The organism is Rhodanobacter sp. MP7CTX1, assembly GCF_014205795.1.
GTDB lineage: Bacteria > Pseudomonadota > Gammaproteobacteria > Xanthomonadales > Rhodanobacteraceae > Rhodanobacter.
Genome location: NZ_JACHCN010000004.1, coordinates 57287 through 114376, shown reverse-complemented (window position 1 = coordinate 114376; position 57090 = coordinate 57287). Strand labels below are relative to the sequence as shown.

General features: G+C 63.0%; 50 protein-coding genes and 1 tRNA gene (1 of these 51 running past the window's edge). 23 read left to right on the top strand and 28 right to left on the bottom strand.

The genetic code is table 11. The annotated features are described in order from the left end of the window. Nucleotides 1-234: 234 nt before the first annotated feature. Both HDE77_RS07060 and HDE77_RS07055 read left to right on the top strand, forming a co-directional pair. Nucleotides 235-1206, top strand: a complete 972-nt coding sequence (locus HDE77_RS07060; protein ID WP_184416459.1) for a LysR family transcriptional regulator — start codon at nt 235-237, stop codon at nt 1204-1206. A gap of 199 nt (nt 1207-1405) precedes the next feature. Beyond that, nucleotides 1406-2080, top strand: a complete 675-nt coding sequence (locus HDE77_RS07055) for a DsbA family oxidoreductase (protein ID WP_184416458.1) — start codon at nt 1406-1408, stop codon at nt 2078-2080. A 77-nt stretch (nt 2081-2157) separates the two neighbouring features. Here the strand turns inward: HDE77_RS07055 and HDE77_RS07050 are convergent, their stop codons facing one another. From HDE77_RS07050 to HDE77_RS07005, 10 genes are all read right to left on the bottom strand, one after another. Continuing rightward, nucleotides 2158-2445 carry a hypothetical protein gene (locus HDE77_RS07050; protein WP_184416457.1) on the bottom strand — a complete coding sequence of 96 codons (288 nt, stop codon included), beginning with the start codon at nt 2443-2445 and terminating at the stop codon, nt 2158-2160. A gap of 240 nt (nt 2446-2685) precedes the next feature. Then, a complete protein-coding gene (locus tag HDE77_RS07045; protein ID WP_184416456.1) occupies nt 2686-5280 on the bottom strand; it encodes an ESPR-type extended signal peptide-containing protein in 2595 nt (864 codons plus the stop codon). Nucleotides 5281-5532: 252 nt separating this feature from the next. Then, a complete protein-coding gene (locus HDE77_RS07040) occupies nt 5533-7785 on the bottom strand; it encodes a protease pro-enzyme activation domain-containing protein (RefSeq protein WP_184416455.1) in 2253 nt (750 codons plus the stop codon). Between the two features lie 474 nt (nt 7786-8259). Next, complete coding sequence (lpxH, locus tag HDE77_RS07035; protein ID WP_184416454.1) at nt 8260-8988, bottom strand: UDP-2,3-diacylglucosamine diphosphatase; 729 nt, start codon at nt 8986-8988, stop codon at nt 8260-8262. 8 nt (nt 8989-8996) lie between these two features. Continuing rightward, nucleotides 8997-9698: a peptidylprolyl isomerase gene (locus HDE77_RS07030; protein ID WP_184416453.1), complete on the bottom strand. Its 702-nt coding sequence runs from the start codon at nt 9696-9698 to the stop codon at nt 8997-8999. A gap of 77 nt (nt 9699-9775) precedes the next feature. Continuing rightward, nucleotides 9776-11293 carry a Ppx/GppA phosphatase family protein gene (locus HDE77_RS07025; RefSeq protein ID WP_184416452.1) on the bottom strand — a complete coding sequence of 506 codons (1518 nt, stop codon included), beginning with the start codon at nt 11291-11293 and terminating at the stop codon, nt 9776-9778. 70 nt (nt 11294-11363) lie between these two features. Continuing rightward, nucleotides 11364-13460, bottom strand: coding sequence for a polyphosphate kinase 1 (gene ppk1, locus HDE77_RS07020; RefSeq protein WP_184416451.1), 2097 nt, complete (start codon nt 13458-13460; stop codon nt 11364-11366). A gap of 157 nt (nt 13461-13617) precedes the next feature. Next, nucleotides 13618-14886: a phosphate regulon sensor histidine kinase PhoR gene (gene phoR / locus HDE77_RS07015; protein ID WP_184416450.1), complete on the bottom strand. Its 1269-nt coding sequence runs from the start codon at nt 14884-14886 to the stop codon at nt 13618-13620. Nucleotides 14887-14979: 93 nt separating this feature from the next. Continuing rightward, the gene (phoB, locus tag HDE77_RS07010) at nt 14980-15669 is read right to left on the bottom strand and encodes a phosphate regulon transcriptional regulator PhoB (protein ID WP_184416449.1); all 690 of its coding nucleotides are present in this window, start codon (nt 15667-15669) and stop codon (nt 14980-14982) included. A 79-nt stretch (nt 15670-15748) separates the two neighbouring features. After that, nucleotides 15749-17497 (bottom strand): M48 family metalloprotease, encoded by a 1749-nt coding sequence (locus tag HDE77_RS07005; RefSeq protein WP_343206069.1) that lies wholly within the window; start codon nt 17495-17497, stop codon nt 15749-15751. A gap of 135 nt (nt 17498-17632) precedes the next feature. Here HDE77_RS07005 and grxC point away from each other — a divergent pair, with 135 nt between their 5' ends. From grxC to HDE77_RS06990, 3 genes are all read left to right on the top strand, one after another. Then, nucleotides 17633-17896, top strand: coding sequence for a glutaredoxin 3 (gene grxC / locus HDE77_RS07000; RefSeq protein WP_184416447.1), 264 nt, complete (start codon nt 17633-17635; stop codon nt 17894-17896). Then, a complete protein-coding gene (locus HDE77_RS06995; protein WP_184416446.1) occupies nt 17893-18273 on the top strand; it encodes a carboxymuconolactone decarboxylase family protein in 381 nt (126 codons plus the stop codon). Before grxC ends, HDE77_RS06995 begins: the two co-directional genes overlap by 4 nt. A gap of 210 nt (nt 18274-18483) precedes the next feature. Then, nucleotides 18484-19497, top strand: coding sequence for an isocitrate dehydrogenase (locus tag HDE77_RS06990; protein ID WP_184416445.1), 1014 nt, complete (start codon nt 18484-18486; stop codon nt 19495-19497). A gap of 323 nt (nt 19498-19820) precedes the next feature. Here the strand turns inward: HDE77_RS06990 and HDE77_RS06985 are convergent, their stop codons facing one another. The 5 genes from HDE77_RS06985 to HDE77_RS06965 all read right to left on the bottom strand — a co-directional run bounded on the left by HDE77_RS06985 (nt 19821) and on the right by HDE77_RS06965 (nt 24643). Continuing rightward, a complete protein-coding gene (locus HDE77_RS06985) occupies nt 19821-20765 on the bottom strand; it encodes an aspartyl/asparaginyl beta-hydroxylase domain-containing protein (protein WP_184416444.1) in 945 nt (314 codons plus the stop codon). 93 nt (nt 20766-20858) lie between these two features. Next, nucleotides 20859-21647, bottom strand: coding sequence for a bifunctional hydroxymethylpyrimidine kinase/phosphomethylpyrimidine kinase (thiD, locus tag HDE77_RS06980; RefSeq protein WP_184416443.1), 789 nt, complete (start codon nt 21645-21647; stop codon nt 20859-20861). A 196-nt stretch (nt 21648-21843) separates the two neighbouring features. Continuing rightward, a complete protein-coding gene (locus HDE77_RS06975; protein ID WP_184416442.1) occupies nt 21844-23226 on the bottom strand; it encodes a PhoH family protein in 1383 nt (460 codons plus the stop codon). 151 nt (nt 23227-23377) lie between these two features. Further along, entirely contained in the window at nt 23378-23839 is a 462-nt protein-coding gene (locus tag HDE77_RS06970) for a peroxiredoxin (protein ID WP_184416441.1), read from the bottom strand. A gap of 240 nt (nt 23840-24079) precedes the next feature. Then, the gene (locus HDE77_RS06965; protein ID WP_184416440.1) at nt 24080-24643 is read right to left on the bottom strand and encodes a glycine cleavage system protein R; all 564 of its coding nucleotides are present in this window, start codon (nt 24641-24643) and stop codon (nt 24080-24082) included. A gap of 124 nt (nt 24644-24767) precedes the next feature. Between HDE77_RS06965 and dapA the strand changes: the two genes are divergently transcribed. Next, nucleotides 24768-25661, top strand: coding sequence for a 4-hydroxy-tetrahydrodipicolinate synthase (gene dapA, locus HDE77_RS06960; RefSeq protein ID WP_184416439.1), 894 nt, complete (start codon nt 24768-24770; stop codon nt 25659-25661). 41 nt (nt 25662-25702) lie between these two features. Beyond that, nucleotides 25703-26299: a hypothetical protein gene (locus HDE77_RS06955; RefSeq protein ID WP_184416438.1), complete on the top strand. Its 597-nt coding sequence runs from the start codon at nt 25703-25705 to the stop codon at nt 26297-26299. 81 nt (nt 26300-26380) lie between these two features. On the opposite strand, the gene fdxA is transcribed toward HDE77_RS06955, so the two are convergent. Then, a complete protein-coding gene (gene fdxA / locus HDE77_RS06950) occupies nt 26381-26704 on the bottom strand; it encodes a ferredoxin FdxA (RefSeq protein ID WP_184416437.1) in 324 nt (107 codons plus the stop codon). 115 nt (nt 26705-26819) lie between these two features. Further along, nucleotides 26820-26895 (bottom strand) — tRNA-Glu (locus tag HDE77_RS06945). A gap of 180 nt (nt 26896-27075) precedes the next feature. On the opposite strand from HDE77_RS06945, the gene pcnB reads away from it, so the two are divergent. The 5 genes from pcnB (at nt 27076) to panD (ending at nt 31354) form a co-directional block, all read left to right on the top strand. Further along, nucleotides 27076-28431, top strand: a complete 1356-nt coding sequence (pcnB, locus tag HDE77_RS06940) for a polynucleotide adenylyltransferase PcnB (protein ID WP_184416436.1) — start codon at nt 27076-27078, stop codon at nt 28429-28431. Then, a complete protein-coding gene (gene folK / locus HDE77_RS06935) occupies nt 28428-28907 on the top strand; it encodes a 2-amino-4-hydroxy-6-hydroxymethyldihydropteridine diphosphokinase (protein WP_184416435.1) in 480 nt (159 codons plus the stop codon). The genes pcnB and folK overlap by 4 nt, the downstream gene beginning before the upstream one ends. Before the next feature lie 72 nt (nt 28908-28979). After that, nucleotides 28980-29810: a 3-methyl-2-oxobutanoate hydroxymethyltransferase gene (gene panB / locus HDE77_RS06930; RefSeq protein WP_184416434.1), complete on the top strand. Its 831-nt coding sequence runs from the start codon at nt 28980-28982 to the stop codon at nt 29808-29810. 198 nt (nt 29811-30008) lie between these two features. Beyond that, a complete protein-coding gene (gene panC, locus HDE77_RS06925; RefSeq protein ID WP_184416433.1) occupies nt 30009-30854 on the top strand; it encodes a pantoate--beta-alanine ligase in 846 nt (281 codons plus the stop codon). A 113-nt stretch (nt 30855-30967) separates the two neighbouring features. Continuing rightward, the gene (gene panD / locus HDE77_RS06920; RefSeq protein WP_184416432.1) at nt 30968-31354 is read left to right on the top strand and encodes an aspartate 1-decarboxylase; all 387 of its coding nucleotides are present in this window, start codon (nt 30968-30970) and stop codon (nt 31352-31354) included. Nucleotides 31355-31393: 39 nt separating this feature from the next. On the opposite strand, the gene queG is transcribed toward panD, so the two are convergent. Beyond that, on the bottom strand, nt 31394-32467 hold the full coding sequence (queG, locus tag HDE77_RS06915) for a tRNA epoxyqueuosine(34) reductase QueG (protein ID WP_184416431.1): 1074 nt from the start codon (nt 32465-32467) through the stop codon (nt 31394-31396). Nucleotides 32468-32534: 67 nt separating this feature from the next. Between queG and HDE77_RS06910 the strand changes: the two genes are divergently transcribed. The 5 genes from HDE77_RS06910 (at nt 32535) to HDE77_RS06890 (ending at nt 39401) form a co-directional block, all read left to right on the top strand. Next, nucleotides 32535-34037: an NAD(P)H-hydrate dehydratase gene (locus HDE77_RS06910; RefSeq protein WP_184416430.1), complete on the top strand. Its 1503-nt coding sequence runs from the start codon at nt 32535-32537 to the stop codon at nt 34035-34037. Between the two features lie 19 nt (nt 34038-34056). Further along, on the top strand, nt 34057-34557 hold the full coding sequence (tsaE, locus tag HDE77_RS06905; RefSeq protein ID WP_184416429.1) for a tRNA (adenosine(37)-N6)-threonylcarbamoyltransferase complex ATPase subunit type 1 TsaE: 501 nt from the start codon (nt 34057-34059) through the stop codon (nt 34555-34557). A gap of 176 nt (nt 34558-34733) precedes the next feature. Then, nucleotides 34734-36284, top strand: a complete 1551-nt coding sequence (locus HDE77_RS06900; RefSeq protein ID WP_184416666.1) for an N-acetylmuramoyl-L-alanine amidase — start codon at nt 34734-34736, stop codon at nt 36282-36284. A gap of 72 nt (nt 36285-36356) precedes the next feature. Beyond that, the gene (mutL, locus tag HDE77_RS06895) at nt 36357-38186 is read left to right on the top strand and encodes a DNA mismatch repair endonuclease MutL (RefSeq protein ID WP_184416428.1); all 1830 of its coding nucleotides are present in this window, start codon (nt 36357-36359) and stop codon (nt 38184-38186) included. A gap of 342 nt (nt 38187-38528) precedes the next feature. Beyond that, nucleotides 38529-39401 (top strand): DUF1684 domain-containing protein, encoded by an 873-nt coding sequence (locus tag HDE77_RS06890; protein WP_343206068.1) that lies wholly within the window; start codon nt 38529-38531, stop codon nt 39399-39401. Between the two features lie 107 nt (nt 39402-39508). Here HDE77_RS06890 and HDE77_RS06885 read toward each other — a convergent pair whose 3' ends face one another. Further along, nucleotides 39509-40291: an enoyl-CoA hydratase-related protein gene (locus HDE77_RS06885; RefSeq protein ID WP_184416426.1), complete on the bottom strand. Its 783-nt coding sequence runs from the start codon at nt 40289-40291 to the stop codon at nt 39509-39511. Between the two features lie 167 nt (nt 40292-40458). Here HDE77_RS06885 and HDE77_RS06880 point away from each other — a divergent pair, with 167 nt between their 5' ends. The 3 genes from HDE77_RS06880 to HDE77_RS06870 all read left to right on the top strand — a co-directional run bounded on the left by HDE77_RS06880 (nt 40459) and on the right by HDE77_RS06870 (nt 42918). Then, nucleotides 40459-41196, top strand: a complete 738-nt coding sequence (locus tag HDE77_RS06880) for an FKBP-type peptidyl-prolyl cis-trans isomerase (RefSeq protein WP_255482577.1) — start codon at nt 40459-40461, stop codon at nt 41194-41196. A gap of 64 nt (nt 41197-41260) precedes the next feature. After that, entirely contained in the window at nt 41261-42070 is an 810-nt protein-coding gene (locus tag HDE77_RS06875; RefSeq protein WP_184416424.1) for a CoA pyrophosphatase, read from the top strand. Then, nucleotides 42067-42918 (top strand): sulfurtransferase, encoded by an 852-nt coding sequence (locus HDE77_RS06870; RefSeq protein WP_184416423.1) that lies wholly within the window; start codon nt 42067-42069, stop codon nt 42916-42918. Before HDE77_RS06875 ends, HDE77_RS06870 begins: the two co-directional genes overlap by 4 nt. Nucleotides 42919-43344: 426 nt before the next feature. Here the strand turns inward: HDE77_RS06870 and HDE77_RS06865 are convergent, their stop codons facing one another. The 4 genes from HDE77_RS06865 to uvrA all read right to left on the bottom strand — a co-directional run bounded on the left by HDE77_RS06865 (nt 43345) and on the right by uvrA (nt 49164). Then, nucleotides 43345-44100, bottom strand: coding sequence for an enoyl-CoA hydratase/isomerase family protein (locus HDE77_RS06865; protein WP_184416422.1), 756 nt, complete (start codon nt 44098-44100; stop codon nt 43345-43347). A gap of 60 nt (nt 44101-44160) precedes the next feature. Then, nucleotides 44161-45615, bottom strand: a complete 1455-nt coding sequence (locus HDE77_RS06860) for a DUF4139 domain-containing protein (protein WP_184416421.1) — start codon at nt 45613-45615, stop codon at nt 44161-44163. A 121-nt stretch (nt 45616-45736) separates the two neighbouring features. Next, nucleotides 45737-46225 (bottom strand): thioesterase family protein, encoded by a 489-nt coding sequence (locus HDE77_RS06855; protein ID WP_184416420.1) that lies wholly within the window; start codon nt 46223-46225, stop codon nt 45737-45739. After that, a complete protein-coding gene (gene uvrA, locus HDE77_RS06850) occupies nt 46222-49164 on the bottom strand; it encodes an excinuclease ABC subunit UvrA (protein ID WP_184416419.1) in 2943 nt (980 codons plus the stop codon). Before uvrA ends, HDE77_RS06855 begins: the two co-directional genes overlap by 4 nt. 484 nt (nt 49165-49648) lie before the next feature. On the opposite strand from uvrA, the gene rplU reads away from it, so the two are divergent. From rplU to cgtA, 3 genes are all read left to right on the top strand, one after another. Then, nucleotides 49649-49963 carry a 50S ribosomal protein L21 gene (gene rplU / locus HDE77_RS06845; RefSeq protein ID WP_184416418.1) on the top strand — a complete coding sequence of 105 codons (315 nt, stop codon included), beginning with the start codon at nt 49649-49651 and terminating at the stop codon, nt 49961-49963. An 18-nt stretch (nt 49964-49981) separates the two neighbouring features. Further along, the gene (rpmA, locus tag HDE77_RS06840; RefSeq protein ID WP_077442453.1) at nt 49982-50239 is read left to right on the top strand and encodes a 50S ribosomal protein L27; all 258 of its coding nucleotides are present in this window, start codon (nt 49982-49984) and stop codon (nt 50237-50239) included. A gap of 111 nt (nt 50240-50350) precedes the next feature. After that, a complete protein-coding gene (cgtA, locus tag HDE77_RS06835) occupies nt 50351-51430 on the top strand; it encodes an Obg family GTPase CgtA (RefSeq protein ID WP_184416417.1) in 1080 nt (359 codons plus the stop codon). Nucleotide 51431: 1 nt separating this feature from the next. Here cgtA and HDE77_RS06830 read toward each other — a convergent pair whose 3' ends face one another. From HDE77_RS06830 to HDE77_RS06810, 5 genes are all read right to left on the bottom strand, one after another. Continuing rightward, complete coding sequence (locus HDE77_RS06830; RefSeq protein ID WP_184416416.1) at nt 51432-52796, bottom strand: hypothetical protein; 1365 nt, start codon at nt 52794-52796, stop codon at nt 51432-51434. A gap of 125 nt (nt 52797-52921) precedes the next feature. Next, nucleotides 52922-54613 (bottom strand): molecular chaperone HscC, encoded by a 1692-nt coding sequence (locus HDE77_RS06825; protein WP_184416415.1) that lies wholly within the window; start codon nt 54611-54613, stop codon nt 52922-52924. A gap of 41 nt (nt 54614-54654) precedes the next feature. Further along, nucleotides 54655-56262 carry a carboxyl transferase domain-containing protein gene (locus HDE77_RS06820; RefSeq protein ID WP_184416414.1) on the bottom strand — a complete coding sequence of 536 codons (1608 nt, stop codon included), beginning with the start codon at nt 56260-56262 and terminating at the stop codon, nt 54655-54657. Nucleotides 56263-56496: 234 nt separating this feature from the next. Next, a complete protein-coding gene (locus tag HDE77_RS06815) occupies nt 56497-56874 on the bottom strand; it encodes a hypothetical protein (RefSeq protein ID WP_184416413.1) in 378 nt (125 codons plus the stop codon). A 159-nt stretch (nt 56875-57033) separates the two neighbouring features. Continuing rightward, nucleotides 57034-57090 carry the 3' end of an acetyl-CoA C-acyltransferase gene (locus HDE77_RS06810; protein WP_184416412.1) on the bottom strand. It continues 1128 nt past the right edge of the window, so only the last 57 of its 1185 coding nucleotides appear in the window; its start codon lies beyond the right edge, outside the window — the gene reads right to left on this strand; its stop codon occupies nt 57034-57036.

The window sequence follows — 57090 nt, the reverse complement described above, 5'->3', positions numbered from 1 at the left end:
TGATTCGGGACGAAGCACGACCACCTCTGGAAGGCCATCGGGACCCCTGGTCGGAGGCATCGCGACAGTTTGTCGCTGGGGGCCATGCCCATGCCTTGGCGGTTCTTCATGCGAGGATGGCGGCCGAGACTCATGCTTTGGGCATGCGACGTCGTTCAGGACGAAAACGCATGCCTGGACTTGTAGCAAACTCTCCGACACTCCATTGTGAAGCGAGCCTGCGAGGAAACTGTTATGGACCGCATCGACACCATGAAAGTCTTCGTAGCAGCGCTCGATGAAGGAAGCCTCGCCGGTGCCAGCCGCAAAACAGGCCGTTCGGCGGCGGCAGTAAGCAGGGCCATCGCATTTCTTGAAGCGCACGTTGGGGTGCCGCTGCTGCACCGGACAACACGATCCATCAAGCTGAGCGAGGCCGGCGAGCGCTACGCCGTGGCTTGCAGAAAAATACTCATGGACCTGGAGGAGGCGGACCGGAGCGCGGCGGGGGAGCGGTCAGTGCCCCACGGCACCCTGACGATTACTTCGACGATGTTTTCTGGCGTGGAGCTGCTGCGTCCGATCGTTGACGCCTTCATGGATGAATATCCGACGGTCACCGTTCGCATGCACATGCTGGAACGGGCGGTCAACTTGATCGACGAAGGCATGGACCTGGCCTTGCGCATTACGCATCTGGCTGATTCGAACTTGGTCGCTCATCGTGTTGGCGAGGTGCGGAAAGTCGTCGTGGCGTCGCCGCGCTACCTGGCGACGCACCCGCGTATTCTCGAGCCCGCCGACCTGGCGAAGCACCGGATCATCGCCATGACGCACATGGGGCTGGATTCGTGGAGCTTCCCTCCGCTGGAAGGGTCATCGGTTCCTCGTGCCGTTTCGTTCACGCCGCGGCTGGTGGTCAACAGTGTGCGGGCTACGGTGGCGTCGACAATCGAAGGTAATGGCGTGGCGCGTCTGCTTTCCTATCACGTAGCCCCTGAGATCGAGCAGGGTTTGTTACGCATTGTCCTTGCCAACGCCGAACCTGCGCCTCTTCCCGTCCATCTGGTGTCGCCGCATGGGCGTCTGGCCGTGCCCAAGGTTCGCGCTTTTGTGGACTTCGCTCTTCCGCGTCTACGCTCACAATTTGCACGCATGGCAAACGAGGCCGGGATGGCATCCGATTCGCCGGTTCCAGCACGGCGCGGAAAAGCTCCGACCGGTTAGCAGGGCTTCGCCTTCCCAGGGTTGCCCATGCTCACGCGACATGAGTGTCGGTGCAGCGCATGGGCCCGGTGATGCAGCGAGATGTCAGAGCGGTTTCTTGCAGTCTGCGGAAGAGCGGCTGCCGAACAACGGCTATTCATTGTCGACCCGCGGAAGCTCAGCATGTGCCCACGTCCCCACACCCAACGAGGGTATCAACTTGAGCACACAACACGAACGCAGCCTGCATCTGCAGGTGGTATCGGACATGATCTGTCCCTGGTGTTTCAATGGAAAGCGCAGCCTCGATCAGGCGCTGGAAGTTCTGGCCGGGCATGGGGTTCACGTCGACGTCGAATGGCTTCCCTATCAGCTCAACCCGGGCATGCCGGCGGAAGGCATGGACAGGAAGGAATTCCGCACGCTGCGCTTTGGCTGGGAGAACGCGCTTGCGATGGACGCGCGGGCCGTAGAGGCCGGTCAACGCACGGGAGCCGAGTTCAACTATCAACTCCAGAGCCGCACACCCAACACGGTGCCGGCGCATGCGCTTGCGCGACTGGCCTACGTCGAAGGTGGCGCGGCTCTGCAAGGACGGGTCGTCGAGGGATTGTTCGCTGCCTATTTCACCCATGGCAACGACATCAGTGACCAAGCTGTACTTGAGCGCATCGCCGACGAGGCGGGGATGGAGTCGGGCGCCGTGAACCGGTCGCTGCCAAGCCACATCGAGGTCCGCAAATTGGACGCCGAGATTCGCTCAATGGGTTTGAGTGGTGTACCCAGCTACCTCGTGAACGGCAAGTTGTTGTTCAGCGGCTCGCAGGATGTCGAAGGTTATGTGAAGCGCCTCGCGAGCGCCGCAAACGGCAAGGTCACTGGCGTGCTGGCATAAGTCCTTAAAAGGCCGCGGGGCTTCAAGATAAAGGCGCCCTTGGGCGCCTTTATCTGCGTGGTGGCGATGCGGGAAAGTCAGTGGGAGGTGCTGCCGGACGCGGGCTGAGTCATGTTGTTGTTGCTGTCATTGGTGGACGATTTTTTCAAGTCCTCTTGCTTTTTCTTCGCCGCCTGCTCTTGTTGGGCTCTTCTCTGCAAGGACTCGTTGTTTTGCACACCGCTCATGGGTGTGGGGCTATTCTTTATTAGCTCCGCGGTCGGCGAGAGGCCAGGCTCGCCGGCAGTGTTTTGGGCGTAGGCGGTACCCGCGGCCAGAGTGCAACACACAATCAGGCTGGCGATGGCGAATCGATCATGAGGCATGGCGATCTTCCTCGATGACGCCGTCAGGGGAAAGGAAGGCGATCGGGCGTCGTGACGTCGCCAACCGGTGCGGCGCACCTTCGGTGGGGGCCGCTTCGCGACTATTTGGCGACCCGCTGGATGAACAGGCCATGAGAGCTTGCGGGCGCAGTTCCATCGCGAGTGGGTGCGAGTGGGTGCCACAAGCGATTTCGGCCCGACATGGTGAAGCCATGCCGGGCCGAATGCACGCTTCAGCTATTACAGATCAATACCAAAACCGGCGCCGACAGAGGTTTGCGAGCCGCTGGAGGAAGCCCCCACGCTCATATGCGCCGTGCTGCCGATGGGCACGGCATAACCCACCGAAATCGCGTTGCGCGATCCCTGGTAGCCCACGCCTGCGGAGATTCGACCGTTCCCCGTCGCACCGGCCGCGTTGATGGCCATCTGCGTCGATGCCGCGCCCATGGCACCCGCCTGATCGATGCGCTTGTTCACTGACTGGAACTGGTCGCTCACCTGGCTTTCGAAGTTGGCGAGATTGCCATTGGCTCCGTTGGCTGCCGTGATGGCCTGGTTCGTATAGGCATTGGCTGCCGAGAGCGTCTGCTGTGCGCTCGCGTCGGTATAGGTCTTGGCGGTAGCCAGCGCCGCATTGACCTGGCTGACGTTGGCCGCGTCAGTCGCCTGCACACCGGCTGCCACGTTGGTGATCTGGCGCTGGTTGGTGGCCGTGCCGACCGACACGGTGTTGGCCACATTGGCTACTGAACCCTGGCCCAGAGCCACCGCGTTGGCGGCGGCCACCGAAGCGCCCTGGCCAATCGCCGTACCCGACGCCGCCGTCACCGTTGCACTCTCGCCCACCGCTACTGCGTTCGTCGCTGTCGCGGCGATGGTGGTGTTGGCACCCACGGCCGTGCTGCCGTCCGCATTGACCTGGGCATTGCCGCCCAGTGCCGTGTCGTTCGGGCCGGCCGCAAAGCTGTTGCCGCCGACCGCTGTGCCGTTGGTGCCGCCGGCCTTGGCATTGGTGCCCATCGCCACACCATTCGAACCGGTGGTGACCGAAGCACTGCCGCTGCCATCCACCGCGATCGTGCTCGACATGCCAGAGCCACCCGACGGGGTCTGCTGCAACGTGGTGATTTGACTCTGGACGGTCGTCATCTGGCCGGTAAGCGTTGTGATCTGGCCGTTGATCGCCAGCACGTCCTGACTCTCCTGGTTACTCAGGGCGGTAAGCTGGCCCATGTTCACCGCGTCGGTGAGTGTGCTGCCGGCGGCGACGTTGTGGATCACCGTGCCGCTGGCGCCGCCCAGCATGATGCTGCTCTTGTCGGCAGCGACATAGCTCACCGCCAGCGGGTTGGCCGTACCACCGCCAGCAACGGCGGTTTCGAGCTGGCTATAGTTGACGGCATCAGTAGCCTGCGTACCGGGCGCGACATTGGTGATCTGCCGCTCAGTACCCGCCGCGCCCACGGATACCGTGTTGACGCGATCGGCCACGCTGCCGGCACCAAGGGCTACCGCGTTCAGGGCTGTCGCCTGGGCACCGACACCGACTGCCGTGGCCTGGTTGGCACTCGCAACTGAAACGGCGCCAATGGCGATGGAATCACTGATGCTTAGCGTTGCGTCGGTCGAGTTGCCGGCAGTCGCGCCGTTGCCGATGGCCATATTGCGCGTGCCCATGCCGCTACCGGCCCAAGCATTGGTGCCCATGGCTTGATCATTGGTGTTGTAGGCTACCGCGCCGCTACCGATGGCGATGGAATAGTCACCCAGGGCATTCGAAGTGCCACCCAGAGCAATCGACTGCAAGCCGACGGCGTTCGCTGCGAAGCCAACAGCCACTCCGTAATCGCTGGAGGCGTTGCCACCAATACCAATGACGGTGTCGCCGGTTCCACTGGCAACCGCCTGGGTGCCAATTACCGTTCCGTAGTCGCCAGTGGCCGCCGCCTCGTATCCGACAGTAACCGTCGCGTCGCCAGTCGCCTGCGCCCCGGTACCCACGGCGATGGTTGCATCACCACCGGTGGAATTGGCACTGTTGCCGATCGCCACGTTGTTCTGATTGGATGCGTTGGCGCCCACACCGAGAGCCGTGGCGCCGTGAGCTGTAGCGAGCGCGCCCGGACCCACCGCGGTGGCGTAGTCGCCGCTGGCGGCGGCGGCCTGCGGGTTGCCTGAAATATCAAAATCCTTCGGGTTGCCATTGGCGTCCACCACGTAGCCGCCGATCGCCACGCTGCTCAGGCCGGTGGCTTGGGCGTTGGCACCCACCGCGGTCGTGTTGTAGTTCGTGGCGCTAGCACTGTAGCCGACGGCGGTGGCGTAATTGGCTCCCGTGCTGGCGCTGTGCCCGAAGGCAGCGGAACCCACGCCGGCAGCAAAGGTGTTGCCGCCCACCGCCGTGCTGTAGTCATCGACCGCAAAGCTGTTGTAGCCGAGCGCCGTGCTCTCGGTACCCATCGCTGTGCTGAGCGCGCCGCCTGCGACACTATCGGTGCCGAGGGATAGCGCGTTGTCGCTGCCATCGGCGGCGCCGTCGGCCGAGAAGTAGATAGGCGTGGTGGGATCCGGCGTCGGCACCGAGTCTTGCGGTGCTGCGTGGACCAGCGTGAGCGGCTTGGCGGCCGTGGTGGCCGTCACTTTTTGCGTAGCGGTATCTGCTGCGATAGCGCTGGTTGCCGTCAGCGCCATGCCGGTTGCCAGCGACAGAGCCGCCAGGCCGGCGCGCATGCGCCTGGCGCTGCCGCCCTTGCCAGCTGCCTTGGCAAACTCACTGGCGACCACCAGTGTGCCCAGCGACTTGTTCCAGATCTTGCTGTGAATCTTGTTCATTGGTGTTTCCCCAAAAGTTGGTCCGCGATGCATGGCGTCATTGAAGCGCCGGGATGCCATGGCGAATGTCATGCGTTGTGGTGATGGACGTCTGGACGTCCATCGATACGAGACCATCGCAAGCCGCGGTATCAGGTGATCGCGGGTGCCGAAAGCGCCTTGTTGCGGCGGCGAAGGTTGAATCAGCGTTTCAGGCGGTCGAAGGATCCCGGCGGTTGCCGGGATCCTTCGCTTACCCTATGGGCGGCTACTTCAGTACAGGCCTTCAACGCTGACGCCGGTGAAGACGCTGGGGCTGGTCACCGTCACGTAATAGGTGCCTGCTGCCGGAGTGCGCATCGTCACCGACTCGGTGTTGGTGTTCGGATGAGCCGACATGGCGATATTCGAAGATGCACTGGCCGCACTATTGCGCTGCACGTACACCGTTACGTCGCCGCTGCCACCGGAGGTGCGGAAGGTGAGGGTTGCCGTGCCCGCGGGCACAACCAGGGTGAACTGCTGGCTGGAGCCCGCCGGACCCTGGGTGGTTACGGCAACGCCGTCTTTCAGTACAACCGGTGCCGGCGGCGGCGGGGCGGTGGTCGGCGGTGTGTGATCGCCCCAGGTGTAGGCCAGCGCGTTGAACTTGCTGATATCCGGGGAGCCGTAGCCGGTGGTGTAATCCCAGCCCGTAGCGGCGTTGTAGCCGTAGGTCGTGCCCTGATAGCTGACACCGTTGTTGCCCGAGGTCACGTCATGCAGCACAGCCGGATTGCTCGGGAAATCCCGGTACATGAAGCTGGCCGGAAAGCCGATCGAGTTGTTGGCGTAGGTCTGGATGCGAGCAAACACGCCCACGAAAATCGGTGAGGCAAGACTGGTGCCGCCAACGCCGTAGCGCTTTCCTCCGATGAAAATCTGCGCGCCGGTAAACGTCGACGCGTCATACGATATGTCTGGCACGCTGCGCGTGGTCGCACCGAGTGCGGTCTGTTGCCAGGCTGGAGCCGACTCGAACAGGCTCTTGCCGCCGCCAGTCGCCCAGATACGGTTGTTGCCGTCACCGGCATCCGCAATGCCATCGTTCCAGGCCACTTCGCCGGCCCACGCGGTACCGTTGGTGCTGACCTCGGTGCCGCCAACGGCAATGACGTTGGGCGAAGTGGCCGGTTCGCTGACCGAATAGCTGCTGAGACTGAATGGTGAGGGCAGCACGACGCCGGCATTGGTCTCGAAGTCACCGCCGGTAGCGATATAGACGCCCTGATCGCCCGAGGCCACGGAGAAGGTCTGTCCCTGTGCGGCTGCCTGCGCAAAGACCGCATCGTCGGCCTGCTGGGTACCCGTCTGGTTGGAGCCGGTTTCGTCTTCACCCAGCGAGACGTTGATCACCTTGGCCACATCGTCGACCACGGCCTGGTTGTAGGCGGCGGTGATGCCGGCATCGGTGAGTTCTTCGTCGGCCGGCCCACCCTTGCCGTTCGCTGCCGCGTAGAAAATCAGCTGTTTGACGCCACCGGACGTGCCGGTGATGGACTGCGAATCGAGGTTCCATTCCGTGTCGGAATCGGGGTCATCGGAAAAATCGACGGCACTGCCGAGCGTGACCGGTACCACTTTGACGTTGACCGGGCTCATCGCTGCGGCGCTGGTCATGACGGCCAGGTCGCTCTGCGTCTGGCTCATGTCGCCCCAGGTGATGATGCCTACCGTGGTGTTGAACGCGGTCGGGGTACTGCCCGCGTCATAGATGCCCGGGAAATCGGTGGGTGGATGCGTCACGGTTGATCCGCCTGACGCCTGCGTTCCAGCCGTGGCCTGCGTGCTCACCTCGGCGCCGAGGTGGCTTAGCGTGTGCTTCTGGCTGACGTTCTGCAGACCCATCACCGAGCCGACGATGCCGCTCAATGCCTGCGGCACCATCACGTCACCGTCGTTGCCGAAGCGCTGCTTGCCGCCATGGGTATACGTCTTCATGGTGGTGTTGAACGCGGTGGCAACCGTCGCGGGATTGCCGTCGGCGAATACAAGCGTGTTGTTCGGCGACACCGTGACGTTGCTGAAACCTGACTGCTGCAGGTGTGCCACGACCGCCTGCACCTGCGCGTCGGTGGGCGAATAGGTCGCCTTGAACTGGGCTGGGGTAAGAAACTTGCCGTAAGCGGGATTGCCGGGCGTGTTGACGCTCTTGATGAAGGCCTGAAGCTGGTCTGCATTGCGCAGGTTGAGGCTGACCGCCACCTGCAGTTTCTTGGTGTTTTCCAGCGGCGTGACCAGCTCCTGCACCTGCGGTTTGCCGCGCACGTTGAGCGTGTAGTGGGTGGCGGCGACGGCGGGCGCGCCGGCCGTAGCAGGCGCTGCCGATTGAGTTATCAGCAGGGCCGCGTGGCTTCCGGTGGATGCCCATGCAGTGGTGGTCGCATGGACGGATAACGGGCTCAGTGCAAAGGCAAGAGCGGCGGGTAACAGTGCTTTGCCAAAGGCATGCGAGCCTGCCTTCAACGTACGAATAGAGCTGGACATTTTTCGACCCTGGGTATGTAAGGGCAGCGCGACCAGGTGCCGGCGTTGACCTTATTTCGAAAGTGCACCTTGCAGGTGCGTCGTCAACTGCGGATGGCTAACGACGATTCCGAAGACCCCATGCCCCGCGTGGCGGAGCACCCCTTGGTTTGTTGCGGCAGCACGTCAGCCAGACGACAGCTTGATTCGCAGCTTCAGTCAAACGCACCGCACAATACACGCACGCACACCCACGCTTTCTCACGCTTTCTCACCAGTCGCACGGGCCGCAGCCTGGTGAGCGTGCCACGCGATCGAGTCGCGTATCCGGTCGTGTCGGATATCGAAAATCATGCGTCGGCTGGCAGTGGGGCTGCGACCGGGGCGTCTGCCGATTGCCCATGCAATGACGTGGAGGCGCAGCCTCCCGCTATACGATCAGTGTCTCGCGTCGCGGTTGAGAAGTCGCTGAAGCGTTCGTTGAAATCGCGAGCTTCAATCGATCGTCAGGCCGCGTAACTCCGCGTCGTTTTCGGTCACCCGCAATACCGAGCCGTGCTCATACCAGTCCCCCAGCACGATGCGTTCGGCCGCTTTTCCCTGCAGGTCGAGCGGGTGCACGGCTGGCCGATGGGTGTGTCCGTGGATCAGCCGATCCACGCCGGCGTTGAGCATCGCCGTAGCCACAGCATCACCATTCACATCCATGATGCTTTCCTTGGTGCTGCCGGTGTGTTTGCGGCTGTCCTCGCGTGCCTTGGCGGCGAACGCGCGGCGTGCGTCCAGTGACATCGACAGGATCTGCGCCTGCCATTGCGGCGTGCGCACCTGCTTGCGTACGGCCTGGTAGGCGACGTCGTCGGTGCATAGCACATCGCCATGCATCAACAGGGTTGGGCGACCGTAAAGGTCGTGGACGGTGCCGTCGTCGAGCAGGGTGAAACCGGCGCGGCGTGCGAAATCCTCACCCAGCAGGAAGTCGCGGTTGCCGACCATGAAGTACACCGGTACGCCGGCGTCGCGTACTGCGCGGGTGGCGCGTGCGATGCGCTGCGGCAGCTCGGCATCGTCATCATCGCCGATCCACGATTCGACCAGGTCGCCGAGGATGTACAGCGCGTCGGCGTGGCGGACTTCATCGCTGGCCAGATAGTTTTCGAACAGCGCGGTGATCTGTGGCCGGCTGGGATCCAGGTGCAGGTCGGCGATGAACAACGTAGTCATCGTAACGATCAACCCTGGCCAGTGGCGGGTTGCCTGCTGTGCTTGGCGGGCGTTGCGGCCGGCGGTGCCTTGGCTGGGACATGCGTGCTGGTGGTAGTGGCAGGCGCTTCTTCGCCGACGACATGGGCGCTGTCGATCAGCACCAGCGGCGTGGGTACGTCGCCGGCAAACGGGCCCTGCGCGTGGGTGGGCAAGGCGGCGATCTTGTCGACCACATCCATGCCCTTGATCACCTTGCCGAATACGGCGTAGCCCCAGGTCAGGCCGCTCTGGTTGCCGACGAAATCCAGCCGGCGGTTGTCGACCAGGTTGAAGAAGAACTGCGAGGTGCCGGAGTTTGGATCGGCGCCGCGCGCGACGGCGATGGTGCCGCGCAGATTGGACACGCCGTTGTCCGCTTCGCTGGCCACTGCCGGACGTGTGCGCTTGGGCTGCAGATCGCGCGTATACAGGCCGCCCTGCAGCAGATAGCCCGGGATGGCCCGGTGCAGCAAGGTGCCGTCGTAAAAGCCATCGCGCACATACTGCAGGAAGTTCGCCACGCTCTTCGGCGCCTTGTCCGGATACAGCTCAATGGTGATGTCGCCCTGCGAGGTGTGCAGCAACACTTGCGGCGCCGCCACCGTGGCTGCTGGCGTCGGCTTGGCGGTTTGCGCTGCCAGCGTCAGCGGCAGAATCAGAAGCAGGGAGACAATCAGGGATTTGAACATGGGCATCAACAGAGTCGTCTTGGCGTCGGGACATGATACGCGGCCACGCTGCGAGTGGCTCATCGCGACGGGCAGGGTCAATTGCTGGACAGTTCAAGCTTCAGGCCCAGTTCCGCCATCGGCGATAGCTCTTGTTGCAGATCGGACTCGCTGAGCGGGTGCTGCTCGAACCAGGCGATCGGCAGGGTCAGGCGCAGGCGCTGGCTGGTGGCAGCCAGCCGCATCGGTGGCAGCGACTCGGCGCGGCGGGCGCGGCGGAACAATACGGCCAGGCGCAACAGCGCGGTGGTGTAGCGGGCCAGCTGACGATAGCGTTGCGGCAGTGCCGAGATCACTGCCTTGTCGGGCTTGCGCCGGTGCATCTGAACCACCGCGGCCAGCAATTGCTGCTCCTGTCGGGAGAAACCGGCAAGGTCGGCGTGGCGCAGGATATAGGCGCCATGATGATGGTGCTGGCTATGCGCAATGGCCAAACCGATTTCGTGCACACGCGAGGCCCACGACAGCCACTCGCGTGCGCTGGCGTCAAGCTTCCACGGCTTGGCGACCTGGTCGAACAGCATCAGCGCGGTCGATTCCACGCGGCGCGCCTGCGCGCGATCCACGCCGTAGCGGGTAGCCAGCGCATCGATGCTGGCGGTGCGCGGATCGCTGCCGCCGGCGCGGCCGAGCAGATCCCATAGCAGGCCTTCGCGCATCGAGCTTTCGCAGACGCGCAGACGCTCGATGCCGAGCGCGGCGAATGCGGCCTCGAAGATCACCACGCCACCGGCGAATACCGGCGCGCGCTCTTCCATCAGGCCAGGGAGCTTGAGCGTGCTGATCTGACCCTGTTCGAGCAACGCATCGCGCAACGAAGCCAGCGATGCGGCGGTGATGCCGTCATCGGAGAACTTCATGGCGTGCACCACGGCGCCGATCGACCGTGCCGTGCCGGAAGATCCGTAGGCGTCCTGCCAGCCGGATTCAAGGTAGTCCTCGGCAAACTGCTGCAGCAGCACGCCGATTTCACTGCGCGCGCGCTGCCAGCGCTTGCGGGTGAGTTTGCCGCCGGGGAAAAAACGCACGGTCGAGGCGATGCAGCCTGCCTGCACGCTTTCGGTGTGCAGCGGTGCGAGCCCGCGGCCGATGATGAATTCCGTACTGCCGCCACCAACGTCGATGACCAGTCGCGGTTCGCGCGAGGCGGGCAGGTCATGCGCCGCGCCAAGAAAGATCAATCGACCTTCTTCACGACCCGACACCACCTCGATCGGATGGCCGAGCGCGGCTTCGGCGGCGGTCAGGAACGCCTGCGGTGAAGCCAGACGACGCACGGTATTGGTGGCCACGGCGCGAACCCGCACCGATGGCAGGCCGGCGATTCGCTGGCCGAAGCGGGCCAGACAATTCAGTGCGCGGGCGCGCCGCTCGGCATCCAGCGTGCCGTCGGCGCGCAGGCCGGCGGCCATCCTCACGCTGTCGCGCAGGCGGTCGATCACCCGTGGTTCGCCGTGTTCCATACGTGCCACCACCATGTGGAAGCTGTTCGAGCCCATGTCGACGGCGGCCATCAGTTCGCCATCGCGGATCGGGGTCGGATCGACTGGACTCACGCGAACGCTCCCGGGAGTGCGCAGCGCGAATTCGCGCATGCATGGCTTACGAGGATGGAAAGACACATGCTCATGGACAGTACCGCTCCAACAGACTCTGTTGCGCGTTGTAGGGCGGATTTTTGCCGGGCTCGGCGCGTACATAGCTGCCGTCGTCGCGCAATAGCCATGCCTGGGTATTGTCGGCCAGCCCGTTAGCCAGGGTTTCCTCGAACACCCGTGCGGCGAGCTCCTTGTCGAGAATCGGAAACGCCACTTCGATCCGTCGCATCAGGTTGCGCTCCATCCAGTCGGCGCTGGCGCAATACAACTCGGGCTCGCCGTCATTGGCAAACCAGTACACCCGACTGTGCTCCAGAAAACGTCCCACGATCGAACGCACGCGGATCCGTTCGGAGATCCCAGGCAGGCCGGGCCGCAAGGTGCAGGCACCGCGCACGATCAGGTCGATCTCCACGCCAGCTTGCGACGCACGATACAGCGCCTCGATCACATGCGCCTCGTTCAGCGCGTTGAGCTTGGCCACGATGCGTGCCGGGCGGCCGGCTTGCGCATGCAAGGTTTCGCGCTCGATCTTCGCCATCACGCTGGTGTAAAGCGTGAACGGCGAATGCAGCAGCCGTTTCAGGCTGATCATCGGCCCCAACCCCGAAAGTTGCTGGAAGACCTTGTGCAGGTCTTCGCCGATGTCGGGGTCCGCAGTCATCAGGCCGATGTCGGTGTAAGTGCGGCTGTTGATCTGGTGATAGTTGCCCGTGGACAGGTGCACATAGCGACGCAGCAGTTCGCCTTCGCGGCGCACGATCAACATCATCTTGGCATGGGTCTTGAAGCCGACCACACCGTAGACGACCTGCACCCCGGCTTCCTGCAGGCGGGTCGCCAGACGGATGTTGGCTTCCTCGTCGAAGCGCGCGCGCAGTTCGATCACCACGGTGACGTCCTTGCCGTTGCGCGCCGCTTCCACCAGCAGGTCGACCAGCGGGGTGTCCTCACCTGCGCGGTACAGCGTCTGCTTGATCGCCAGCACCTGCGGATCCAGGGTGGCCTGGCGCAGCAGGTCAATCACCGCGGCGAAGCTCTGGTAGGGGTGGTGTAGCAGCACGTCGCGCTGGCCGATCAGGTCAAACTTGTTCTTGCCGCTTTCGAGCGCTGCCGGCAACTGCGGATTGAAGCGCGGAAATTTCAGCTCTGGCCGGTCCAGCCAGTCGTACAGCAGTCCGGCGCGGATGATGTTTACCGGGCCGTCGCAGCGGTACACATCGGCTTCTTCGAGCTGGAAGTTCTGGATCAGCATCGTGGTGATCGCCTGCGGGCAATCGTTGGCGATCTCCAGCCGCACCGGGCGCGCGTAGCCGCGGCCGATCAGTTCCTCGCTGAGTGCGTGCGCCAGGTTGGCCACCTCGGCTTCCTCGACGATCAACTCACTGTTGCGGGTGACCCTGAACTGATACGAGCCGACCACCTTGAAACCGGGAAACATCAGGTCGACAAAAGCCTGCAGCAGCTCGGCCAAAAATACGAAGTGATCGCCAGGGCCGCTGACTTCGGCCGGCACCCGAATGATGCGCGGCAGCGAACGTGGTGCCCGCACCAGCGCCATGTGACCTTCGTGACCAAACGCATCGCGGCCCTTCAGCACCACCGCGATATTCAAGGTCTTGTTGAGGATGCGAGGAAACGGATGCGCTGGGTCCAGCCCCAGTGGCGACAGCACCGGCAGTACTTCGTGTTCGAAATAACCCTGCAACCAGCGCCGCTGCCGCGGGCTCCATTGCTTGCGGGTGAGGATGTGGACGTGTTCGTCCTTCAGTTGCGGGACGATTTGCCCCTGCCAGGTGGCGTATTGCTCGGTGACCAGGTCCAGCGCTCGAGTGCGAATGCGCGCCAGCAGTTCACCGGAAGGCACGCCGTCGGGACCCGGCGCGGCCGAGCCGTAAGCATGGTGATGTTTGAGCATTGCCACCCGCACTTCGAAAAATTCGTCGAGGTTGTTCGCGACGATGCTCAGGTAACGCAGGCGCTCGAGCAGCGGTACCGCGGGCTCGCGGGCCATCGCCAGCACACGGAAATTGAATTCCAGTGCCGCCAGCTCGCGGCTGAGGTAGAGGCTGGGAGCGCTCAGATCGAAGGCGGCAGGTGATGAGACAGGGGATGGGCGATGCATGCTTTATTCTGGCTTAGAGCCTGCCCAATGTCTCCATGCGACGCGCGCCGGGAGCTGTGGGGGCCGCCGGTGGTGTGGAAGCGGGCCCGGCCGGGCTGGCGGGAGACATTCAGCGGGCTCTTCTCGCGCGACAGATGCCGCGCCAACAACCCGGGACTCAGGTCTCGTCGCAGCCGCCGGGCATCAGCAATCGCGCGTGGCTGAAGTGGCAGGCAAATGTGGAACCCACGCCGGGCGTGCTCTCGATCCGCAACTGAGCCTGATGGAGGTTCAGCACATGCTTGACGATCGATAGCCCCAGGCCCGTGCCACCGCTGTCGCGCGAGCGGCTGGAGGAGATTCGGTAAAAGCGCTCGGTAAGCCGAGCCAGGTGCGTGGCAGGTATGCCGAAACCGGTGTCGCTGACCGAATAGGCGGCGCCCTCCGGTGTGCGTTGCCAGCGGATCGTGATGTTGCCGCCAGCAGGCGTATAGCGCACCGCATTGCTGACCAGATTGGATAGCGCGCTGTGCAGGTCTCTGGGCGAGCCAAGCAGATCCGCTTCGGCGCTGGATTCGAGTGCGATCTGATGACGGCCCTGACTGAGCGCCTCCGCTTCCTTGCGCAGCGTAGCCAGCAGTGGCGCCATCTGCACTCGTTCATCGGCAATCTGGTGCTGCGTTTCCAGTCGCGACAGGGTGAGCAGGTCCTCGACGATCTGGCCCATCCGCTTCGACTGCATGCGCATCTCGCCGAGCACCGGTGCGAGTTCGGGCACGTCCTCCGGATCGAGCAACTCGAGGTAGCCGTGAATCACCGTAAGCGGCGTGCGCAATTCATGCGAGACGTTCGCGACGAAGTCGCGACGGATCTGTTCGAGCCGGTTCAGATGACTGATGTCGCGTGCCAGCAGCAGATGCTGATGGCGCCCGAATGGAAGCATGCTCACGTTGAGCTGGCTGTCCGGTTGGCCGGGAGCGGCGACGTCGTTGAGCGGCTCCTGCGTGCCATCGCGCAACCAGTCGGACAGATCGGAGACTGCCAGTCGCTGCTGCAGCAGGACGCCACGATCGCGTGGCCGGCGCAGCCCGAGCAGATGTTCGGCCGCGTGATTGAACCAACGCACCTGCTGGTTCTGATCGAGCAACACGACCGCGTCCGGCAACTGGCTGGCGGCGTTGCGCAGATCGCGCAGACTGGAGGCAATTCGGCGGGAGCGTGTCATGAAGCGGTCATGCTGAAGAGGGCTGACGAGAACAGGTGGGGCCATCATGGGCCTGGCTTGATGACGGATTCGAGTCAGCAACAAGACGACTTCCGCCAGCGCGACAAGCGCCACGCCGCTGGCGACATGTCCATTGGCAAGCCAGCCCAACCATGCGCCCACAAGCAACGCCACGGCGAGAGCCGTGGGCAATTTCCAGTAGTGCGTTGCTGGTTGTGCCATTCAGGCGAGTGCTTGCGAGTTGGAGACGATGGGATCCAGCATCGACAAAAGCCGGCACCACCGCAAGCCCGCGATGTGATTTAGATGATTAGCTCATGCACTTATCGAGAAGCGATAGCCGGTGCCGCGAACGGTCTGCACCATGTCGTCGAGCTTCCACGGCTCCAGTGTCTTGCGCAGGCGACGGATGTGTACATCGACCGTGCGCTCCTCGACGTAGACGCTGCCGCCCCAGACATGATCGAGCAACTGCGTGCGCGAATAGACGCGCTCGGGGTGGGTGATGAAAAAATACAGCAGGCGATATTCAGTCGGTCCGATCGGCACCGCCTCATCACCGGCAAACACTCGGTGCGCGGGACCATCGATGCGCAGCCCGCCCAGTTCGACCATGCCGGAACCGTCGTCTCCCTGACTGCGGCGCAGTACCGCCTTGATCCGCGCAATGAGCTCGCGAGTCGAGAAGGGTTTGACGACGTAATCGTCGACGCCTGCCTCCAGGCCGTTGACGCGATCCATTTCCTCACCGCGCGCAGTGAGCATGATGATCGGGATTTCGCGGCTGAGCTCTTCCTTGCGCAAGCGCCGGGCAAGCTCCAGTCCACTGGTACCGGGCAGCATCCAGTCGAGCAGGATCAGGTCGGGGACCTGCTCGACAATCGCCAATTGTGCGGCGCGTGCATCGGCCGCTTGCATCGCATCCATGCCGGCTTTGCGCAAGGCAAAAGCGATCATTTCGCGAATCGATGTCTCGTCTTCAACGATCAGGATGCGCTTGTGCACGTGGTCCGCCGGTGGCTTATGACGAAGATATTGCAACGCATCAATGTTACGCGTCGATGACAATCACAACAGGGTGTCACTAATGTAATGAACTGCCGCTGTCATGCAATGGATTGGCACTGTCGAGCCAGGGCGTGCCGGGGAAAGGGTTCGCCGTGCCTGGATCGGCGCGGAGACCCAGGCAGAAACGGCCGTCGCACTGTTCGTTCTGCTGCGTTTGCTGCTGGCCGTTCGGATTGTCATCGGTGCTGATCCGGCGCTTGTGCAGCTCCAATACCAGCGGGGTCAACTCGGTGATTCGCGCCTGGATGCGTACCCGCGCGTAGTAATCAAGGTCGTCGCGCTTGAGCAGCCGCTTGAGTTGCTCCATCGCATCGAACGGGCGCCCCGAGTAATAGCTGGCATCGGCGAACGCTTCGCCGGCGCGTACGGTGTCACCGGACTTTTCGCTGGCGCGGGCGTAAGCACTATAGATTTCCGGCTGGTCGGCGTTGTCCAGCAGGGGTCGCAGCAGGTCAGCCGCCTGACTGGCCTGCTGCTTGCTGCCCACCGTGAGTGCGTCGGCGTACGCCAGTGCCACCGCGCGGTTGCGCGGTGATTGCGTGCTGAGATCGCTATACATGGCCAGCGCCGCGGCACGCTGGCCGGCCTGGATGCGTGCGTCGGCCATCGCCAGCTTCAGGATCAGATTGTCCGGGTCGGACTGCAGCAATGGCTGCAGCTGCGCGATGGCCTCGGTGCCGCGGCTGCTGCGTGTGAGTGCCAGCGCATAGCCGTATCGGTTCGCAGGGGTGTCGAAGCCATGCTGCTTTTGCAGGTTGGAGCTGTAATAGAGCACCTGTTTTGGGGCGTCGTCCGACAGTACGCGCACCCGTTCACGCATCAAGGCAAAAGTATCCAGATGGTTGCGGGTTGCCGGCGCCCGGCTTAAGGCGGCGGGATCCTTGACGAAGAGGATCGGCGCCGTACTTTTTTCCCATAGCGATTGATCCGGGCTGGTACCCGACGGACGCAGCTTTTGCGCCGCGATCAAGGCGCCGGCGCGGGCCTTGGCGTCACTGATGCGGTCGGTCGTCACCGGGTGATCCTGCAACAAGGAGGGCACGTTTTCGCCGCCCGCGCCGGCACTCATGACATCTTCCATGCGCTGGAAAAAACCAGCCATGGCGTTCGGATCAAACCCCGCATTTGACAATGTCTGAATACCGACGCGGTCAGCCTCGATTTCATCGTGACGGGTGAAGTTGATCGACTTTTGCGCGAGCAGTCCCTGGCCGCCCGCAAGCACCGCCATCGGCGCATCACCGCTGTGACCGCCCGCACCGGCGGCGATCGCGCCCAGCAACACCAGCGCCATCAGCGGCGTATCTTTTTTGGATTCCTCGAACGCTCGCTGCAGATGGTTTTGCGTGATGTGGCCAATCTCATGCGCCATCACACTGGCCAATTCGCCCTCGTTCTGGGTGATCGCGATCAGCCCCGAGTTCACCGCGATATATCCGCCGGGTGCCGCGAACGCGTTGATATCCGGATCCCTGGCGATGAAAAACGCGAAGTGCTCCTTCGGCTTGTCGCAGCTGGCAACCAGCCGATAGCCCAGATCGTTGATGTAGTCGTCCAGCAGCGGATCATCCACCACCATGTTCAGTGCCTGCATCTGGCGCAACATGGAGGCACCGTAATCGTTTGCTTCCTGCGGCGAAATCAGCGCATTCGCCGAGCTGCCCAGGTCGGGCAGTCGGGGGGTGTCCTGCGCGCCTGCCGCGCATGCCAAGGCGGCGGTAACCAGTGCCGTCAGCAGGCGCGGAGCGGGTCGTCGTGGTGCCATGGTCATAGGTGAGCGACAATAGCACTGTGACCGTGATCGGCTGCTTCGGTTCACGGGGTGTCGGCTTGAGCCGGCGGCTGTCGCCCCCATTTGATCACCGTCTTTCCTACATATCTGATTGCGGAGTTATTTGCGATGCCCAAGATCGAGGTCTTTTCGACTGCCGTGTGCCCTTACTGCGTGGCTGCCAAGAACTTGCTCAAGTCCAAGGGGCTGGAGTGGACCGAGGTGCGCATCGATCTCGATGCGACGCAGCGCGACGCCATGCTGACGCGTAGCGGCGGGCGCCGAACGGTGCCGCAGATCTTCGTGAACGACCAGTATGTGGGCGGTTTTGACGATCTGGTGGCCGCCGATCGCAGCGGCAAACTGTCGCAGTTGCTGGAACAGGCCGCATGAGCGACCGTCTCGCCGAATTCACCGCTTTCCGCCAGCGCATGAACGAGCGGATCCTGGCCGAAGACAATCAGGTCGTGCGGCGGTTCTTTGCGCTGGACACGCAGACCTACAAGGCCGGCGCGCTGGACGTGAAAACCAAGGAAATGCTGGGTTTGGTCGCGTCGCTGGTACTGCGCTGCGACGACTGCATCAGCTACCACATAGCCCAGTGCAAGGAAGCCGGCGTCGAGCGCGATGCGTTCTTCGAGGTGTTCAGCGTCGGGTTGGTGGTGGGCGGTTCGATCGTGATTCCGCACCTGCGACGTGCGGTGGACCTGCTTGACCAGCTTGAATCGGGCACGGCCGGCGATGCGGCGAGCTGCGCCGACCACGTCTGAAAAGGCAACCCCGCGCGGTTGGCCCTGGCGTGCCTCCGTGCGGCTTTTCGCAACGCTGCGTGCGAGTATTTTCAACGTCTTGCAGGGCCCCCTTACTGTTCGTAGGGCGCCGTATCGGCGATAATTGATCGGTTTTCAGCCTGTGCCCGGTGTGTTTGCTTCCTTCCCGTGCGCGCACGCTGCTTGTTGTTCCGTTCAAGGAGTTTCCCCATGAGCAAGACGATTGCCGTGATCCCGGGCGATGGCATTGGCCCGGAGATCATGACTGCCACGCTGCGCGTGCTTGACGCGCTGGACTGTGGCCTGGCCTACGAGTTTGTCGACGCCGGCATGGTCGCGCTGGAGAAGCATGGCGAGTTGCTGCCGCAGTCCACGCTCGATGTGATTGCCCAGCACAAGGTGGCGCTGAAAGGGCCGCTGACCACGCCGATCGGTGGCGGCTTCACCTCGATCAACGTGACCCTGCGCCGGCATTTCGACCTGTACGCGAATGTGCGTCCAGCGGTCAGTTTCCCGGGCACGAAGTCGCGCTATGAGAACATCGACATCATCACCGTCCGCGAAAATACCGAAGGCGCGTATCTGGCCGAAGGACAAGTGGTGTCCGAGGATGGCGAGATCGCCACTTCGATTATCCGCAACACGCGCAAGGGCAGCACCCGCATCGTGCGCTATGCGTTCGAGCTGGCGGTGAAGAAAGGCCGCAAGAAGATCACGGCGGTGCACAAGGCGAACATTCTCAAGACCAGTTCGGGCCTGTTCCTCAACGTCGCCCGCGAGATCGCCAAGGAATATCCGCAGATCGAGTTCAACGAAATGATCGTGGACAACACCTGCATGCAGCTGGTGATGAAGCCCGAGCAGTTCGACGTGATCGTCACCACCAACCTTTTCGGCGACATCCTGTCGGATCTGTGCGCCGGCCTGGTCGGTGGCCTGGGACTGGCGCCGGGCGACAATATCGGTGCCAACGCGGCGATCTTCGAGGCCGTGCACGGCTCGGCGCCGGACATCGCGGGCAAGGGCGTCGCGAATCCGTGCGCGCTGCTTTTGGCCGCCGCCGACATGCTCGACCATCTGGACCTGCTCGCCAAGGGCAATCAGCTGCGCCAGGCGATCCGCGCCACAGTGGAACAGGATCGCCAGCACGTCACCCCGGATCTCGGTGGTAGCGGCAGCACCGACAGCTTTGCCGACGCGATCGTCAAACGCATCAAGGGCTGATCTTCGATCATTGGCAACAAAAGGCCGCGGCGATGAGCCGCGGCTTTTTGTTGTGTCACTCGGAATACGACCGGCGCCGTCTTTGCTCCTCCCTCTGCATGCAGGGGAGGTTGGGAGGGGGTGTCCGAGCTTGCGGTGATGGTCAAGGGCAACCCCTCCCCGACCCTCCCCTGCTAGCAGGGGAGGGAGCAAATCAGCAGCGCGCAGCAACGTAGGTTGGGGTGAGCGAAGCGATGCCCAACACACCGGGTCATAACGTTGGGATTTGCTGGCGCTTATCCCAACCTAGCCGCTAGCGGTGGTCTTCCAGAACGCGACCGGGATCAGCGAAAGATGGGCCAGGGTGCCAGGAAGATCAGCCACATCAACAGCAGGATGCCCAGATATTTCAGCGTGCGGGCAAGCTTCTTGTGTCTGCTCTTGAAGCTAGGGCCACTCCGGCGCTTGCGCTGGCTCAGCGCGAACAGGCGATTGATGAAGCCGGTTTCTTCCGTTTCGGTATCGCTGTTTGGTGAAGCGGTGATCTTGCCCATGAATGCGCCGACCCGGTGGTTGATCGCGCTCATCCAGCGCGTGCGCAACGGTCGCTCCACGTCGGCGAACAGGATCACCCGGGTCTGCCCGGACTTGTTTTCGGCCCAATGTACGTACGTTTCATCGAACACCACGTCCTTGCCGTCGCCCCAGGCGTGTTCTTCGCCGTCGACGAAAATCCGGCAATCCCTCGAATTCGGCGTGATCAGACCAAGGTGATAACGCAGTGAGCCGGCAAACGGATCGCGATGCGGATTCAGCTTGCTGCCCGGCGGCAGCAGCGCAAACATTGCGGCCTTCACGCTGGGAATCGATTTCAGCAAGGCGACCGTGTTCGGACACAGGGTTTCGGCCGAGGCCAAGGGCTCGCCGTACCATTTGAGGTAGAAGCGTTTCCACCCCTGCTTAAAGAAGCTGTTGAAACTGGCGTCGTTGTTTTTTTCCGCGGCGCGGATGTAGCCCTCGTCGAACAGGTGTGTCGCCTCGTCACGAATGCTCTGCCAATTCGCCTGCAGCAGGTCGAGTTGGGGAAAGCCGCGACGATCGAGAATCGGTCGCGCCGGCACCGCCGAAAACGCATACATCAGCAGGTTGTAGGGCGCGAACAGTGCCGAGTGGTCGGCCAGCTGACGGTCGAAACGCAGTCGTACGCGTCCGCGTAAATGCACCAGGAGTACGCACAGTACAAAAAAGGCGAACAGGGCGAGCAAGACGAGGCGTGGGGTCAAGATCATCTCGGTGGGTACCGCCATCGGGAAACGGCCAGGCTACGATTCTACTCGCTCAGGCCGAATGCCCCCCACCTCACCTGAAGCGGGTATTCAGCGTCAGTGTCGCAGCGCATGCACGTTGCCACCGCCGGGCCGATAGCCACGCAGAAGCGCGCGATGCACATAGGCGACCGCGCGGCGCACGGCCGAACGCGGTGATCGCCCCTTGGCCAGCTCCGCGGCGATCGCCGAAGCGAGCGTGCAGCCGGTGCCATGGCCTTCCAGCTTCAGGCGTGGATGACGCAGCTCCATGACGCCGCGCGCATCGTAGAAACGATCCACCACGACGCGGCCATCACCGTGGCCGCCCTTGAGCAGGACGGCGCTGGCGCCCAGTCGCAGCAGTGCCTCACCTGCCGCGTTGAATTGCGCGGCGGTCTTGATCGGATAGCCAAGCAATGCCTCGGCTTCGGGCAGGTTCGGGGTAAGGATGTCGGCCAGCGGAATCAGCTCGTCGATCAGCACGTCGACCGCATCTTGATCCAATAACCGCCCGCCGCTGGTGGCAATCATCACGGGATCGACCACCAGCCACGCGGGTTTGCGCGCGGCCATTTCGCGGGCCACCAGGCGGGTGATCGCGGCACTGCCGAGCATGCCGGTCTTGACCGCGGCGATCGGGAAGTCATTGAACAGTGCAGTGAGCTGGCTGCGGATATGCGTCAGCGGCACGGCATGCACCGCACTCACGCCGCGAGTGTTCTGCGAGGTGATCGCGGTGATCGCCGAAAGCCCGTGCACGCCACGCGCATGAAAGGTTTTCAAATCAGCCTGGATCCCCGCGCCACCGCCGGAGTCGGAGCCGGCGATGGTGAGGGCGATGGTTGGTGACGCAGATGTGGGCATGGGTGCGCGCTACTGTAGGAGCGTTTTCGGTTCTTCGCTCGTCATTCCTGCGAAGGCAGGAACCTCGTGCCCTTGTTCTTCAAGCATGAGGCGCTGGGTCCCTGCCTTCGTAGGGATGACGAGCAGGGAAACAGGTTATTCAAGATGCCCTGTTATTCGAGTTGCCCTGCAGTGGAGTTGTCTGCGCAATGGTCGGTTACAACGCCTCCGACGCAAAATCCGCCAGACGCGAGCGCTCGCCACGACGCAGCGTGATATGCGCCGAATGCTCCCACTGCTTGAAGCGGTCGACCGCATAGGTGAGACCTGACGTCGTTTCGGTGAGGTACGGCGTATCGATCTGTTCGACGTTACCGAGGCAGACGATCTTGGTGCCAGGACCGGCACGTGTGATCAAGGTTTTCATCTGCTTTGGAGTGAGGTTCTGCGCTTCGTCGATGATCAGGTAGCGACTGAGAAACGTGCGTCCGCGCATGAAGTTGAGCGAGCGGATCTTGATGCGCGAGGCGAGCAGGTCGTTGGTCGCCTGACGGCCCCAGCTACCGCCATCCTCGGGATTGGCGAGCACTTCCAGGTTGTCGGTCAGCGCGCCCATCCACGGCGTCATTTTTTCTTCTTCGGTGCCCGGCAGGAAGCCGATGTCCTCGCCCACCGAAACAGTCGCGCGGGTCATGATGATCTCGCGATATCGCTGCTGATCCATCACCTGCGCCAGGCCGGCAGCAAGCGCCAGCAGGGTCTTGCCGGTACCGGCGTTGCCGAGCAGGGTGACGAAATCGACGTCCGGATCCATCAGTGCGTTGAGCGCGAAATTCTGCTCGCGGTTGCGTGCGCCGATGCCCCAGACATGGTGATTGGCGTGCGAGTGATCGTCCAGCAGCACCAGCGTGGCGCTGACATCGTCCATGCGCAGTACACGCAATTCCACGCTGTTCTCGCCGGGCAGGAACAGGCACTCGTTCGGATACCACGCCTCGTCCTCGTGACGGTCCACCTTGTAGAACGTGCGTCCGCGCTCGGTCCATGATTTCACTTCCGGGTGGTGATCCCAGAAGTCCTCCGACAGTTCGGCCGCGCCGGTGTAGAGCAGGGCAAAATCATCGAGCGCGCGATCATTCTCGTAATCCTCGGCGACGATGCCGTCGATGCTCGCCTTGATCCTCAGGTTGATATCCTTGGTGACAAGGATGACCGCGCGGTCGGGATGCTGGTCGCGCAGTTCGACCACCGCCGCCAGGATCTGGTTGTCCGCCTTCGCATGGCCGTTGCTACTGCTGCGCTGCTGGAAATACAGCCGGCCCACTGATCCGCCGCGCCGGAGCTTGATGCCTTGTGGATTGCTCAGCTCCAGGCCGTCGCTCAGGTCATGCTGCTTGCCGCGCTCGATCAGTTCATTGAGGAATCGGCTGACCTGGCGGCCGTTGCGCGAAACTTCCGAGGCGCCTTTCTTCTTTTCGTCCAGTTCCTCCAGCACGGTCATCGGGATGAAGACGTCGTGTTCCTCAAAGCGGAATAACGAGGTCGGGTCATGCAGCAGGACGTTGGTGTCGAGAGCGTAGATTCGCTTGCTTCCGGTCATGCGGAAGAGTCCTCGCTGGTGGTGGATCGATGGTGGGATCGCGGTGTAGTTCTGGCCGCGGGCGAGTGGTTACGGCGATCGTCGTCGGCGGCTTGCCGACGCGCCGTGATGATGGGCACGATGAAGGGGGTGGATTTGAAAAGCGCAGCGGTCACTGGGCGGGAATGGTGTCGAGCACAGCCTGTGCATGACCTGGCACTTTGACCCCGCGCCACTCCTGAGCCAATCGGCCATCGGGATCGATCAGGAAGGTGCTGCGTACGACCCCCATGTGGCGCTTTCCATAGAGTACTTTTTCGTGGATGACGTCGAACGCCTGGCACCAGGTTTCGTCGGGGTCGGAGACCAGCGGGAAGGGCAATTCCTGCTTCAGGGCAAAGTTCGCATGCGATTTCTGCGAATCACGTGACACGCCGATGACTTCTGCATGGCGCTTGCGAAACTGCGCGTACAGATCGCGAAAGTCTTTCGCTTCATTCGTGCAACCGGGCGTGCTGTCCTTGGGATAGAAATACAGCACGACCCACTGGCCTTTGTAGCTGGCGAGTTTCAGTTCGTTGCCGTCACCGGTGAGGCCTTTGAGGGAAGGAACTTTCTTGCCGACCTCGGGCATGGCTACTCCTGCGCAGCAAGACGCTGCTGCGCGCGCTGGCAAAAATGGCAATTCGGGGATGGGCGGACCGTGAACGCTACGAACGGTGCGCAAAAGGTGTGCGACATGGATCGGTACACTGGATGCAATGCAACGTCACTCTGGAGTCCTTGGGGCAAGACTAGCGCGTGCGTGGCAGCAGATAACAGCCCTTGCCAGCCGAGCCCGATCGCGCGATGCTCAAGGACCCTGGGCGGCCCCTCAAAATTTGACCGGATCCATGATCGCGTCGAGATTCAGGCCGTCGCACAGTTCGAGAAAGTCGTCGCGCAGCGCGGCAATATGGATCTCCGCCGGAATGCCGATCGTGAACTGCGCCTGGAACATCTCGGCGCCGGTCTGCATCGCCTGATAGCGCGTCGAATTCAGCTGCTCCACGCTGATGCCGTGCTGGCTGAAGAACTCCACGATCCGCGCCACGATGCCCGGTCGGTCGGCGGCGACCACTTCGACCAGGTACGGAAGCAGATGCGAGCTGTTTTCACGCGGACCGGTGCGGTAGTGAATGAGCCGCAGGCTTTCGTCGCGGGCCAGCTTGGTCAGCGCAGTTTCGAGTTTGGCCAGCGCGTCCCACGCGCCGCTGGCGAGCAGCATCAGCGAAATTTCCGTGCCGATCGTCGAAATGCGCGATTCGGACAGATTGCAGCCGGCATCGGCGATGCGCTTGGCCAGTGCCAGCAACGGCGATTTTGTTGCCGGTGTGAGCGCCTGGATCAGCAGCTGATTGTCGTTGCCCGAACGCGCAGAAGTGGAAGAAGGTTTCAAAGGGTTCTACCCGTGAGTCACTGCCGCGCGGTGCGGAAGCTTGAGACTACTCCGGTCGAGCTTACTTGCCCGCCTCGCGAAGCGGCAAGTATCATGTGAGGCTTGGCTTGGGCCGGAGTAAGTCTTGAACATTCGCGGAAGCATCTGCGCGCTGGTCACCCCGTTCGCGGCCGATGGCGCACTTGACCTGCGCTCATTTGGTCGGCTGCTCGATTACCAGCTTGCCGGTGGCACGCAGGCGCTGGTGGTAGCCGGATCCACCGGCGAAGCGCACATGCTCGAACACGACGAGTTCGATCGGCTGCTGGCTTTTGCCGTCAAACATGTGGCTGGGCGGGTGCCGGTGATCGCTGGTACCGGCGAGGCGGGCACCGCCAAGACCGTCGCCCTGACCCGTCGCGCCAAGGCGCTTGGCGCCGACGCCGCGCTGGTCGTGACGCCGTACTATGTGCGTCCGACCCAGGAAGGCTTGCGTCGGCACTATCTGGAAGTGGCCGAGCACGGCGGCCTGCCGGTGCTGTTGTACAACGTGCCGAGCCGTACCGGCTGCGACCTGCTGCCGGAGACCGTTGCCCAGCTGCGCGAGCATCCGGCGATCATTGGAATCAAGGAGGCGCGCGGCGATCGCGAGCGGATTTCGGCGTTGGCGGAACTTGTGCGCGCGGATTTCGTCTATCTGTCCGGCGACGATGGCAGCGCCGGTGAGGCGATGCTGGCTGGCGCGGCAGGCACTATCTCGGTAGCGGCGAATCTGGCGCCGGGGGCGTTTCGTGCGTTGTGCGATGCAGCTACCGGTGGTGACAAGGCGGCGACGGCGCGGTGCGATGCCTCGCTGGAGCCGCTTTTGCAGGCGCTTGACTGCGCGCCGAACCCGATCGCGGTGAAGGCTGGTTTGCCCGCACTGGGGCTGGGTTTGGCGGCGCCAAGGTTGCCGCTGGTTGAATTGAACGACGGTCCGGATCGCGCCCGATTACACCAAGCGCTGTCCAGTCTGGCATCCTTGGCGACTGCAACTTGACCGATAACCGGTTGCCTGACCTTCTCACGGAATCTGACTACATGAAGAAAACTTCGCTCCTCCTGGCCCTGCCGGCTCTGGCCATCAGTGGCCTGCTGCTCTCCGGCTGCGGCATGTTCCGCTCGCACAAGGCGTGGGACACCGCACAGCAGGAGTCGCCGCTGGAGATTCCGCCGACACTGGACAGGCCAGCGGTCAGCGCGGCACTGGTGATCCCGCCCGCGGGCGCGAATACGCCGACTGCCGATGGCGTCACGGCCGGTGCTCCCGGTAACCAGATCCTCGACGGTTTCGTGCATCCCGACAGTGTCGACGCTACGTACGGGCTGGTCGGCAAGGTGCTGGCTAGCGGCGAGCTGGGGCAGCTCGTCAGCCATGACGATGCCGCACACACCTATACGTTCACTGTGTCCGACGCCGTCGCGCAGCAAAAGAAGAAGCGAAGCTTGTTCCACCCGTTCGGTGGTTCGAGTGACTCGGCGACCGTGGCAGCCGGCGCCTCGCATCAGGTACAGATCAGCATCGGCAGCAGCGGCACGAATGCCAGCGAAGTGCAGGTGCAGGGCAATTCCGGCGTGGTGCCGCGCACGATCGACGCGCTGCAGGCGAGCCTGAAGAAGGTCGCGAAAGGCGGCTGATCGCCTTGCGCACTCGCACTCGCACTCATAAAAGCGCCGCCCTTGAGGCGGCGTTTTTATGGGTGACGATGTTTCGTGAGCTCAGCGCTGAAGCAGATTGAGCTTGTCCGGCTTGCCTTCCCATTCCTTGGCGTCGACCGGGCTGTCCTTGCGCTCGGTGATTACCGGCCAGTCCTTCGCCAGCTCGGCATTGAGCGCCACGAACGCTTCCTGGCCGGCCGGTACGTCGTCTTCCGGGTAGATCGCGTTGATCGGGCACTCCGGTTCGCACAAGGTGCAGTCGATGCACTCGTCCGGATCGATCACGAGGAAATTGGGGCCTTCATGGAAGGCGTCGACCGGGCAGACCTCAACGCAATCGGTGTATTTGCACTTGATGCAGTTGTCGATGACGACAAAGGTCATGTTGCCGCGCGCCTCTGTGAGGTTGTGCCTTGATACAGCGTGTGCCCTGACAGAGCGTGAGCCCTGATCGAGCGTGGGCCCGTGCCAGAGCAGTAGGCCATGGTCGAGCGAAGAATGGTGCTCCCTACGAGACTCGAACTCGTGTTCCCGCCTTGAGAGGGCAGTGTCCTAGGCCACTAGACGAAGGGAGCGTTATGCTGCGAGGCGCGCTAGTATAACGGAATTGTTTCGCCCGGCAATGCTCCGTGCATACCGTATGAAGCATGCCCTGCCGGTTGGCCCCAGCCATCCCGCGGGCCCATCCGTGGTACCGGGCACCGCAACTCATTCGTAACCAAGGGCAGTTTCGCCCCGCCAAGGATTCTGACCGCTTGAACCTCGAATCAAGGACTGACATCACGCCAGCGTTGCGGATCATTCCGCGCGACCAGCACATCATCTCCCGCAAGAACATCAGCAAGGCGGCGCTGCGGGTGCTGTATCGCCTGAACGAGGTTGGCTACACCGCCTACCTGGTTGGCGGTGCGGTGCGCGACCTGTTGCTTGGTCTTCATCCGAAAGATTTCGACGTTGCCACCAGCGCCACTCCGGACGAAGTGAAAAAGCTGTTTCGCAACTGCCGCCTGATCGGCCGTCGTTTCCGTCTGGCGCACGTGGTGTTCGGGCCGGAGATCATCGAAGTGGCCACGTTCCGCGGTCTGGGTGAGGAGGGCGCCGAGGGCGACCGCCACATCATTGATGGCCGTATCGTGCGCGACAACATCTGGGGCACGATCGAGGAGGACGCGGTGCGCCGCGATTTCCGCGTCAACGCGCTCTACTACGACATCAGCGATTTCTCGGTGCGCGACTACGTCGGCGGCATGCAGGATCTGCAGGACCGCGTGCTGCGACTGATCGGCGATCCGGTCACCCGCTACCGCGAGGATCCCGTGCGCATGCTGCGTGCCGCACGACTGGCAGCCAAGCTCGACATGCGGATCGACACGGCAGCGATGGCACCGTTCGAGACACTCGGGCCACTGCTGGCGGACGCTGCGCCGGCACGGTTGTTCGACGAATCGCTGAAGATGTTTCTCGGCGGGCAGGGGTTGAAGAGCTTCCGCATGCTGGAGCATTGCGGCCTGCTGAAATTCCTGTTCCCCGCCACCGCGCGGGCGCTCAAGCGCGGCGATGACGCATTGCGTTCGCTGGTCGAGCAGGGGTTGGCGAACACCGATGCGCGCATCGCCGAAGGCAAGTCAGTCACCCCGGCGTTCCTGTTCGCCGTCTTGCTGTGGGGCGAAGTGCGCGACGTGGCGCACCACTACATCGCACAGGGTATGGATGGCAACGAAGCCTGGGCGCGCGCTGCTGCCCAAGTGGTTGCCGAGCAGTGCCAGCGAGTGGCGATTCCGCGTCGTTTCACTTTCACCATGGAAGAAATCTGGTCGTTGCAGCCACGCTTCGAGCAGGTCCAGCGCAAGCGCGTGTTCCGGCTGATGACCCATCCGCGCTTTCGCGCGGCGTTCGATTTTCTGCTGCTGCGCGCGGATGAATCACCGGCGATGCGCGAGCTGGGTCAGTGGTGGGCGCACGCCCAACTGTTGCCGCAGGACGTACTGGCGGCGGCGCTGCCAGCCAGTGGCGGCAGTCATGTCAGTGACAACGCCGTATTGCCGGTTGCTGGCCGGCCACCGCGCCGACGTCGGCGTAGCCGGCCTGGCGACAAATCGGGTTCGGTGTGACGCTCGCTTACGTCGCGCTAGGCAGCAATCTGGGTGATCCGCGGCAACAAGTGCTCGACGCCATGGAGGCGCTGGCCAGGTTGCCGGATACCCGCTTGCTGAAACGCTCGCATCTGTATCGCACGCCGCCGTGGGGTGTGCTGGAGCAGCCGCCGTTCATCAATGCGGCCGTGCAGCTGGACACCACATTGTCCCCGCACGGTTTGCTTGACGCGTTGATCGGGATCGAACAAACCGCTGGCCGAGAGCGTACACAACGCAACGGGCCGCGCACGCTGGATCTGGACCTGTTGTACGTCGATGGCGTACAGCTCGACGATGAGCGACTGACCCTGCCGCATCCGCGCATGACGGAACGTGCATTCGTGCTGCTGCCGCTGCATGATCTCGCACCGTCATTGCAGTTGCCCGGACGCGGTTCGGTGGCGGAGCTGCTGGCGCGGCTCGATCTTGCCGGGTGTGAAAGACTGCCTTGAGCGATCTCGCGGCGCGCCGGATAATCGGCGCCCGCTCCCAACTCTCTGCTGCGACTATCCTGAGGAATTGCCGTGTACGTGCAAAACGCGAACGTCCCCGAGCGCAAGCCGGTTACCGTGCCGGGCCTGCATGCGATGAAGGCGCAGGGGCAGCGTATTGTCATGCTGACCGCCTACGACTCCAGTTTCGCCTGGCAACTGGAATCCGCCGGTATCGACATCGCGCTGGTTGGCGATTCGCTCGGCATGGTCGTGCAAGGGCATCGCAGCACGCTGCCGGTGACGCTTGATCACATGGTCTATCACACCGCGGCAGTCGCTCAAGGATTGACGGCGACCTTGCTGGTGGCGGACATGCCGTTCATGGCCGATCGCGATGTCGCGCACGTGCTGCAGGCCGGGGCCCGACTGGTGGGCGAGGCTGGCGCCGCGATGGTGAAGATTGAAGGCGCCGCGCCGCACATTCTCGAGGCGATCGCCGCGTTGACCGAGCGGGCCATTCCGGTCTGCGCGCATCTCGGGCTGACGCCGCAGTCGGTGCACAAATTTGGCGGTTTTCGTATTCAGGGACGCGAACAACTGGCCGCCGACCACATCGTGGCCGAGGCGCTCGCGGTACAGGCGGCCGGGGCGGACTTGCTCGTGCTCGAAGGCGTGCCCACGGCGCTGGGTGAACGGGTTACGGCGGCGGTAAAGATCCCGGTGATCGGCATCGGTGCTGGCCCGCATTGTGATGGGCAGGTGCTCGTGATCCATGACATGCTGGGCATCACGCCGGGCAAACGACCCAAGTTCAGCAAGGATTTTCTGGCCGGGCGCGGCTCAGTGGCAGCGGCGATCGCCGCCTATGCTGAAGACGTACGCAGCGGTGCCTTCCCGGCTCCCGAACACTGTTTCAACTGACGTAAACCGAAGCCTGAGAGCCTGTTCATGATCTTCCCGTGGCCACTCAACGGCAACCCTTCGGGCCGGGCCTGATTGCGCGCAGGCCGGCGTCATCACTCAGTCGTGTACGGACGTACACTCCCTCACTCTTCCTTGGCCTGCGCGCAATCAGTTCCCGGCGCGGGCTACGGGGAGATCATGAACAGGCTCTAGGTCATGCAGACCCTCCAAGATGCTCCCGCCTTGCGTGCGGCGATCCGTAGCTGGCGCAGCAAAGGCCAGACGGTCGGCTTCGTGCCGACCCTGGGCAATCTGCACGCGGGTCACCAGTCGCTGATCAAACTGGCGCGGGCGCGCACCGATCGGGTGGTGGCCAGCGTGTTCGTCAATCCCACCCAGTTCGCCCCCGGCGAGGATTTCGAGCGCTATCCGCGCACGCTGGCGCAGGATCAGGCGGCGCTGGCCGACGAGGAATGCGACCTGCTGTTCACGCCGGACGTGGCGACGCTTTATCCCTATGGCGCGGAAAACAGCGTCATGCTGCACGTCCCGCAGATCACCGATACGCTGGAAGGCGCCCACCGGCCGGGGCATTTTGACGGCGTTGCCACCGTGGTGTGCAAGCTGTTCAACCTGGTGCAGCCGGATCTGGCGATCTTCGGCCAGAAGGATTTCCAGCAACTGAAGGTAATCGAGCGCATGGTGAGTGACCTTTCGCTGCCGGTGAGGGTCATGGCCGCGCCCACCATGCGGGCAGATGATGGCCTGGCATTGAGTTCCCGTAATCAATATCTGTCCACCGCCGAGCGTGCGCGGGCGCCGATGATCCACGATACCTTGCTGAAAATGCGAGAGCTGCTGGCCAAAGGGCACACCTGGCGGGTGCTCGAGCAGGTCGCCACGGCGCAATTGATCCGGGGCGGATTCGAGCCTGATTACGTGGTGATTCGCCGCGCCGAGGATCTTGCCGAGCCCGCCGAGGGCGAACAAGCGGGCCTGATCGCGCTGATTGCCGCACGCCTTGGCAGCACCCGCTTGATCGACAACTTGCTGTTCGACTGACCGGCCCCTATATCGGGACCGTTTTCGGGACCGACATCGGTTGATGTTGCGGTGCAATGTCATCGGTTCGATAATAGTCAACTCTGCAGGCTGTCCCTGCTGGAAAGAACGTCATGCACCTGAATATGCTGAAGGCCAAGATCCACCGGGCCACAGTCACCCACGCCGAGCTGCATTACGAAGGCTCGATAGCGATCGACGGCTTGCTGCTCGATGCTTCGGGCATTCGCGAGTACGAGCAGATCCACGCCTGGAACATCAACAACGGCAAGCGTTTCGTCACCTATGCGCTGCGCGCGGAAGAAGGCTCCGGCATCATCTCGGTGAACGGCAGCGCCGCACATCGCGCGAAGCCGGGCGATTTGATCATCATCGCCGCGTTTGCGACGCTGTCAGAAGCCGAGCTCGAACAGTTCCAGCCGACATTGGTCTATGCCGATGCCAACAACCGCATCTCGCATACCAATCGTTCGATCCCCAAGCAGATGGCTGCGGCCTGATCTGTTCTCGCCGATCGGTGCCGGCCCAGCGCCGGCACATCAGCCGTGATGTCTGGCCAGCGCCCACTGCACATGTTCGCGCACGACGCTGGAGGTGTGCGTCGCGCGCGCCTGCAGCGCAGCAGTTACCGCTGCCGATGAGGGTGCATTCCCCAGCGCTACGGCGATATTTCGCAGCCAGCCTTCATAGCCGGTGCGGCGTATCGCCATACCTTCGGTGTGCTTGAGGAAGGCCTCCTCGCTCCAGCCGAACAGCTCGACCAGCTTGGCACCGTCGAGGCTGTGGCGCGGCGCGAAGTCCGGCTCGGTGGCCTCCTGCGCGAATTTGTTCCAGGGGCAGATCAGCTGGCAGTCGTCGCAGCCGAAGATGCGGTTGCCCATCGGCGCGCGCAGCTCTTCCGGAATGCTGCCCTTGAGCTCGATCGTGAGGTAGGAGATGCAGCGTCGTGCATCCAGCCGGTACGGCCCGAGGATCGCCTGGGTCGGACAGATCTCGATGCAGCGGCTGCAGCTGCCGCAATGCGCGCTGGCGGGTGTGTCGACCGGTAGCGGCAGGTCGGTGTAGAGCTCGCCCAGGAAAAAGTACGAGCCGGCGCGGCGATTGATCAACACGGTGTGCTTGCCGATCCAGCCTAGCCCCGCGTTGCGTGCCAGTGCCTTCTCCAGCACCGGCGCAGAATCCACATAGGCGCGATAGCCGAAATCACCTACAACGGCATGGATGCGCTCGGCCAGTTTCTGCAGGCGGCTGCGCATCAGCTTGTGGTAGTCGCGACCCAGCGCGTAACGCGATACGTAACCGGCCTCGCCGTCTTCCAGCACGGCCCAGGCGTTGTGGGTGCCCGGTGGTATGTAATCCATGCGTACCGAAATAACCCGTTGCGTACCCGGTTCGAGTTCAGCCGGACGACTGCGTTTGGCCCCATGGCGCGCCATGTATTCCATTTCGCCGTGATGGCCGTCCTCGAGCCAGCGGTTGAGGTGCTGTTCGTCTTCGCCGAGTTCGGTGCCGCTGATGCCCGCTTCGGCAAAACCCAGCTCGATCGCCCAGCGCTTGATATCGCGGGCAAGTACGGCGTAATCGGGGGCAGTGAGGGAGGCGGCGGTGGACATGCCGCTATTGTAGGCCGCCACGAGAGGTCAGCCGCTGAGGCTTGACGCTCGTGCCTATAATTCGCGCATGTCAGCCCATCCGCACCACCACGATCTCTATACCGTCGAACAGGTGCGCGCGATGGAACGCGACGCACTCAAGGCGTTGAATATCTCTGGCTATGACCTGATGCGTCGTGCCGCCAGTGCCGCATTGAACAGCTTGCGCCGGCATTGGCCGCAGGCCCGGCGTGTGCGCATTTATTGCGGTCCCGGCAATAACGGTGGTGATGGTTTTCTGTTGGGTGTGCTGGCACGTGAGGCGGGCTTGCAGGTCGAGCTGGTGGTGCTGAGCGCCGTAGCGCATGGTGACGCGGCGCTGGCGCGCTCGGCGTGGGAAGCCGGTGGCGGGCGCGTTCAGCTGTGGGAGCCGGAGTGCGAGCTTCAGGAAACCGACGTGCAGGTGGACGCGTTGTACGGCATCGGGCTCAATCGTGCGCCCGAGCCATCGTTGGCGAGCCTCATCGAGCACATCAACATCAGTGAAGTTCCTGTGCTGGCGCTGGATGTACCGTCCGGATTGAATGCGGATAGTGGCCATTGTCCTGGAGCAGCGATTCGGGCCGATGTCACCGTGACGTTCATTGCTGGCAAACGCGGGCTGCATACGGGTCGCTCGGCTGATCTGGTCGGGGTATTGGAGCTGGCGACGCTGGCTGTTCCCGACAGCGTCCATGCCGGCGTTCGGCCCGACGCGCAGTTGCTTGCTGCCGAAGCGTTGCCGCCGCGCGCCCGTTACGCGAACAAGGGCAACAACGGGCATGTGCTGGTGATTGGGGGCGAGCACGGCATGGCGGGCGCGGTGCGACTGGCGGGCGAGTCGGCGTTGCGTGCCGGTGCGGGCCTGGTCAGCGTCGCGACACGCATCGGCCATGTAACGGCGCTGAATGCGAGGCGTCCGGAGCTGATGGCGCATGAGGTCGATGGGCCGCAGACACTCGAACCCTTGCTTGAGCGTGCCAGCGTGCTCGCACTAGGGCCGGGGTTGGGGCAGGCTGCCTGGGGCCATGCGCTGTGGTTGACGGCGCTGGACGCGAACAAGCCGCTGGTGCTCGACGCCGACGGCCTGAACCTGCTGGCGCGTGAAACACGCACATTTACTGCGCCGACCGTGCTGACACCGCATCCCGGGGAAGCGGCAAGGCTGCTTGGCGTGACCACGAAGGATGTCGAGCGCGATCGTTTTGCTGCCGTCCGCGAACTGGCTCGTCGTTACAAGGCCGTCGTGGTGCTGAAAGGTTCCGGCAGCCTGATCGCCGATCCGGATGGACGTCTGGACGTCTGTCCGTGGGGCAATCCCGGCATGGCCTCGGGCGGCATGGGCGATCTGCTCACCGGCATTGTCGCCGCATTGCTGGCGCAAGGCTGCTCGCCATGGCGGGCAGCTTGCCTCGGTGTGGGCCTGCATGCGCGCGCCGGCGACTTTGCCGCGCAGCAGGGGGAGCGCGGGCTGCTGGCCAGTGATCTGCTGGAACCGCTACGTTTGCTAGGCAATGGGATATCGAGTGACCAGCGTGGACACGACGGATGAAGTCAGGACCAATGGAATCATGATTGACGCAGACGCTACCGAGCGTCAGTGGGCACTGCCCGACGAGGCGGCCACCGGCGCGCTGGCGGTGCAGCTGGCGGCGATGCTCGATGATGGGCTGGTGCTCTACCTGCACGGCCCACTCGGCGCGGGCAAGACCAGCTTCGCGCGTGCACTGCTGACGGCGATGGGGGTGGGCGAACGCGTCAAGAGTCCTACCTACAGCCTGGTCGAGGGCTATGAGACGCAGGACCGGTCGGCCTGGCATCTGGACCTGTACCGGATCGCCGACCCCGGTGAGCTGGAGTGGCTGGGGCTGGACTCGCTGGCTGATCCGTCGGCCCTGGTGCTGGTCGAATGGCCCGAGCGGGGCGCGGGTGCCTTGCCAGCGGCGGACATGGAGCTGCAATTGAGCTACGCCGGCGATGGGCGCCATGCCTTGTTGCGCGCCCTATCGTCGCGAGGGTACCGGCTGCTCCAGCGCATGGCGCTGATGCGGGGCCCGCACGCTTCCCCTTGAGCTAAGTGCTGATTCTCGCTGGGGAAATTGTCGATCCGCGATTCTGGCAATCATTCGTTCGGAATGCGGTACTTGCGGCCCATAACTTGACGTAGCCTGACAAATAGTCTGCATGCTACGGATATTCAAGGGATTTAGCCTTGCATTCGCCCATTGACTGCGCTTCAATGCCGTTTATGAGGGGATACCTGAACAACCTGGCCGGATTTTTCGCTGTCGCGATCGTGGCAGCCGCTCCGCTATCCGCGGCTCAGGCCGCCGATCTCAATGGAGCCAGGGTCTGGGCGGGTAGCGAATACACCCGCCTGGTGCTGGATGCCTCCGGTCCGCTGGATTACAAGATCAGCCAGAACGATGGCCAGGTGGTCGTGGACCTGGGCAGCAGCCAGCTGGGCGACGGCTTTGCCGATCCGTCTGCGCAAGGGCTGTATCGGGGCATGACCCATGCCCGCCTTGGCGATCGGCTGCAATTGACCGCCAAGGTTGCGCCACATAGCCGCTTGAAAAGCTTCGTCCTCAAGCCGACAACCGGCAGTGGCTACCGTCTGGTGCTGGATTTCTATCCGGGCAGCGGCGCCATTGTGGCGGCGACTTCCAATAGCAGCGACAACGATTCCACCGCACAGGCGGTGGTCGAGTCTGTTGTCGAGCCAACAACCGATCACGGTCACGGCAAGTCAAATCACAATGACGTGGCGTCGGCACGGCAAGCGGCGCTCATGCTCAACGCCCAGCGCAAGGTGGTGGTTTGTATCGACGCGGGTCACGGCGGCAAGGATCAGGGCGCGCACGGGCCTGACGGTACGCTGGAGAAAAACGTCACGCTGGCGGTCGCCCGTGACCTTGAGGCGCGGATCAACCGCCAGCCCGGCATGAAGGCTGTGCTGACTCGCGACGGCGACTACTTCATCGAGCTCCCGCAGCGTTTCAAGATTGCCCGCGACAACAAGGCCGACCTGTTCGTCTCGATCCACGCCGACTCCTATACCAGCGACGATGCCAAGGGTTCCTCGGTGTGGGTGTTGTCGCCGCGTGGCAAGACCAACGAGGCGGCGCGCTTCCTGGCAGATCGCGAAAACGCCGAACTCATTGGTGGCACCACGCTGGATGACAAGAGCGACGATCTGGCCAAGGTGCTGATCGACTTGCAGCAAAGCTGGGCAATTCAGGCCAGCGACGTGATCGCCGGCAATGTGCTGAATGCGCTGGGACAACTTGGTCCGACCCACCGCGGCTATGTCGAGCGGGCGAACTTCGTGGTGCTGCGCTCGCCGGATGTGCCGTCGATCCTGGTCGAAACGGCCTTCATCAGCAACCCGGCCGAGGAGCACAAGCTGCGTGATCCGGAGCATCAGGACAAGCTCGCCGAAGCGGTGATGAGCGGCGTGAAAAACTACTTCGAAACCACCCCGCCGCCCGGCACCTGGTTTGCCGCGCAGGCAGCGCACAACAACGGCGTCGAGCTGGCATCGAGCAGTGCCGGTGGCGCCAGCAGGAGCTCTGTGGCCACGTCGGGTGGCAGCGACGACACTCAGGTCGCGTTGGCCAGCAGCCGGTCGACGACCGCCGATGCGGATGTACGTGACCTGCATCGGGTCGGTCCCGGCGAGAGTCTGCGCAGCATCGCGCAGCAATATGGCATCAGCATCGATGCGTTGAAGAGCGCCAACCAGATCAACAGCGACACGGTACGTGCCGGCACGGTATTGACCATACCCTCCAGCTGAATCTGCTTCATTCCATGGCGTTGCTGCATCAGGTTGCTTTCATGCCGGCGGCGGCTCGCTTAAGCTTGTCGGATGCCTGTCATCCGTCTGCTACCTCCCGAACTCATCAACCAGATCGCCGCTGGCGAAGTCATCGAGCGCCCGTCGTCGGTGGTCAAGGAGCTGGTCGAGAACAGCCTTGATGCCGGCGCCACGCGCATTGAAGTGGATATCGAGCAGGGCGGTAGCCGTCTGATCCGGGTGCGTGACGATGGCGGCGGCATCCGTGCCGATGAGTTGCCGCTGGCGGTGGCCTCGCATGCGACTAGCAAGATTGGCAGCTTCGACGATCTGGAACACGTCGCCAGCATGGGCTTTCGTGGCGAGGCGCTGGCCTCGGTATCGTCGGTGTCGCGTTTTGCATTGACCTCGCGTGCGCGTGGCCAGGACGCGGCATTCCGCATCGAGGTCGACGGCGGCAAGCTGCAGGCGGCACGCCCGGCGCAGCATCCGCCGGGCACCAGCGTCGAAGTGCGCGATCTGTTTTACAACGTGCCGGCGCGGAGGAAATTCCTGCGCGTCGAGCGCACCGAATTCGCGCATATCGACGACCTGCTCAAGTCGCTGGCGCTGGCTCGCGGCTCGGTCGAGTTCCGGCTCAGCCACAACGGCAAGCCGGTGCGCATCTGGAAGGCCGCCGGCAACGAGCAGGCCGCGCTGCAACGGGTGGCCGAAGTACTGGGTGAAGAGTTTCCAGCGCAGAGCCTGCGCATCGATCACGCCATGGCCGGCCTGCATCTATCCGGTTGGGTCGGTTTGCCGACCGCGTCGCGTTCGCAGGCCGACTCGCAATATTTCTACGTCAACGGCCGCCTCGTGCGCGACCGCATCGTCGCCCACGCCGTGCGTCAGGCGTATGCCGATGTGCTGTTTCACGGCCGTCACGCGGCGTTCGTGCTGTATCTGGAACTCGATCCGGCCGGCGTGGATGTGAATGTGCATCCGGCCAAACACGAAGTGCGTTTCCGCGAGCAGCGACTCGTGCACGATTTCCTGTTTCGCACCCTGCACGAAGTGCTGGCACAGACGCGTGCCGGGCAGAGCGTGCCGGCGGTGATGGAATCGGCAGGAGGGCTGGCCATGGGTATGGACGCGCCCTATGCCACGTCCGGGTCAATGCCATTGGCTAGTCAGGCATGGCCTGGTCAATTCAGTCAGAGCCGTTTGAGTCTCGGTGTACGCGATGCACCGCTGGCCGGCTATGCCGCCTTGCTCGGTGAATCGCCGTCGGTGTTCGGGGCTGCTTCGGCGCCGATGCCTCAGACAGAGGAGGGCGAAGCGCCGCCGCTGGGTTTCGCGATCGCGCAGCTGAAGAACATCTTCGTGCTGGCCGAGAATGCGCACGGGATGGTGTTGGTGGACATGCATGCGGCGCACGAACGCATCACGTACGAAAAATTGAAATCCGCTCGTGCCGGCAGCAATCTGCGCTCGCAGATGCTGCTGGTGCCACTCAGCATTGCCGTCAGCGCGAAAGAAGCAGCCGCAGCCGAGGAGCATGCCGATGCGCTGGCCGAATGGGGCTTGGAGTTGTCGCGCAGCGGTCCGGCGACGATCGTGGTGCGGCGCATTCCAGCATTGCTGGAAGGCGCGGATGTGGCCCAGCTAAGCCGGGACGTGCTCTCCGAACTGGCCCAACACGGCAGCTCGCGTCGACTGCAGGAACTGGAGAACGAGTTGCTCTCGACCATGGCCTGCCATGGCTCGGTACGCGCCGGGCGACGCCTGACGTTACCCGAAATGAATGCCTTGCTGCGCGAGATGGAAGCGACCGAACGCTCCGGCCAATGCAATCACGGCCGTCCCACCTGGATCCAGCTGAGCCTGGCCGAGCTCGACAAGTTGTTCATGCGCGGCCGCTAACTGTCTTTTTAAAACCTCTTGTACGTATCACGAGCGAGATCCATACGCCACACCCAGTGAGGCGGCGCTTTGCCACTCCCCCTGCTTGCAGGGGGAGGTTGGGAGTGGGTGAAGCTCTTGATCTCCTGGACGAAGAGCTACCCCACCCCAACCCGCCCCTGCGCGCAGGGGAGGGGGTACTTCGAGGGTGCTGAAACAAGGCTCTCACCTGCGGCTTGCCCTCTGCGCAAATGGACGGCCATACTCGGGCCTCTTGCCCAGAGCGGATTCATACCCATGTTGTTTGCGCCTGTGTTGCGTAACGCCGCTGTTGTCCTGACTTTGCTTTTCGGAGCTGTTGCTGTGCACGCTGAATCCCCGACTGCTTCCCCCGCCACTCCCGACGCCTACCAGCAGCAAATTGAGCAATGGCGTGCTGGCCGAGTGGAGCGACTTACTGCGCCGACAGGCTGGTTGAGTCTGATCGGTCTGGAATGGCTGAAAGAGGGCGACAACCGCGTCGGAACGGCCACCGACAACGATATTGTGTTGCAGGCAGGGCCAGCCCATCTGGGTACGGTGACGCTGGGCAAGGACGGTACCTTGCACATCAAGTTGAGCAAGGACAGTGGTGCGGCGATTGATGGAAAGACGATCGCCGAATCGATCCTGATCGACGATGCGCACGCGACTGGCGACGCAGTGCCAACGACGGTGAGTTTCGGCCCGGCGAATTTCTACGTGATCGATCGCGAGGGCCGCAAGGCGCTACGCGTGAAGGACGGCGATGCCGCCGCGCGCAAGGGTTTCCTCGGCATTGACTACTTTCCGATCGATCCGTCCTGGCACATCGTTGCTACCTGGGTGCCGTTCAATCCGGCGCACAAGCTGGAGATCGGTTCGGTGATCGGCACCATCGACAAGGTCGACGTGCCTGGCAAGGCGGTGTTCCAGCGCGACGGCCACACCTATGAGCTGTTGCCCTATCAGGAAGAACCCGGCGGTGACTTGTTCTTCGTGATCGCCGACCGGACCTCCGGCAAGGAAACCTATGGCGCCGCGCGCTTCCTGTATGCCGCATTGCCGAAGGACGGCAAGGTGATTCTCGACTTCAACGAAACCTACAACCCGCCCTGCGCATTCACGCGGTTCGCCACCTGCCCGTTGGCGCCGCCTGAAAATCGCCTCGACCTTCGGGTGACCGCGGGCGAGAAGAAATATCGCGGGGAACACTAAAGAGCGAGGGACGAGGGGCGAGTAGCGAGGGCGCAAAAACCAGCTCTTCATCATGACGATGAAGTCTGCGCTTGCGCCCTCGCTACTCGCCCCTCGTCCCTGCTTGCTCAGCGTCCCTTGAATTCCGCCTTGCGTTTTTCCAGAAACGCCGTCGTTCCCTCGCGCATATCCTCAGTCGAAAACGCAAGTGCAAAACCCTGCGTCTCGAATTCCAGGCCCTGGTCGATCGCGCTTTCACCACCTTGCAACACGGCATCGAGAATCCCGGCGGCCGCCAGTGGTGCAGCGACGGCAAGTTGGTCGGCCAGCGTATTCACGGCCTCGTCCAACGCTTCAGGCGCCACCAGGCGCGTGACCAACCCGAGCTCATAGGCGCGTTGGGCATTGATGACGGCGCCGGTGAGGCACAACTCAAGCGCCGCGCCGCGCCCGGCAAGTCGCAACAGGCGTTGGGTGCCGCCAAAACCGGGGATCAGCCCGAGGTTGATTTCCGGTTGGCCGAACTTCGCCTTCTCGCTGGCGACGCGCAGGTGACAGGCCATGGCCAGCTCCATGCCGCCGCCGAGCGCGAAACCCTGGATGCGTGCGATCACCGGTTTGCCCAGACGCTCGATCGAACTCATCAAGCGCTGCCCTGCGCGCGAGAAGGCCTGCGCTTGCACCGGTGTGTAACCGTTCATCTCGGCGATGTCGGCCCCGGCGACAAACGCTTTCTCACCAGCGCCAGTCAGCACGACGACGCGAACAGCGTCGTCCTGGGCAGCCTGCGCAAACGCAAGCGTCAGCTCATTGAGCGTCTCGCGATTGAGGGCGTTGAGCTTGTCAGGACGGTTGACGACGATCGTGTGCACGGCGCCGCGATGGGTGATTTCCAGGTTGCGATAGGCCATGAGCAGCTTCCCATACATGCAAAACCCGGATGGTAGCAGCGGGAACCTTTGCTGCCGTCGGGTTTCTCAAGCCACGAGCGCCGTTCGCTGCACGAAACCCCCAAACCGCTTAGGATGACCCGTCAGGATGGGTTGCCGTCAGAGAGAAGGGCCCGATGGAGAAAGGCATGACACACCCGCGTTGCTGGTTGCTCGGCGTCTTGCTGCTGGGCGGCGTGGTGCATGCGCAGGACCGTATTCCGGCAGCCGATGCTTCGTCGGCAAAGCTTGAGAAGGCCGACAAGGCCAAGCTGTCCTATGCGATTGGCTATCAGATCGGCAGCCAGTTTGCCGACGGCAAGCCGGACGTCGACATCCCTACCTTGCAGCGTGCGATCCAGGACGCCTATGCGAAGCGGCAGCCGGCAGTGTCGATGCAGGACATGCACCAACAATTGCACCTGCTCGGTCGCCAGATGCACGCCGACGCGCTCGCAGAATTCAGGCGTATTGCCGATGAGAATGCGCGCAAGAGCGCCGAGTACATGGCGCACAACAAGTTGCAGCCCGGCGTGGTGCAGTTGACCTCGGGTATTCAATACGCCGTGTTGCAAAAAGGCACCGGTACGGTCAGCCCGACGGTGACAGGAACAGTGACCGTGAATTACCGCGGCATGCTGATCGATGGCACGGAATTCGACAGCACCTGGGCACATGGGGCTCCGGTGAGCTTTCCGATAAATGGCGTTATTCCTGGCTGGCGCGACGTGATCCCGCGCATGCATGTGGGCGATCGCTGGAGGGTGGTGATTCCTCCGCAGCTGGCCTACGGCGAACATGGTGCGCTGCCGCGCATCGGCCCGAATGAGGCGTTGGTATTCGAGATTGAATTGCTCGACATCAAGTCTCCTTCGGACAAGCCCTGAGAGGCCTGCCTGAGTTCGCCAAAGGGCGCCCGGGATCAGCAGGCCAGTGGTAGCATGGCGAGGCATGTCGAACGATTCCAGCGCCGCCGCCACTCTAGTTCCGTTGACCCCGTGCATTGGCACCTGCCGGCTGGATGAACGTGGCTATTGCGTCGGGTGCCTGCGCACCGGCGATGAAATTGGCCGCTGGCGCTTGATGAACGACGCTGAGCGGCTGCATGTCATGCGCGAGATCCTGCCAACCCGCAAGCAAGATGTCGGTCCGCAGGGAGACCCTGCCGTGATGGATGAACTGCGGGCCGCGCTGTGGCCGCTGTCGACGCCGCCGAAAGCTCCAGGCTGGAATCACGCCGAGATGACCGAGCTGCTTGGCGACAGCCAGCGCCAACCGGCTGCCGTGTTGATCGGTTTGCGCGATGGCGTGCAACCCCGGCTGGTACTCACGGTGCGCACCGATCACCTGCAGGCGCATGCCGGCCAGGTCGCGTTTCCGGGCGGCCGCACGGATCCGACGGATGGCAATGCGCTGACCACGGCGCTGCGCGAAAGCGAGGAAGAAATCGGCCTCGATCGCACGCTGGTGACGCCGCTGGGTTACCTGGATTGCTTCGAGACGATCAGCGGCTATTGCGTCACCCCGGTAGTGGCGCGCATTGCCGCCGAAGCTCAGCTTTATCCGGCGCCCGATGAGGTGGCTGAGGTATTTGAAGTGCCGCTGGCATTCTTCCTGGAGCCGGCGAATCTGCGCCGCTACACGATGGACTTCCGCGGTCACCCCCGTCCGATGGTGGAGTTTGTCCACGGCGGCCATCGCATCTGGGGCGCCACAGCCGCCATGCTGCTTAATTTGCTGCAGAGGATGGGCCGCGCATGAGTCTGCATACGACTCTCATCGATGCTACGAGCCTTGCGGCGACCCCGCCGGATGACGTGCTGATCGTCGATTGCTGCTTCGACCTGGCTGACCTGACCAAGGGTGCGCGCGATTATCTGGATGGCCATATCCCTGGTGCGGTGTATGCCAGCCTTGACCATGACCTGTCCGATCTGTCGCGTCAGGCCGAAGGTCTGGGAAGGCATCCGCTGCCGCTGGAGTCTGCGTTCAACGCGCTGCTGTCGCGCTGCGGTTGGCGCGCGGGCATGCAAGTGGTCAGTTATGACGCGGCCGGTGGTGCGCTGGCCGCGGCGCGGCTGTGGTGGTTGCTGCGGCTGGTCGGCGTGCAGCAGGTTGCCGTGCTGGATGGCGGTTATGCCGCGTGGCTGGCCGCTGGCTTGCCGGTCGAAGTGGGTGAGCCTGCAGCACGGCCAGCCAGTAGGGTGTCCTTGCGCTACGACACCAGCCAGCTTGTGCTGGATCACACGGCGCTACTGCATGACGCTGCCGGTCAGCTACTGGATGCCCGTGCCGCGCCGCGCTATCGCGGCGATGTCGAGCCGCTGGATCGGGTCGGCGGCCATGTGCCAGGCGCCTTGAATCGCCCGTTCGCCGACAACCTCGCCAGCGACGGCCGCTTCAAACAGGCGGCACAACTGCGCGACGAGTTCGCCGAGGTACTCGGTTCGACACTGCCGTCGCAGGTAGTGCACATGTGCGGCTCCGGCGTCACTGCCTGCCACAACTTGCTGGCGATGGAGTTCGCTGGACTGCATGGTTCGCGGTTATATGCCCCATCGTGGAGCGGCTGGATCAGCGACCCGTCACGCCCGGTCGCAAAGGGCTAGGCGCCCGTTCCAGGATCGCACCCTGTGCGCGAAAGCACTTGTGGGAGCGACTTCAGTCGCGATGGCGTTTGACGACGCGGGGAAGTTCCATCGCGACTAAAGTCGCTCCCACAACAAGCAAAGCTACGGTCGCCCCTTGCGCACCCCAATCTACGCGATTCTGCGCGCCTTGTAGGAGCGCGAACCCTCTTGTGGGAGCGACTTCAGTCGCGATGGCTTTTGAAGTCGTGGGGAAGTGCTATCACGACTGAAGTCGCCCCCACAACAAGCAAAGCTGCGGTCGCCCCTTGCTCACCCAACCTACGCGATGCCGCGGGCAAGGAGCGCGAACGCTCTTGTGGGAGCGACTTCAGTCGCGATGGCTTTTGAAGTCGTGGGGAAGTGCTATCGCGACTGAAGTCGCTCCCACAACAAGCAGGGCTACGATCAGCCTTTGCTTTTCAACCGCGCTACCAGTGCTTGCAGCACGGTCTGCGATTGCGGGTGGAAAAACGCCTCGACGAAATCATCCAGTGGCAGTGCGTCCGGATCGGCATACGCTGCGGCGAGATCGGCGCGGGCCAGTGAGCGCGTGGCGAGCATGGCGTGGCTTGGCAATGCCAGCAACTCGGACAGCCAGTGCAGGGCGCGCGTGGTGACCTGGTCGACGCCGGTGAGTTCATCGACAAAACCACAGGCCAGTGCGGCCGCGGAATCAATCATGGCGCCGGAGACCAGCAGCCGTTCGGCGCGATAGGGACCGACCACCCGACGCAGCGCAAGCTGGATGCAATCGGGCACGATCAGCCCGACCTGTACTTCGTTCAAGCCGATCCGGTATGCGCCCTCCGCCATGACCCGGTAATCGCAGAACAAGGCCAGTACCGCACCGCCGGCCGGACTGTGGCCGGTGATGGCGGCGACCAGCGGAATTGGCGCGCGCGCCAGCGTGGCGCACAGCGCGAAAAATTCCCGCCAGTATTCACGCACGCCGGCACGGTCGCGGCCGAGCAGTGCCGGCACATCCACACCGGCGGAAAACAGGCCCTGCGCGCCGGACAACACGATGCCGCGTGCGCCAGCACGGATGCTGTCGTCGATGGCGCCGCGCAGGGCGCGCACAAGTTCCAGGTTCAGCGCGTTGACCGGCGGGCGAGCCAGCTTGATTTCGCTGATGGTGTCATGGGCGATCAGGTCGAGCATGGTGAACTCCGGGCGAATGTTTGAGGACGATGTTGGCGGAACGCTCTATGGCGGACCGCTCTACTGCGGATGATCGTCGGCGGTCCAGCTGTAGCGCACGGCATAGTCCAGTGTGGCCTTGCCGTTGGCGGGTACCTCGATGCGGAACTCCAGCGTGTCCGTTGTCTGCTGGCTGGGTTTGCTGCTGGAGGAAACCAGTGTCCATTGACGCCAGCGGTTGGGATGTTCGCGCACGGTCACCGTGCGGGCGCTGTCGCTGGCGTTGCTCAGGTTGATGCGGAACGCCTCGTCCAGCGTGCGGCCAGCTTTGTCCACACTGAAACTGGTGCGTGTGCGTTCGGCGCGCAGATCGAACGCAGTACCCAGCGTGATGGTTGCCGCACTGCCTTTCGGAGTGTCATTGATGCGTCCTTCACCGATGAATTGTGGCGTGCCGTTCTTGTCGGCGGTCAGTACGCGCAGATAGCCGGCCGGCAGGCTGTCGAACGCCTGCAGCTTCAGTGTGCTGACGATGGCGCCGCCACTTTCCACGTTGAAATCGCGATTCAGCATCGGCTGCGGTGGCAGCCAGCTGTTGCCACTTTCGAACAACGCGGTGCGTTCGCAGTCGACGGTGCGGGTGGCGTATAGCGGCACCTGGCTGACGCTGGCGTCGGGCAGGTTGACTTCGCCGGGCAGGCTGTAACTGCGGTAGTCCGCCAGCGTCGATTGTTGTGGCAAAGACGCGGCGGCCGGGGCGGCCATCGCTTTCATCATCATGGGTCGGGGTGCCGATTCCCTGGCGAAGTTTGGCTCGCCGGCGATCAGCGTGAGCTTGATGTCGTGCCAGTCGCGGCCGCTGCGGTTGGCGATGCTGGCGCGCGATTCGAACTGCATGCGGCAGGCCGTGCCCGGTTGCAGGGTCGCCACATAGGCGGCACGCCAACCGAGGCCCGACGTGGGGTAGCTGAGCACGGCGGCAGTCTGGCCGCTGCGCGTGGCGTTGACGCGAAGATCAAGGCTTGAGCCAGTCGGTACGTTGTCGCCGGTCACTCGTACAGCGGCGTATTCGTGGATCAGCGTGGTATGGCCATCGCCACCGCGGACCACCAGGCCATCGCCGGCACGCAGCAAGATGCCGCTGGCCAGCGACTGGCCGCTCGCGCCCAGCACGTCCACCGTCTGGCCGGTCAGCCCGGTCAAAGCCGCATTCGTGCCCTGGGCGAGCAGCAGGCGCTGCGAGACGACGCTGGCGCCTCCAGCAGGGAAGCCCAGGGCGAGCGCTTCGGGATCGATGTAGGCGGGCAGATCGCCGATCACTACGTCGTGCGTGCCCGTGGTCAGCATCAGCGCACGCTGTTCGCGCACCACCGCATAGCCATCATTGACGTTGCCATCGCTGTTGCTGGCATACAGCCCGGGGCTGTCGCTGCGATAAAGGGTGAGTTCGGTGCCGTTGGCGGCATGCGCTGCGGATGTGCCAGCCAGCGCGGCGGCACAGGCAAACGCGAGGGCAGAGCGATGGGGGGTCGGCATCTGGCGAACTCCATGGAAGAACCGGTAGCCATCATAGCCATGACGCGGGCACGTCGTCCGTCGACGGGATCACTGTGGTTTCATTGCCGTGCAGCCAGGCAATGGCCGCCCCCGATGGCCCCTAGCTCGCTGCCGCCTCGCGGATCGTCGGTGGCAGCGACACCGGTTTGCCCGTAGCTGGATTCATCCACACCAGCACCACGCGGCCGTCGCAGTACAGCCGACTGGCGTCGGTCGCATCGAGGATGCGGTGGCCGAGCGTCAGTGAACTGTTGCCAAGCCGCTCGCAAACCAGTTGCACCTGCAGCTGGGCCGGCCATTCAATTGGCTGCCGGTAGTTGAGTTCGCTGGCAGCCAAAACCGGCATGGACTCCGCATTGAACCAGTCGCGCACCTGCCGCAGCCACTGCAGTCGTGCTTCTTCAAGGTAGGTGAGGTAGTTGGCGTTGTTGACGTGATTGAACGCATCCAGATCGCGCCAGCGCACTTCGATGGGTGCCACGAACAATGGAGCAGTGACATTGTCCTGTTGCGTGGGCGACGCATCGTCGCCGGCACCGCCTGAAGCGGTGTCGACAACGTGCTGATGTTTCGATGCGCCTGCCGTCATGAACGCTTCTTCCGTGGCATGGGTTTGAACTTGTCCAGCGATGCAATGTGTTTGGTGCCGGCCTTGACTCTTTTCTCGGCGCCCGGGGACCTGGCCCCCTTCTTCGCCTTGTCCGCCTTCAGGTGCGGCGCGAGGAAGTGCCCAGTATGCGAACTGGCCGTGGCCGCTACGGTCTCCGGCGTGCCGGCGACCAGGATGCGGCCGCCGCCGGCTCCGCCTTCAGGGCCGAGATCGACAACCCAGTCGGCCGTCTTGATCACGTCGAGGTTGTGTTCGATCACTACCACCGTGTTGCCTTGATCGACCAGCTGGTGCAGCACGTCGAGCAACTGCTCGATGTCGTGGAAGTGCAGGCCGGTGGTCGGCTCGTCCAGGATGTACAAGGTGCGGCCGGTGTCGCGCTTGGACAGCTCCTTGGACAGTTTCACGCGCTGCGCCTCACCGCCCGACAGCGTCGTTGCGCTCTGGCCCAGCTTGATGTAATCCAGACCCACGGCGCGCAGGGTGTCGAGTCTGCGCGCGATGTTCGGCACGTTCTCGAACAGCTTCAGCGCGTCTTCCACCGTCATGTCGAGCACGTCGGCGATGGTGTGGCCCTTGTAATGGATCTCCAGCGTTTCGCGGTTGTAGCGCTTGCCGTGGCAGACGTCGCAGGGCACGTAGACGTCGGGCAGGAAGTGCATCTCCACCTTGATCAGGCCATCGCCTTCGCACGCCTCGCAACGGCCACCGCGCACATTGAAGCTGAAGCGGCCCGGCGTGTAACCACGCGCACGCGCTTCCGGCACCTGCGCGTACATCTCGCGCAGCGGAGTGAACAGGCCGGTATAGGTGGCCGGATTCGAACGGGGTGTGCGGCCGATCGGTGACTGATCGATGTCGACGACCTTGTCGAACAGATCCATGCCTTCGACCGATTTGTACGCCGCCGCCTGTGCGCCGGCACCGTTCAATTCGGCGGCGGCGAGGCGGAACAAGGTGTCGTTGACCAGCGTCGACTTGCCTGAGCCGGACACGCCAGTGACGCAGGTAAACAGGCCGGCAGGAATGGACAGGTCAACGTTCTTGAGATTGTTGCCGCTGGCACCCTTGAGATGCAGCCAGGACTCATCGTCGATCGGCTGCCTGCGTTCCTTCGGCACCTCGATCGCACGCTTGCCGGACAGGAACTGCCCGGTGACCGAACGTGGCGAGGCAAGAAGGTCCTTCATCGTGCCTTGCGCCACGATCTCGCCGCCATGCACGCCGGCGCCGGGGCCGATGTCGAGCACATGATCGGCCATGCGGATTGCGTCCTCGTCGTGTTCGACCACGATCACCGTATTGCCGAGGTCGCGCAGACGGGTAAGCGTGCCGAGCAGGCGCTCGTTGTCGCGCTGATGCAGGCCGATCGAGGGTTCATCGAGCACGTACATCACGCCGACCAGGCCGGCGCCGATCTGCGAGGCCAGCCGGATGCGCTGCGCCTCGCCACCGGACAGCGTGTCGGCCTGCCGATCCAGCGTGAGGTAGTTCAAGCCGACGTCGTTGAGGAAGATTAGCCGCTCGCGGATTTCCTTGACGATCTTGGCAGCGATCTCGCCACGCCAACCAGTCAATTTGAGCTTCTCAAAAAACGCCAATGCATCGTCGATCGAGCGATGGGTGAGCGAAGGGAGCGCGTGATCGGCGACGAACACGTTGCGCGCCGAGCGATTCAGGCGCTGACCTTCGCAGGTGGGGCAGGGCTGGTCGCTGATGTACTTCGCCAGTTCCTCGCGCACCGCCGGAGACTCGGTTTCCTTGTAGCGCCGATCCAGGTTCGGCAGGATGCCCTCGAACGGGTGCTCGCGGGTGACCTTGCCGCCGCGCTCGGTGATATAGCGAAACGCGATCTTGTCCTTGCCGCTGCCGTACAGAACGGCCTTCTGGACGGCCGCGGGAAGTTTCTGCCACGGCATGTCCACATCGAAGCCGTAGTGCGCCGCCAGCGACAGGATCAGCTGGAAATAATGCGCATTGCGCCGATCCCAGCCGCGCACGGCGCCGCCGGACAACGGCAGTTCCGGATGGCCCACTACGCGCGCAGGATCGAATACCTGCGTGACGCCCAGACCATCACAGGTAGGGCAGGCGCCGACCGGCGAGTTGAACGAGAACAGCCGCGGCTCCAGCTCCGGCAGCGAGTAGTCGCACAGCGGGCAGGAATAGCGCGACGACAGCATTTGCTCGGAAGCCTTCGCGTCATCCATGTTCACCACGATCACCAGGCCATCGCCCAGACGCAGTGCGGTTTCGAATGACTCGGCGAGGCGCTGCTTGATGTCGTCACGCGGACGGAAGCGGTCGATGACGACTTCGATCGTGTGCTTCTGGCGCAGCGTCAGTGGCGGCACGGCATCCAGATCGAATACGGTGCCGTCGACGCGGGCACGCACGAAGCCCTGCGCGCGCAGTTGATCGAACACCTGCACATGTTCGCCCTTGCGCTCGCGAATCACCGGCGCCAGCAACATGTAGCGCGTCTCGGCATCCATCGCGAGCGTGGCGTCGACCATCTGGCTGATCGTCTGCGCCTCCAGCGGGATGCCGTGGTCGGGGCAGCGCGGCGTGCCTACGCGCGCGAACAGCAGGCGCAGGTAGTCGTATACCTCGGTGATCGTGCCCACGGTGGAGCGCGGATTGTGCGAGGTGGATTTCTGCTCGATCGAGATCGCCGGCGACAAACCCTCGATGTGGTCGACGTCGGGCTTTTCCATGATCGACAGGAATTGCCGTGCGTATGCCGACAGCGACTCGACATAGCGGCGCTGGCCCTCGGCGTAGATGGTGTCGAACGCCAACGAGGACTTGCCCGAGCCGGACAGGCCGGTGATCACGATCAGCTTGTCGCGAGGCAGGTCCAGGTCGATATTCTTGAGATTGTGCGTGCGTGCGCCGCGGATGCGTATGGTGTCCATTGCGCCAAGATGTGGGGAGGATTCAGCACTATAACAACCTGGGTAGGACAGCTATTGTCAGCAGTGTTTGTTCGGATTCAGCCCCCTCCTCAGTCCTGCGCAGACCCGAACCAGTGCTCACGCGTATCGAGAACTTGAGGTCGCCGCATGCCCTCTTCTCGTCATTCCTGCGGAGGCAGGACAAGCGCAAAGCGCGCAGAACGCTCGAAGAGCGGCCCCGGAGGGGCGAGCAAAGCGAGTAACCCGGCGCCCTTGCTTATCAAGGGCTTGAGGCCACTGGGTCCCTGTCTTCACAGGAATGACGAGCTCGGGGACCCTTCAATGGCGCGGGTACCGAGCCAGCCAACACCTGTCCCACCGCCGTTCAGCTTTCGACGTGGTCAGTATTTGACCAGCGCCCAGGCAGGTCGTTATAATCCGCGGTTCGTCAGACCCGGTTGGGTCATGGCGATACCCAAGAGAATAACGACAGAAGGGCATTCCGATGAGTTACGCAGTCATCAAGACCGGCGGCAAGCAGTACCGCGTTCAGCAGGGCGATGTCCTGCGCGTGGAGCTGTTGAACGCCGAAGAAGGGTCCACCGTGAATTTCGACCAGGTGCTGCTGCATGGCGCCGGTGAGTCGGTCATTGTGGGCGCGCCGCTGGTTGATGGAGTCACCGTCAGCGCTACCGTACGCAAGCACGGCCGCGCGGACAAGATCCGCATCATCAAATTCCGCCGACGCAAGCATTACAAGCGTCAGCAGGGTCACCGCCAGCATTTCACCGAAATCGAGATCACAGGCATCAACGCCTGAGCACTGGAGCATTGAGTCATGGCACATAAAAAAGGCGTAGGTTCCAGCCGCAACGGTCGCGATTCGAACCCGAAATACCTGGGCGTGAAGATTTACGGTGGCCAGGCCATCGAGGCCGGCAACATCATCGTGCGTCAGCGCGGCACCCAGTTCCATCCGGGTACCGGCGTGGGCCTGGGCCGTGACCACACGCTGTTCGCGTTGGTCGACGGTACCGTCCAGTTCGCAGTTCGCGGCGACAAGAATCGCCGTTTCGTCGACGTCGTGCAGGCGTAAGCTTTTCACGATGGCGGCAGCGAAGGCCCCGCTTCGGCGGGGTTTTTCGTATGTGAGGAAGCCGCTCGGCTATCCTTCTACTGATATTCAAAGAGTGCGGGACCCCAGACCATGAAATTTGTCGACGAAGCCAATATCAAGGTCCAGGCCGGTGATGGCGGCAATGGCTGCATCAGCTTCCGCCGCGAGAAGTTCATTCCGTTCGGTGGCCCCGACGGTGGCGATGGTGGCTATGGCGGCTCGATCTCGCTGGTCGCCGATGAAGGCCTCAACACCCTGGTCGATTTCCGCCACCAGCGCTCATTCAAGGCCCAGCGCGGCGAAAACGGCATGGGCAGCCAGATGTACGGCAAGGGTGGCGAAGACACCGTCATTCGCGTGCCGGTGGGCACCATGGTCACCAATGTGGACACCGACGAGATGATCGGTGACCTCACCAGCCACGGCCAGCGCATGCTGGTGGCGCAAGGCGGCAAGGGTGGTCTGGGCAATATCCATTTCAAGACCTCGGTCAATCGGGCGCCACGCAAGTCCACGCCGGGTACGCCGGGCGAGGCGCGCGAGCTGAAGCTGGAATTGCGCCTGCTCGCCGACGTCGGTCTGCTCGGGTTTCCGAACGCCGGCAAGTCGACCTTCATCCGCGCTGTTTCAGCGGCCACCCCGCGGGTGGCGGACTATCCGTTCACCACGCTGCACCCGAATCTGGGTGTGGTCAGTCTCGGCACCGACCAGAGCTTTGTGATCGCCGACATCCCCGGCTTGATCGAGGGTGCAGCGGACGGCGCCGGCCTCGGCATCCAGTTTCTGCGCCACGTGGCGCGCACCAGCCTGCTGCTGCACCTGGTCGATATCGCGCCGATCGATGACACCGATGTGGCCGGGCAAGTGCGGGCGATCGAGCAGGAGCTGGCGAAATTCAATCCGGAACTGCTGGAGCGTCCACGCTGGCTGGTAATGAACAAGGCCGACATGCTGCCGGAAGACGAGCGTGCGGCAGCGGCGGAAAAGGTCGTCGCTGAGCTTGGCTGGACTCAGCCGTGGTTCCTGGTTTCGGCGATTGCCCGCGAGAACACCATGGCGGTCTGTCAGCAAGTACAGCGCTTCTTCGAGTCGCAACGCGAAGTCAGCGCCGAAAAGACCGACATGCCCGCCAATGACGTGCGACTGCGCGGAGACGCACCGCAGGTCTGAATCAAGCAGTGGCTTTGCGCTTGAAGTGAATCCGGTGTCGCCACATGTCGGCCATCCAGATAGCCATCGGTACCGTCGCGGCGATGGCTATGATGGGGATCTGTTCGGGGAGTTCATGCGCCAGCTTCGAGAGCGCGTTGGCCAACACCACGAACAGAACCCCCATTCCGGACAGGCTTGCGCGGAGGCTGGTTCGCTTGCCTGCCGGGCGAGGCGGGGAGCGATGCTGAAAGCGGCGCAGTGCCATGATCAACGTTGCCCCGAGGATTGCGATCGCGGCTACGGGCGCCGTAGCCAGATAGTCCACGCCAACGACGGCAGCGCACAGCGCCGGTACCAGCATCCGACGCAGCCAGACGGGTCCCGTCTGGCTTGATTCGGGCAGACCTTGCCAATGATCAAGCCAGATCCATCCGGCATAGGCCAGCCAGAGCCCGAGGACGCTGGTGGCCATGACGGCGCCAATGCCTAAGGCGACAAATACATGAAGGCCTTCCCCATTGGCCCATGAAGTCAGGGCGGCCATACCGATGACACAGGTCATCAAAATCAGGGCCAGAAACCCGGCCCGGACCGAGCCCACCGCGAAGCGAGGCCAGCTCATGGCGCCCGTCAGGGCGGCGCGATACCAGAAAACGGCATGCGCCTGATTGATTTGTGGAGGCAGCTCTGCGAGATGGCCGCTACATAACCCATGAATGAAGCGGCCAATGGCTGCTGTGCGGCCGCGCCGAATGGCCGGCCATGGTACGGCTTGCCAACGCCATGGCTTCTCCAGCAAACGAAGACACGCCGTCAGCTGGCGCCGGTCAGGGGACCGATTCACAGGAATGTTCAGCCGCAAAGCGAGTGCGCGATCGTTCTCCGGTAGCAAATACCACATCGCCAGTTGACGCCGGCGCAGCTGGGCCAGCGCCATCGGATTGACTCCAGACAGAACCTGTTCGAGGTCGAAAAACTGCAGCAACGTATCCAGGCAAGCGGATGCCATCGGCTGAGGGTTGCGAAAGAGTTGATTCAACAGCAGCTGACCGATGTGCTGCTTCGTTCGGATGGACCAGAATTCCGGCTGCTGGGAGAGCCACGCGGACAACTTGCGGTCGTCGTTATTGGCGATGGCGCACTGAATGACGCGCTCGAGCAATTCCGTTGGGTTCACTGCCAATACGGGACTTGTATCTGTTTTTGCCGGTGCCGCCGTGCCGCCGGTTGAGTTTTCCGTTGTCCTGATGGCTGCAACATAGCCAGCGCGGGCTACCTGGACCGAAGGTGGGTTTTCCAACGCTGGTGGCGCTGCATGGCCGCTTTGCATGGCAGCGCCTGCGGCACGTGCGGTGGCCTGGGCCAATACCAGCCGATAGGCCATGTGCAATTGCTGAAAGCCCTCCGCGTCTTCATCGGGACGTGTCTTGCGCAGCAGGCGGGCGTAGGCGCGCTTGACCTCACCGACATTGGCGTCAGGCGAAACTTCAAGCAGCGCATAAGCCCAGTTCACAGCTGGGTCTCCAGTCGGTCCAGGGCTTGCGCAAAACTGGTGCGGTGTTCGCGTATGACTTGCTCGTCCTGGCTCTCCAGCGATTGCCGGAACTGCACGATCCATTGCTGCAGCAGTTGTCGCGAGGGCAGATGTTCCTCGAACAGACGCTCCGCCCGCGCCAGCAGGGCGACGTTTTCCTGCTTGCCGCGCGGATGAATCTTCAGCAGTGACAAAGCGGCTAACCGTGTTCGGATTTCCTGCTGGCTGAGCAAGCCCGGGCTCTGCTCCAGCAACAGCTCGTAACGAAGCTTGCTGGCCAGCGGGGTGGCTTCCACTTGCAAAACGCCGTTGATGTCATAAGTAAAACGTACGGCCACCTGATTTTCAGCAATCGACAATTCCGGCTTGAGGGGAATCTCCAGCTGGCCCAGCAGAATATTGTTCGCCACCATCGGGTTTTCACCCTGATAAACCTTCAGGACAAGCTTCTCCTGACGTTCGCTCATGGGGTTGTAACTATTCTCGCGGCTGATCGGCACGACGCTGTTGCGCTGGATAATCGGCGAAAACAGGCCATTCTGCGTATTTCCCAGCGCATCCCGTTGCCCGATTTCGACACCCAGGGTATAGGGGCAAACGTCCGTGAGGACGACTTCCTCCAACTTTGCGTCGCGGCTTTTCAGGCCTGCAGCGACGCAGGCGCCAAGGGCAATAGCTTCATCCGGATTGACGTGTCGCAGAGGCAGCCGACCGAACATCCGGGCGATGAGTTTCGACACGAGTGGCATGCGGCTGGCACCGCCGACAAGAATGATTTCGTTCAACTGATCCGGGCGCAATCGTGCGTCGCGCATCGCACGTTCCAGCGGTGCTCGCATGCGTTGCATCAGCGGTTCGGACAAGTGCAAAAAGCGATCCTGGTCAATCGTCCAATCGATGTGGCGCTGACCCACCTGGCAATCGAGCCGTACCTCCGTGCGCTGGCTAAGTTCGCGCTTGACGTTTTCGAGTCGGCGCCGCAGTAGCCCGCGTTCGATGGGCGAAAAGTCGCCAGCACGCAGCTTCAGGTCCGAAAGACAGGCCGCAAGAAGGCCATCCAGAAAATCTTCGCCGCCCAAAAAATTATCGCCGGCGCTGGCATGGACCTCGACGATGCCCTCGAACATTTCCAGGATCGACACGTCAAACGTGCCTCCACCCAGATCGAACACCAGGAACCGGTTGCCGTCCTGCTTGTCCTGCAGTCCATAAGCGAGCGCGGCAGCCGTCGGCTCATTGATCAGCCGCTCGACGCGGACACCAGCCAACTCGCCCGCCACGCGCGTGGCCTTGCGCTGCGCATCGGAAAAGTAGGCAGGTACGCTGATCACCGCTTCCTGTATTTTTTCGCCCAGGGCGGACTCGGCATCGGCAAGGAGGGATCGCAGTACCAGGGCGGATAGTTCTTCCGGCCGAAAGCAGCTTGCGCCTAGGCGCGTTTCACGCGACGTACCCATCCACCGCTTGAACGAGGCGACACTCAGATCAGGATGGCTGATCAGGCGATCACTGGCTGCCGTGCCAACAATCACGTGCCCGTCGTCAGCGACACTGACGACGGAAGGCGTTAAATATTCCCCCAGGGCATTGCGGAAAAGCTGTGGGCCTGAATCGCCGTAGTAGCCGACCAACGAATGTGTCGTACCCAGATCGATGCCAACAATCACTCTGCAATTTCCCCTGAATCACCCGCTGGCTTTATAGCCCATTACATCCGGAACACGCCATATCGCTGCGGTTCGATCGGTGCGTTGAGCGAGGCGGAGATGGCCAGGCCGAGCACGCGGCGGGTATCGGCCGGGTCGATGATGCCGTCGTCCCATAGCCGCGCGCTGGCGTAGTACGGGTGGCCCTGGCGTTCGTACTGGTCGCGGATCGGTGCCTTGAAGGCTTCCTCTTCCTCGGCGCTCCAGGTCTTCCCGCTTGCCTCGATGCCATCGCGCTTGACCGTAGCCAGCACTGACGCGGCCTGTTCGCCGCCCATCACTGAAATCCGCGCGTTCGGCCACATCCACAGGAAGCGACCGCCATAGGCGCGGCCGCACATCGCATAGTTGCCGGCACCAAAGCTGCCACCGATCACCACGGTGAATTTCGGTACATGCGAACACGCCACCGCCGTGACCATCTTGGCGCCGTCCTTCGCGATACCGGCCTGCTCGTATTTCTTGCCGACCATGAAGCCGGTGATGTTCTGCAGGAACACCAGCGGCACGTTGCGCTGGTTGCACAGCTCGATGAAGTGCGCACCCTTGAGTGCGCTTTCGGCGAACAGGATGCCATTGTTCGCGATGATGCCCACGGGATAACCGTGGATATGCGCAAAGCCGGTGACCAGGGTCTTGCCGTAGCGCGCCTTGAATTCGTGGAACTCGGAGCCGTCGACAATGCGCGCGATCACCTCGCGGATATCGAACGGGCGCCGCGTGTCCCGCGGGATCACCCCGTAAAGTTCCTCGGCGGGATAGCGCGGCTCGACTGGCTCGCGCAGCGCCAGCGGCATGTCCTTCTTGCGATTGAGGCTGGCGACGATGTCGCGCGCGATCGACAGCGCATGGGCATCATTCTCGGCGAAATGATCGGCGACACCGGAGATGGACGTATGGACGTCCGCACCGCCCAGCGTTTCGGCATCCACCACTTCACCGGTGGCTGCTTTTACCAGGGGCGGGCCGCCGAGGAAGATCGTGCCCTGTTCGCGCACGATGATCGTCTCGTCGCTCATCGCCGGCACGTAAGCGCCGCCAGCGGTGCATGAGCCCATCACCACAGCGATCTGTGGAATATTCAGGGCCGACATGCGCGCCTGGTTGTAGAAGATCCGGCCGAAGTGTTCCTTGTCCGGAAACACCTCGTCCTGCAACGGCAGGAACGCGCCGCCGGAGTCGACCAGATAGACGCAGGGCAGGCGATTTTCCAACGCTACTTCCTGCGCACGCAGATGCTTTTTTACCGTGATCGGAAAATAGGTGCCGCCCTTGACCGTGGCGTCGTTAGCCACGACCACCACTTCGAGGCCGTGGACCCGGCCGATGCCGGTGATCAGTCCGGCGGCAGGCGCCGCGCCGTCGTACATGCCGTGCGCGGCCAGCGGCGACAGCTCAAGAAACGGTGAGCCTGGGTCGAGCAGGGCGCGGATGCGTTCGCGCGGCAGCAGCTTGCCACGGGCGGCATGTTTTTCGAGGGCCTTCGCACCGCCGCCTTCGGCGCTGCGCGCCAGCTCGCGATGCAGGTCATCGACGACACTGCGAAGTTGCGTGCTGCTGGCCTGGAATTCTGGCGAACGAGGATCGATCTGCGAGGCGATAATGCTCATAAATTCAGGCTCATAAGTTCAGGCGCACAGACTCGGGCGCATAAGTTCAGGCTCATTGCGATGCCCAGAGCGGCGGGCTCTGGATAATGATGCCGTCGCGATGATTAATCAGAAGATGATAGCCGTCGTTGCCGAACTTCTGAACTGGCGCTGGTTATTACGCTCGCTATTCCGCCGGGCGAAAAAAAACCGGCCGCGCGAGGCGGCCGGTTTTCGGTTGCTAACGAAGGGGGATTAATGCCCCGCCGTCGCGTCCTTGGCCTTGGCAGCCGCAGCAGCAGCGTCCTTGGCAGCGTCAGCAGACTTGCTGGCCGCGTCGGCCGCACTGTTGGCAGCGCTCTTCATGGAGTCCATGGCAGCTGCCGGAGCGGTGGTGGCAGGAGCAGCAGCCGGAGCAGCGGCGGTGGAAGCCGGGGCAGCAGCGGTGGAAGCCGGAGCAGCAGCGGGGGTCGCAGCGGTCGCGGCCGCAGCAGCCTGCTGTGCCGTATCAGCAGCCTGCTGAGCGGTGTCAGCCGACTTCTGTGCGTCCTGCGCGGAATCCTGCGCGCCGTTGCTGCAAGCCGCCAACAGCGCGACAAGCGCGGAGGCGAGAAGGGTACGCGTAAACTTCATGGTGGATCTCCTTTGCCGTGGAATGCCGTATGGCCGTGCATTAATAACGCTTTCGAGGAAATTGCGCTACATTTTTATAATAGCGCAACGGGGATCAATAAGAACTGGTTTAACCGGCTGTCAGATTGATACCGGTTTGCTTGCACGGTCGCGGATCAGTCAGTCAATGCATTCCACTGCAATGGCCGTGGCTTCGCCGCCGCCGATGCAGAGGGT

Excerpts from the sequence above, each read along its gene's own strand:
- HDE77_RS07060 (WP_184416459.1), top strand. The coding sequence starts at position 235 with ATGGACCGCATCGACACCATGAAAGTCTTCGTAGCAGCGCTCGATGAA.
- HDE77_RS07050 (WP_184416457.1), bottom strand. The coding sequence starts at position 2,445 with ATGCCTCATGATCGATTCGCCATCGCCAGCCTGATTGTGTGTTGCACT.
- HDE77_RS07045 (WP_184416456.1), bottom strand. The coding sequence starts at position 5,280 with ATGAACAAGATTCACAGCAAGATCTGGAACAAGTCGCTGGGCACACTG.
- HDE77_RS07040 (WP_184416455.1), bottom strand. The coding sequence starts at position 7,785 with ATGTCCAGCTCTATTCGTACGTTGAAGGCAGGCTCGCATGCCTTTGGC.
- lpxH (WP_184416454.1), bottom strand. The coding sequence starts at position 8,988 with ATGACTACGTTGTTCATCGCCGACCTGCACCTGGATCCCAGCCGGCCA.
- HDE77_RS07030 (WP_184416453.1), bottom strand. The coding sequence starts at position 9,698 with ATGTTCAAATCCCTGATTGTCTCCCTGCTTCTGATTCTGCCGCTGACG.
- ppk1 (WP_184416451.1), bottom strand. The coding sequence starts at position 13,460 with ATGCATCGCCCATCCCCTGTCTCATCACCTGCCGCCTTCGATCTGAGC.
- phoR (WP_184416450.1), bottom strand. The coding sequence starts at position 14,886 with ATGGCACAACCAGCAACGCACTACTGGAAATTGCCCACGGCTCTCGCC.
- HDE77_RS07005 (WP_343206069.1), bottom strand. The coding sequence starts at position 17,497 with ATGGCACCACGACGACCCGCTCCGCGCCTGCTGACGGCACTGGTTACC.
- grxC (WP_184416447.1), top strand. The coding sequence starts at position 17,633 with ATGCCCAAGATCGAGGTCTTTTCGACTGCCGTGTGCCCTTACTGCGTG.
- HDE77_RS06995 (WP_184416446.1), top strand. The coding sequence starts at position 17,893 with ATGAGCGACCGTCTCGCCGAATTCACCGCTTTCCGCCAGCGCATGAAC.
- HDE77_RS06990 (WP_184416445.1), top strand. The coding sequence starts at position 18,484 with ATGAGCAAGACGATTGCCGTGATCCCGGGCGATGGCATTGGCCCGGAG.
- HDE77_RS06985 (WP_184416444.1), bottom strand. The coding sequence starts at position 20,765 with ATGATCTTGACCCCACGCCTCGTCTTGCTCGCCCTGTTCGCCTTTTTT.
- thiD (WP_184416443.1), bottom strand. The coding sequence starts at position 21,647 with ATGCCCACATCTGCGTCACCAACCATCGCCCTCACCATCGCCGGCTCC.
- HDE77_RS06975 (WP_184416442.1), bottom strand. The coding sequence starts at position 23,226 with ATGACCGGAAGCAAGCGAATCTACGCTCTCGACACCAACGTCCTGCTG.
- HDE77_RS06970 (WP_184416441.1), bottom strand. The coding sequence starts at position 23,839 with ATGCCCGAGGTCGGCAAGAAAGTTCCTTCCCTCAAAGGCCTCACCGGT.
- HDE77_RS06955 (WP_184416438.1), top strand. The coding sequence starts at position 25,703 with ATGAAGAAAACTTCGCTCCTCCTGGCCCTGCCGGCTCTGGCCATCAGT.
- fdxA (WP_184416437.1), bottom strand. The coding sequence starts at position 26,704 with ATGACCTTTGTCGTCATCGACAACTGCATCAAGTGCAAATACACCGAT.
- panC (WP_184416433.1), top strand. The coding sequence starts at position 30,009 with ATGCAGACCCTCCAAGATGCTCCCGCCTTGCGTGCGGCGATCCGTAGC.
- panD (WP_184416432.1), top strand. The coding sequence starts at position 30,968 with ATGCACCTGAATATGCTGAAGGCCAAGATCCACCGGGCCACAGTCACC.
- queG (WP_184416431.1), bottom strand. The coding sequence starts at position 32,467 with ATGTCCACCGCCGCCTCCCTCACTGCCCCCGATTACGCCGTACTTGCC.
- HDE77_RS06910 (WP_184416430.1), top strand. The coding sequence starts at position 32,535 with ATGTCAGCCCATCCGCACCACCACGATCTCTATACCGTCGAACAGGTG.
- tsaE (WP_184416429.1), top strand. The coding sequence starts at position 34,057 with ATGATTGACGCAGACGCTACCGAGCGTCAGTGGGCACTGCCCGACGAG.
- HDE77_RS06900 (WP_184416666.1), top strand. The coding sequence starts at position 34,734 with ATGAGGGGATACCTGAACAACCTGGCCGGATTTTTCGCTGTCGCGATC.
- mutL (WP_184416428.1), top strand. The coding sequence starts at position 36,357 with ATGCCTGTCATCCGTCTGCTACCTCCCGAACTCATCAACCAGATCGCC.
- HDE77_RS06885 (WP_184416426.1), bottom strand. The coding sequence starts at position 40,291 with ATGGCCTATCGCAACCTGGAAATCACCCATCGCGGCGCCGTGCACACG.
- HDE77_RS06880 (WP_255482577.1), top strand. The coding sequence starts at position 40,459 with ATGACACACCCGCGTTGCTGGTTGCTCGGCGTCTTGCTGCTGGGCGGC.
- HDE77_RS06875 (WP_184416424.1), top strand. The coding sequence starts at position 41,261 with ATGTCGAACGATTCCAGCGCCGCCGCCACTCTAGTTCCGTTGACCCCG.
- HDE77_RS06870 (WP_184416423.1), top strand. The coding sequence starts at position 42,067 with ATGAGTCTGCATACGACTCTCATCGATGCTACGAGCCTTGCGGCGACC.
- HDE77_RS06865 (WP_184416422.1), bottom strand. The coding sequence starts at position 44,100 with ATGCTCGACCTGATCGCCCATGACACCATCAGCGAAATCAAGCTGGCT.
- HDE77_RS06860 (WP_184416421.1), bottom strand. The coding sequence starts at position 45,615 with ATGCCGACCCCCCATCGCTCTGCCCTCGCGTTTGCCTGTGCCGCCGCG.
- HDE77_RS06855 (WP_184416420.1), bottom strand. The coding sequence starts at position 46,225 with ATGACGGCAGGCGCATCGAAACATCAGCACGTTGTCGACACCGCTTCA.
- uvrA (WP_184416419.1), bottom strand. The coding sequence starts at position 49,164 with ATGGACACCATACGCATCCGCGGCGCACGCACGCACAATCTCAAGAAT.
- rplU (WP_184416418.1), top strand. The coding sequence starts at position 49,649 with ATGAGTTACGCAGTCATCAAGACCGGCGGCAAGCAGTACCGCGTTCAG.
- rpmA (WP_077442453.1), top strand. The coding sequence starts at position 49,982 with ATGGCACATAAAAAAGGCGTAGGTTCCAGCCGCAACGGTCGCGATTCG.
- cgtA (WP_184416417.1), top strand. The coding sequence starts at position 50,351 with ATGAAATTTGTCGACGAAGCCAATATCAAGGTCCAGGCCGGTGATGGC.
- HDE77_RS06830 (WP_184416416.1), bottom strand. The coding sequence starts at position 52,796 with ATGGCCTATCGGCTGGTATTGGCCCAGGCCACCGCACGTGCCGCAGGC.
- HDE77_RS06820 (WP_184416414.1), bottom strand. The coding sequence starts at position 56,262 with ATGAGCATTATCGCCTCGCAGATCGATCCTCGTTCGCCAGAATTCCAG.
- HDE77_RS06815 (WP_184416413.1), bottom strand. The coding sequence starts at position 56,874 with ATGAAGTTTACGCGTACCCTTCTCGCCTCCGCGCTTGTCGCGCTGTTG.